Below are 57,671 nucleotides of genomic sequence, written 5' to 3' on the forward strand. Positions count from 1 at the left end.
ATGGTGGAGCCTGGGACGGCCGCTGCGCATCGCCGGCGCCGAGCAGCTGCTGCTGTCGCGCTCGGGCGCGCTGTCGGATTACCTGGCGCCGCAGCTTTTGATGCCGTCGTGGCGCGAGTGCCTGCTCGAGCATGCCGGCCACGCCGCCGTGCGCGCCCAGGTGGAGCACGGGCGCCAGCATGACATGCCCTGGGGTTTTTCGGAGTCGGCCTGTAATGCAGTCGATGCCGCCCTGCGCTTTGAGTTGCACCGTTTCGGGGTGCCGGCGGCGGCCTTGCGGCGCGCCGCGCAAACCGACCTGGTGGCCGCGCCGTATGCGGCCATGCTGGCGCTGCCGCTGGCCCCATCACTGGCCCTGGCCAATCTCGAACGCATGGCGCACCAAGGCCTGGACGGCGCATATGGTTTCGTCGATGCGGTCGACCATACGCCCGGTCGCCTGCCACATGGCGAGCAGCAGCATGTCGTACGCACGGTAGTGGCGCGTCACCAGGGCATGGGACTGCTCGCGCTGCTGCAGTCGCTGCACGACGCGCCGATGCAGCGCCGCTTCGCCGCCGATCCCGAACTGCGCGCGGCGTTGCCGCTGCTGCAGGAGCCGCTGCCTTCGCGCGGGGCCTCGCCGCCTGCCGCCTATGGCGGCGCGGCGCGCCCGGCGGCGCCGAGCGGCGCGCGCGTGATCGACCGCGCCGCCAGCGCCATGCCAGAAGTGCAGCTGCTTTCGAATGGCTGCTATCACGTGATGCTGGCGAGCGACGCGAGCGGCTACAGCCGGTGGGGCGACACCCAGCTCACGCGCTGGCAGCCCGATCCCCTGGGAGGCGGTGGCGGCCTCGGATGCGTGCTGCGCGACAGCGCATCCGGCGACACCTGGTCGGCGGCGCAGGCCCCGGCATCTGGCGAACCGGAACGCTTCCAGGCCGTTTTCGCCGAAGCGCGCGCAGTGTTCGAGCGCGAAGAGCGCGGCTTGGCCATCGTGTGCGACGTGGTGGTGGCCCCGAACGACGATGTCGAGCTGCGGCGACTGCGCATCCGCAACACGCTGGCCCTGCCGCGGACCCTTGAACTCACCAGTCATGTCGTGCTGGCGCCGCCGCACGCGGCGCAGGGCGAACCCGGCCAGCCGGTGCGCATCGACGACGCGGCGCAGGCGATGCTGTGCTCGTTCGGGGCGGGCGCGCCTTCGGTGCTGCACATGATGACGGTGCGCGCACAGGCCAGTGCACCGGTGTTTTGCAGCACCTGCCTGGATCCTGCCGACGCGCTGCCGCCGCTGGATGACGCGCCGCACGCGCCGGCGCTGGCGATCCGGCGCAGCATCACGCTGGCGCCCGGCCAAGAGGTGACCGTTGACCTGGTGCTGGGCGCGGCCGCCACTCCCGCCGCCGCGCGCGCCCTGGCGCTGCGCTATCTCGACGCGCAGGCCGTGGCCGGGGCGATCGACGCCGCATGGATCCACGGCCAGGCCTTCCTGCGCCACGCCGGCCTGGGTGAGGCGCAGGCCCAGCTCTACAACCGGCTGGCCGGCTGCCTGCTCGATCCGGTGCCAGGACTGCGCGCCGACGCCGGCGTCATCGAACGCAACGTACGCGGCCGCGCCGCCTTGCACGCCTATGGCGTGGGCGCCGGCCGCCCGCTGCTGGTGCTGGTGCCGGGCCAGAACAGCGCCCTGGTAAGCGAAACCCTGCTGGCGCATGCCTACTGGAATGCGCGCGGCCTTGGCGCCGACGTGCTGGTGCTGTGCGACAGCCGCACCATGCGCGACGAAGTGGCCGGCCTGGCGCTGGGCGCCCAGGACGGCATTCGTGTGCATCTGCTGGAAGATATCGAGCAAGAAGACCGCATCTTGCTGCGCGCGGCGGCGCATGTGCTGCTGCTGGGCGAGCACGGGTCGCTGGCCGACCAGCTGCGCCGCGCGGCGCCGGCCATGCCGGCCTGGCCCGCGCCCTTCACCGCTCCCTCTACCGCTCCCTCTGCCGCGCGCGCGAACGCCGGCCAATGGAGCGCCGGCACTCCGGCGCCGTTCGACGAGCCGCTTCAGTACGGAGACGGGGTGGGCGCTTATTCGGCGGATGGACGCGAATATCTGATCCAGGGCAGCCAGTCGGTGCCGGCGCCATTGGCGAACCTACTTGCAAACAAGCTGGCAAACGCCGGTTTCGGCGCCACGGCCGCGGCCGACGGCAAGGGCGGCACCTGGTATGGCCGCGACGACCTGCGCCTGACGGCGCACGACGGCGAAGCGTTTTATCTGCGCGACGACGACAGCGGCGCGGCCTGGTCGCCGACGCCGTGGCCGATGCCCTCGGGCCAGCCTTACCTGACGCGCCACGGCTTCGGCTACACGCAGTACGAACACGAGGCGCATGGAATCCGATCGACGCTGCGCTGTTTCGTCGCGCCTGGAGACGCATTGAAATATTCCGTGCTCAGGCTGCGCAACAATTCCAGCACGCCGCGGCGGCTGTCGGTGACCGGGTACGTACAATGGCTGATGGACGATGCCGCCCTGGCCCCCGGCCTGCAGGTGGTCACTAGCATCGACGTCGCCAGCGGCGCCCTGATGGCCCGCAATGCCTTCGGCACTGGGTTCGGCGAACGGGTTGGATTCTTCCATGTCGAGGCAGCACAGGTGGCGTGTACTGCCGACCGGCGCGAATTTGTCGGGCGCCACCGTAGCCTGGCGCGGCCGGCAGCGCTCGAACGCAGCAGCTTGTCGGGGGCGTTCGGCGCCGCGCTCGATCCGTGTGCGGCCCTGCAGGTGGTGGTCGAGCTGCGTCCTGACGCAGAAACCGAACTGGTGTTCCTGCTCGGCGTGGCCGGGCCAGACAGCCTGGCGGCGAGCCGGGTCGTGCAGCAGCACGGCGGCGCCAAGGGCGCGGCGCTGGCGCTGCGCCAGGTGCATGCCTTCTGGGACGACCTGCTCGGCACCGTGCGCGTCGAGACGCCGGATGCGGCCTTCGATCTCTTTGCCAACGGCTGGCTGCCCTACGGCGCGCTGGCCGGCACCATGGGCGCCAGTCCTGCCCGGCAATTACAGGGCGCCATGGCAGCGGTGCACGGTAGCCCGGCCACGCTGCGCGCGGCGCTGTTGCGGGCTGCGCGCGAGGACATCGGCGGCGCGCACTGCCTGGTCGAGGATTTCTTGTGGCTGCCTTTCGCACTGCACCGGTATGCCAGCGTGACCGGCGACTATGGCGTGCTGCGCGAACCGACAGGCGGCGATCCGTCGAGCGGCACGCGCCTGGCGGGCGACGATCTGTACCAGTACTGCGTGCATGGCCTGCGCGGCTGCCTGCGCTTTGGCGCGCGCGGGCTGCCCTTGCAGGGCGCCCGCATGCACGAAGGCGGCCAGCGTTCGGCCAACCAGTCCGAGAGCGTGCGGCTGGCCTTTGTGCTCGCCACCGTGCTGCAGCGCTTCGCCGAGGTAGCGGATCGGCGCGCCGATTTTGGTTTCGCCACTACCTGCCGCGGCGCCGTGCTGGCGCTGAAGGCGCAGGCGGAAGAACATGGCTGGGATGGTGGCGCCTATGGCATTGCTGGCGCCGATGGCGACAGCGCCGTGGCAACGCAGGCCTGGGCCGCGCTGGCCGGCGCCGACCCCGCCCGCGTCCAGCCTGCGCTGGCGGGCAGCGCCACGGCCACGCCGCAGGATGGGCGCAGCGCCGCATGGATGGCGCTGGCCCTGGGCGGCGACGGCGCGGCCACACGTGCCTGGGAGGTGATCCGCGCGTCGAACCCGGTCGCACCGTCGGCTACCGGAGCTGCGTCTTGCTGCTACGCTGGCGCCCCTTGTATCATGATCGACGGCGTGGTCGCCGGCTGGACCCAAATCTTGCTGACCGACGCGCTGCTCGGCCTTGGGCGCACGCTCGACTGCCTGGCGCTGGCGCCGCTGCTGCCGGCAGGCTGGGACAGCTTGCGCATGCGTTACCGCAGCGGCCGCACCGATTATCTGGTCACGGTACGGCGCGCAACGGTAGGCGAGCGGCTCGTTCTCGACGGCCAGCCGCACCAAGGAAATACGATCGACCTCGTCGACGATGGGCGCGAGCACACCATCGACGTGTATGTGGAACGCCAGCCGGCCGAAGCCATGGCCAGCCATCACGACAACCATTCAGGAACCAAGACATGACCAGGAAGTTTTTCACGGCGGCGAGCGCCGCCCTGCTGTGCTGCAGCGCGCCGCTCGCTGCGCAGGACTGGAGCGACAATGCCGTCAGCTACCGCTATGGCACGCGCTTTGCCGAGCCCTTCAATCCAGGGCACATCAAGAAGCATGTACTGGCCTTTACCCACGCCAGCGGTTACAAATATGGCAGCAATTACCTGAACCTCGATCTGCTGAAATCCGACAGTTCCGATCCGCGTTCGCTCGGCAGCAGCAGCGGCGCGCGCGAAGCCTACCTGCTGTATCGCCACACGCTCGACCTCGGCGCCTTGCACGGGACCGAAATCCGCTTCGGCAAGGTCAAGGGCGTGGGCTTGACGCTCGGCTTCGATGTCAACCACAAGACTGACGTCGGCTACAACTCGCGCAAGCGCATGCTGGTTCTGGGGCCGACCCTGACGTGGGATGTACCGGGCTTTCTCAATACCGGCATCCTGTGGCTACGCGAAAGCAATGCGCCGAGCGGCCCGTTCCCGCCAATTGCCAATGTGCGCGGCCGCTACACGTACGACACCCATCCGATGTTCGGCGCCAGTTGGGGCATTCCGGTGGCGCAAGGCTGGTCCTTCGAAGGCTACCTCAACTTCATCGCTGCCAAGGGCCTGGACGAGACCGGGGCCCCGACCAGCGCCGAGACCAATCTCGACATGGCGCTGATGCATGACATCGGGCCGCGCCTGGGCTACCCGAAAAAACGCATCCGGGTCGGCCTCGGCTACCAGTTTTGGAACAACAAGTTCGGCAATGCGCGGTCGACGACCGGTGGGGCAGGGCAGCGCGCCAGTACGCCGATGCTGCGCGCGGACATCCATTTTTAAGGGGCCGCAAGTCCGTTGAAATCGCTCAATAGATGTAGTTAAATAAACAAGCAGCGCGGCGGTGCGGAACAAGGCGGAATTCGGTGCAATTGTAAAAATTGCATTATGAAAACCACAACCCCCACCCCCATCCTTGGCGCGCTGCTGCTGGCCCTGTGCTGCGGCAGCGCTATCGCGGCACCCGCCGAGCACCAGGAACTCGAAGCCACCCTGCACGCGCCGTTCCAGGCCGATACGGGTACGCGCCGGACCTTCCATTTGTCGTTCCACTATCCCGGCCTTGAGCGGCCCGGGACGATCGACTGGTCGCTGGAGCTGGTCAATCCGCAAGGACGTCTCGCCCAGCGCTGGCGCGGCAGCCGTGCGTTTTCGGGTGCACCACTGCCGGCGACAGTGACCTGGAATGGCCGCATAGGCACGGCGCCTGCTCCCGCCGGCCTGTATCGGGTGCGCCTGCGCGCCGGCCTGCGCGGCGACCACGAGCCGCCGGTCGAGCAGGAATGGCAGATCGCCGTCGGCAGCGCGCCTGCGCCGCGGATGCCGGCCTTCGCGCCGCTGCCCGGTGCGCGCGACCTGGAAAACCCCGCAGCCATGGCGCCGGCCACCGGCGCGCTGCCCTACACCGTGTACCTGGCCAACCTGCACAGCCAGAGCAATCACAGCGACGGCGGCGCCGAGCTCACCGAGTGCAAGGGCTCGCAAGACCCGCTCAAGGCGAAATACGGGCCGGAAGCCGCGTTCGCCTACGCGCGCGGACGCGGGCTGGACGTGCTGGCGGTCTCGGAGCATAACCATATGTACGACGGCTCGGACGGCAACGCGCCCAATGCCGATCCCGCCGCCGCCAAGGCGCTGTACCAGGCCGGCCTGGCCAGTGCGGCCGCGTTCAATGCCACCAGGCCCGGCTTCCTTGCGCTTTACGGCCTGGAGTGGGGCGTGATCAACAACGGCGGCCACATCAACATCTTCAACAGCGACGAGCTGCTGGGCTGGGAAAGGAACGCCCGGGGCGAGCTGATGGCCGACACGGCGACCCCGCGCAACGACTACGCGGCGCTGTACACGCTGATGCGCGAACGGGGCCTGGTCGGCCAGTTCAACCACCCGGCGCAGCAGGGGCAGTTCGTCGTGAACGGCGTGCCGCTCGCGTATACGCCGGACGGCGACCAGGCGATGGTCCTGTGCGAGGTGTTGAACAGCAGCGCGTTCTCGACCAACGATCGTGAAACCGAAACCCGGCGCAGCAGTTTCGAGCAGGCCTGCAACCGCCTGCTCGAAGCGGGCTACCACCTGGCCTTCAGCACCAACCAGGACAACCACTGCGCCAATTGGGGCGCGTCGTACACCAACCGCACTGGCGTGCTGCTGCCCACCGGGACCGCCCTGACGCGCGCCAGTTTCATCGAGGCGCTCAAGGCGCGGCGCGTGTTCGCCACCATGGACAAGACCTCGCAGCTGGTCTTTACCGCCAACGGCAGGCTGATGGGCTCGCGCCTGAGCAACCGCGGGCCGCTCACCCTGAAAGCGCAGTTCGCATCGACCTCGGGCAAAAGGGTGGCGGCGGTGGCGATCATGGAGGGCGTGCCGATGCGCGGCGGGACGGTGACGCAGCTTTCATCACTTGCCACGACGACCTTCACCCCGACCCCGGGCCAGCATTTCTATTATGCGAAGATCACGCAGGACGATGGCAACGTATTGTGGTCGGCGCCAGTGTGGGTCACTCAGGAGTAGCCGGGCACCGTACCACCCCGTCAATACCGCGCGAAACGCGTCGTGGCCGACGCTTTCGCCGCTCCAGCGAAAATGCTATCCTGCTCGCGCCCCTCAGCCCTGCCTGGGCTGACCTACCTTCTGCGAGAAACCATGAAGACAAGCACCCTGCTGCGCGCCGCGGCCTGCGCCATCCTCGGCCAGTGGAGCGCCTATGCGTTCGCACTCGATCCACTCAGCTATGCCAAATACGACCAGGTCAAGACCACGGCCCTGCACCTGGACCTGAAAGCCGACTTCGCGCGCAAGACGCTGGCCGGCCATGCCGACCTGACCCTGAACTGGATCGACAAGTCGGCCACCACGCTCGATCTCGACACCCGCGAGCTGGCAATCTCGAAAATCGAGGCGCAGGACGCCAAGGGTGCCTGGAAGCCGGTGACCTACACGCTCGACAAGCTCGACGCCGAGAAGGGCCAGGCACTGCACGTGGCGCTTCCCGGCCAGCCGTCGAAGATCCGCATTCATTACCAGACCGCGCCGAGCGCCGCGGCGCTGCAATGGCTCACGCCCAAGCAGACGATGTCGGGCAAGTACCCGTTCATGTTCAGCCAGTCGCAGCCGATCAATGCGCGCTCGTTCGTGCCGATCCAGGACACGCCGGCGGTGCGCTTCACCTACACCGCCCGCATCGAAGCCCCGCAAGGCATGCGCGTGGTGATGAGCGCCGATAACGACCCCAAGGCAACTGGCAAGGGCGGCTGGAAGTTCACGATGCCGCAGCCAATTCCGGCCTACCTGCTGGCGATCGGCATCGGCGAACTCGAAGCGCGCACGCTGGGCGGGCGCACCGGCGTCTATGCCGAACCGCAGCGCATCAAGGCTGCCGCCTACGAACTGGCCGATACCGAGAAGATGGTGGAAGCGGCCGAATCGCTGTACGGCCCGTATCGCTGGGGGCGCTACGACATGCTGGTGCTGCCGCCGTCGTTCCCGATTGGCGGCATGGAAAATCCGCGCCTGACCTTCCTGACCCCAACCATGATCGCGGGCGACCGCAGCCTGGTCGACCTGATCGCGCACGAACTGGCGCACAGCTGGTCGGGCAACCTGGTGACCAACGCCTCATGGAAGCACTGGTGGCTCAACGAAGGGTTCACCACCTATGTGACCACCCGCATCCTCGAGAAGATGTATGGCGAAGAGGTGGCGACCATGAACCTGCAGCTCGAGCAAGAAGAAGCGATCGAATCGCTCAAGACGATTCCCGCAGCAAAGCAGGCGCTGCTCACGCGCGACCCCGATACATCGAACGAGCATTACACCGACGAAGGCCTGGCCTACCCGAAGGGAGCCTGGTTTTTGCGCACCCTCGAGCAGCGTGCCGGCCGCGCCGCGTTCGACTCTTTCTTGCGCGGCTGGTTCGACCAGCACGCCTTCCAGAGCGTGACCACCGAACAGTTCGTGGACTACCTGCGCACCAAGCTGCTCGCAAAAAACCCGAAGATCATGAGCGACGCCGAACTGGACGAGTGGCTGTACGGCACCGGTATCCCGGCCAGCGCCAGGTATGCCGTGTCCGAGCGTCTGGCCAGGCTGAACGACACCACCGCGCGCTGGCTCAAGGGCGACATCAAGACCGCGCAGCTGCCGACCAAGGACTGGAACGCCACCGAATGGATGAAGTTCCTGAACGATATCGACCACAAGGCGAGCGCCGCGCAATTGCAAGAACTGGACCAGGCCTTCGGCCTGGCCAAGACCGGTAATAACGAAGTGGCCTTCCGCTTCTACCGCGCGTCGGTACACGCCGGCTACCGCGGCGTGCGCCCCCATCTGGAAGCCTTCCTGATGAGCGTGGGCCGGCAGAAGTTCGTGGTGCCGCTGTACGGCGCGCTGCGCGCCAACGCCGATGACCGTGCCTGGGCCGAGCGCATCTACAAGGCCGCGCGCGAGCGCTACCACCCGGAGACGCAGGGCAGCGTCGACAAGCAGATGAACAAGCAATAAGGACCGAACAGCGTGATTTCCATGAACCGCAAGAATGCCATTACGGCTGCGATCCTGATCGCATTTTCCGTTTGCGGCACGGCCCTGGCCCAGACCAGCGCCGCACCGTCAGCCGCAGAACAGGCCATTTCCTATAACCTCGAAGCCGACGTCACCCGCGTGATGAAGACCTTCCAGGTGCCGGGCATCGCGATTGCCGTCGTCAAGGACGGCAAGGTCGTCGTCGCGCAGGGCTTCGGCGTGCGCAAGCTCGGCGAGCCGGCCAGGGTGGATGGCCAGACCATCTTCGAGATCGCCTCGAACTCCAAGGCCTTTACCGCTGCCGCGCTGGGCATGCTGGTCGACCAGGGCAAGCTCGAATGGGACGATCCGGTGATCAAGCACCTGCCGGACTTTCGCATGTACGACGCCTATGTCACCGCCGAGATGACGGTGCGCGACCTGCTCACCCACCGCAGCGGACTTGGCCTCGGTGCCGGTGACCTGATGTGGTGGCCGACCACCACCTTTACTACCGACGAGATCATCCACAATCTCCGCTACATCAAGCCGGCGACGAGCTTTCGCAACAGCTACGCCTACGACAACCTGCTGTATATCGTCGCCGGCAAGATCATCGCCGCCAAGTCGGGCAAGACCTGGGGCGAGACCATGCACGAGTGGATCCTCAAGCCCACCGGCATGGCGACCACCACCACCAGCCTGCTTGAAAACGCGAAGTTCGCCAACGTCTCGGCGCCGCACAGCAGAATCAATGGCAAGATCGCCGTGGTCAAGCCGATGCCGGTCGATAACGCGGTCGGCGCGGTGGGCATCAACACCAGCGCCGAGGACATTGCGCGCTGGATGAACGTGCTGCTCGATAATGGCCGCGTCGCGAAAGGGGCCGACGGCAAGGAGGTGCGCCTGTTTTCCGAGAAGCAGTCGCGCGAGCTGTGGACGCCGCAAACGCCCATGAAGATCAGCCAGCCGCGCCCACCCTTGGCCGCGACCAAGCCAAATTTCTACGCCTACGGCCTGGGCTTCCAGCTGCGCGACTACCAGGGCAAATTGGTGGCAATGCACGGCGGCGCGCTGCAGGGTTTCTATTCGCGTGTGCTCCTGGTGCCGGAAGCGAAGCTGGGCATCGCGATCTTCACCAACGCCGAAAGCGGCCCGTCGCTGTCGGCGCTGCAGTACCGCTTGCTGGACCACTACCTGAACGTGGCCCCCACCGACTGGATCGGCCGTGTGGCCGAGGTCGAGCGCGAGAGCGCCGAGAAGGAAGCGGCGCGCCTGAAAAAAGAAAGCGCCACCCGCGCAGCCAGCTCAAAACCTTCGTTGGCGTTGGCTGCCTACGAAGGCGACTACCAAGACCAGTGGTATGGGCTGGCCACCATCAAGCGCGTGGGAGGCAAGCAGGTGCTGTCGTTTGCCAAGACGCCTGACCTGACGGGAGAGCTGGAGCATTTCCAGCACGACACCTTCATCGTGCGCTGGAAGGAGCGCAACTTCAACGCCGATGCCTACGTGACCTTTTCGCTGGACCACGACGGCAGCATCGAGCGGATGCGCATGAAACCGGTGTCGACCGAGACCGACTTCAGTTATGACTTCCAGGATTTGCTGTTTGTACCGGTGAAGTCGGAGAAGAAGGGCTGATCCGGCTGGCCGAGCGCGTGGGCGGAAAACCGGCCCGCGCACTCGGCGACAGCTGGCATAGGGGCGAACCTTACTTGCCGTTCCACACCTTCATCATATCTTCCGATCCCTGCGTCCGGACCCCGTTATCCGACAGGATCGCGTCGGTCGCGTCGAGCGTGGCCTTGCGCGGCAAAACCATCGTCTCCCCATAGCGCTGTTCGAACCTGAACACGACGTGTTCTTCCTTCAGGTCGCGCAGGGTCGCCACCAGGTGCGCCAGGCTGCGGATCTTGATGCCGTTGACCGAATCGACCACCGAACCAAAACGATTGCTGTAGCCGCTCACCAGCTTGTGCGGGAAGAACGGGCTGCTGATCACCACCAGCTCTTCGCGCGCCGCATTAGGCGAATCGCCGCGCTGGGTCACCAAGGGGCTGTCGTTGAAGCTATAGGCGTTCATCGCCGGCGCACTCGACGCCAGAAAGGACAGGAACTCATTGGTCGCGCGCGTGAACACCACCGGACCGTACGCGAAATACGAGGGATAGCCTCCGTTCAGGTCGGGGATCAGGAGCGGACGCGGGCCGCTGGCCGGCACCTCCACCTGCATCGTTTTGCCGCCGCGCACGATGGTCATCGGCACCTTGCCGTTTTTCGCCACCTGCTGGATGCGGTACTGGAAGCGCACGCGCAGGTTCGAGCCCAGCGTGACCATGCCCTGGTTGTCGATCGGATGCTCGCCGATATGGGTGACAATGTCCCATTCCTTGAGAGGCCATGCGGCATCCGACTTGTACGGACGGTGCACCACGGCGCCAGACACCGATTTATCGAGCTTCAAGAATTGCCGCAGGGCCGGGTTTTCGAGCGTCTGGATGCTGTCGTGCAGCAGCGGCTTGCCGTCGTAGCGGCCGTCGGCCACGTCTTTCAGGAACAGTTCGATTTCCTCGTTCGGGATCACGTAGCCGATATTCTGCGCGCCGGCCGCCATCGAGAAGGCCAGGCCGATCATCTTGTCGCCGGCGATCACCGGGCCACCGCTGTTGCCCGGATTGATCGGGGCATCGATCTGGATGCGCAGGCCCGAGCTGAACGAACCGTAGCCGACGAATTCCACCCGCGAGACGATGCCGCGGGTGGTCGAGAGCGAGTTGCCGCCGACCGGATAGCCATAGGCGAACACCGCTTCGCGCACGTCCGGCAGCATTGCCGCGCGCTGGACCGGCGGGCGCTTGTCGAAGAAGGATGGGTCGTCCAGTTCCAGCACCGCCAGGTCCAGGCCACGTGCCAGGGCGATCACCCTGGCCGATACCTTGTCGCCCGACTGGCTGGCCTGTACCTCGACCTGGCTGGCGTAGCCGACCACATGGGCATTGGTCAGGATGCGCCTGCCCTCGATGACGACGCCCGAACCGGTGACATCGACGGGCGACTGCTTGGCCCACGGCTTGTACGGGTCCGGGCGGCGCACGGTGGCAAAGATCTTGACGACCGAATTCTCGACGGCGGGCAGGGCTGGCGCGGCGGTGGCGGACGGGGTCGCGGTGGCCGGCGACGGTGGGGTCGCGGGCGTCGGCGCAGGCGGCGGGGATGTGTCCTGGGCGTGGACGAAGCCGGTCATGGCGATAGCCACGGCGGCGGCGAGGCGGACGATCTTCATAGATTCCTTCGATGGCTCAATCGGTGCTAACTGATGGGATGAAGCCGCCAGAATATACACGCTCGCCGCCGAAGGAAACACACGAATCGTCAGAGTCGGGGAAGGCGAGCTCCCCGACCGGACTGGTTGCCCTGCTTATTGTTTGACGAACTTGAGCGTCATGCGGTCGCTCTCGCCGATGGCGATGTACTTCTCGCGGTCCTTGTCCTTGTTGGCCAGCACCGGCGGCAGGGTCCAGACCCCTTTTTCATGATTCGCGGTGTCTTTCGGGTTGGCGTTGACTTCGGACTTGCCGGCCAGCTTGAAGCCGGCGCCTTCGGCCAGCTTGATCACCCAGGCTTCGTGCACATAGCCGCTCGATGCCTTGGCATCTTGCGGCATGGCTGCCGGCAGGCGGTGTTCGACGATGCCCAGCACGCCGCCCGGCTTGAGCACCTTGTGGATTTCCTTGAAGGTGGTCTTCAGGCCTTCTTCGCCGTGGCCGACCCAGTTGTGCAGGTTGCGGAAGGTAAGCACCATGTCGACGCTGTTGGGCTCCGCGATCTGGTAGCGGGTCGGCGGCTCGAAGATCGACGGCACCACCTTGCCGTAGACCGCCGGGTTCGAATCGAGCTTTTTCTTGAAAGCCAGGCCGTAGCGCTTCTCCGGTGCGATTTCTTCGCCCGCGCCAATGAGCTTGCCCTTGTCGCGCAGGTAGGGCGCGAGGATGTCGGTGTACCAGCCGCCCGAAGGCGCCAGCTCGACCACCGTCATGGTCGGCTTGATGCCGAAGAAGCTGAGGGTTTCGTAAGGATGGCGGGCGCTGTCGCGCGCCTTGTTGGCAGCGCTGCGGTGTTCGCCCGCGACGGCGGCTTTCAGGGCGTCGTCCGCGTGGGCTGCGCCGGCCAGGCCGGTGGCCAGCATGGCGGCCAGGATCAGTCGTTTCATCGGTGCGAGGTCTCCAGAAGTAAATAAGGGCAGGCGGGCAGAACGCCGCCGCCGCGCTGATGATCCGGCAGCCCGGCCTGGCAGTCAAGCGTCGCGTGCATATGCATTTGTTACCCCCGCACCTGTCCCGGTGTTGTCCGGCGCTGGCAGCTTTGCCAGACCCACCGCGCCACCGGCTAAGGCGCAACAATTGGCTATTCAAATCTTCGTGTTGCTGCTAAGGTTGACAGGTTTGCCGCTGCCATCACCGCGGCGGTAAAGACACTTGCACGCACCGTAAATACAAGAGCGGACCGCACCACCGGCGGGACCGCTGTCCAGAAACTGGTAGATTTCAGGAGACACGATGGAACGCCGTACCTTTCTTAATTTCAGCAGCCTGGCACTGGCCGGCACCATGGTTCCGTTCAGCCGGGCGATTGCCGCTGAAGAGCTAATGAGCAGCATGCCGACCGCTGCCAAGAAGGCGCTCGCCGACGTTGCGCTCAATGCCGCCACCAAGGCCGGCGCCAGTTACGCGGACGTGCGCATCGGTCGCTACCTGAACCAGTTCATCACCACCCGCGACCTGAACGTCGAGAACGTGGCCAATACCGAATCGGCCGGCGTCGGCGTGCGCGTGATCGCGGGCGGCGCCTATGGCTTTGCCGCCACATCCGACATGAGCAGCGACGGCATCGCCAATGCCGCGCGCCAGGCGGTTGCCATCGCCAAGGCCAATGCCAAGCTGCAGCAAGAGCCAGTGCGCCTGGCGCCGGTCAAGGGCGTGGGCGAAGTGTCGTGGGCCACGCCGATCAAGAAAGACTGGCGCACGGTGCCAATCAAGGAAAAGGCCGACCTGCTGATCGCCGCCAACAAGGCCGGCATGGACGGCGGCGCGGCCTTCATGAATGCGATGCTGTTCCAGGTGAACCAGCAAAAATACTTCGCTTCCACCGACGGCTCGTACATCGAGCAGGACGTGCACCGCCTGTGGGCGCCGTTCCAGGCCACCGCAGTGGACAAGGCCACCGGTAAATTCCGCTCGCGTTCGGGCCTGGGCGCGCCGGTCGGCATGGGTTACGAATATCTCGACGCGCGTCCCGAGCACAAGATCAAGGCCGCCGGCGGCGTCGCTACCCTGTACACCGACTCGTATGACCTGATCGAAGACGCCAGGGCCGCCGGCCGCGATGCCAAGATCAAGCTCACCGCGAAATCGGTTGCGCCCGGCAAGTACGACCTGATGCTCTCGCCCGAACACCTGTGGCTGACCATCCACGAAAACGTCGGACACCCGACCGAACTGGATCGCGTGCTCGGCTACGAAGCCAACTACGCCGGCACCAGCTTTGCCACGCTCGATAAGTGGGAATCCAAGAAATTCAAGTACGGTAACCCGATCGTGAACCTGTATGCCGACAAGATCACCCCGGGCTCGCTCGGCGCGGTCGGTTACGACGACGAAGGCGTACGGACCAAGAAGTGGGACATCATCAAGGACGGCATCCTGGTGAACTACCAGGCTACGCGCGACCAGGCCCACATCATCGGCGAGAAGGAATCGCATGGCTGCTCGTATGCCGACAGCTGGGATTCGGTGCAGTTCCAGCGCATGCCGAACGTCTCGCTGGCGCCCGGAAAGAAGAAGCTGACCCCGGACGAGATGGTCAAGGACATCAAGAAGGGCATCTATATCGTCGGTGACGGCTCGTTCTCGATCGACCAGCAACGCTACAATTCCCAGTTCGGCGGCCAGCTGTTCTACGAAATCAAGGACGGCAAGATCGGCCCGATGCTCGAGGACGTCGCCTACCAGGCCAACACCCAGGAATTCTGGAACGCCTGCAGCGCCATCTGCGACGAGCGCGACTGGCGCATGGGCGGCTCCTTCTTCGACGGCAAGGGTCAGCCGCCGCAGATCAGCATCGTCTCGCACGGCTCCTCCACGGCCCGCTTCAACGGGATCAATGTGATCAATACCGCTCGCAAGATCGGTTAAGGGGAGGACATTCATGAGCATCCTGACCCACGAACAAACCAAGCGCATCTCCGAGCGCGTCATCTCGCTCTCGAAGGCGGATGAGTGCATCGTCAGCGTCCAGGGCAGCCGCATCGGCAACATCCGCTTCGCACGCAACGCCGTCTCTACCGCCGGCCTGGCCGACGATACGCAGTTGCAGGTGCAGGTTGCCTTCGGCAAGCGCCAGGGCAGCGCCACCATCAACGAGTTCGACGACAAGTCGCTCGAGCGCGCCGTGCGCCGTGCCGAAGACCTGGCGCGGCTGGCGCCGGAGAACCCCGAATTCATGCCGGCGATCGCCAAGACCGGCTACAAGGCCTCGGATACCTTCGTGCAGCGCACTGCCGATATCGACCCGGAATACCGCGCCCAGGCTGCCGCTTATGCGATGGAGGCCTGCCGCAAGAAGGGCCTGGTCGCAGCCGGTTTCTTCACCGACCGCGCCAGTTTTGAAAGCGTGGCCAATTCCAATGGCGTGTTCGGCCACCAGGGGGCGACCTCGCTCGACTTCACCTGCACCGTGCGCACCGAAGATGGCCGCGGTTCGGGCTGGGTCAAGCGCTCGGCGCGCGACGTCGCCCGTTTCGATCCGCGCGAAGCGGCCGATGTCGCCATCGAAAAGGCCTTGCGTTCGGTCGATGCCAGGGCGCTCGAGCCGGGCCGCTACACGGTGGTGATGGAACCGGCCGCTACCAGTGACCTGATCAGCGCCATGCTGGGCGGCTTCAATGCGCGCCTGGCCGACGAGGGCCGCAGCTTCCTGTCCAAGAAGGGCGGTGCCAACCGGCTGGGCGACAAGCTGTTCGACGGGCAGGTCAATATCTGGACCGACCCCTGGAACGAGGACGTGCCGGTGCTCCCGTGGGACAACGGCATGATGCCGCGCGAACGCGTACAGCTGGTCAAGGATGGCCGCATCAATGCGCTGAACTATTCGCGTTTCTGGGGCAAGCAGAAGGACCAGCGCGCGATCGGCACCGCCGGCAACATCATCATGGCCGGCACCGACAAGTCCACGGCAGAGCTGATCGCCAGCACCAAGAAGGGCGTGCTGGTGACCCGTACCTGGTATATCCGCATGGTCGACCCGCAATCGGTACTGCTGACCGGCCTGACGCGCGATGGCACCTTCTACATCGAGAACGGCAAGATCAAGCACCCGATCAAGAACTTCCGCTTCAACGAGAGTCCGGTGACGATGCTTAACAATATCGAAGAAATCGGCAAGCCGGTCGTGATCGGCGGCGACGAGGCGAATTACTCGATGCTGATCCCGTCGATGAAGATTCGCGATTTCAACTTCACGTCGCTGTCGGACGCGGTGTGAACGCTCACTGAATCATCGCGTGGGCGGCAGCGCCTCCCACGCACCACCGAATCGGAAACCCAAGATGGAACGTCGACAATTTCTCCACATCGGCGCCGGTACTGCCGGCGCCATGCTCATTCCGGTCTTTGGCCACGCCATCGCCGCCGATGAGCTCATGAAGCCGCTGGCCGCCAGCGCCAAGAAGGTGTTGGCCGATACCGCGCTCAACGCCGCCACCCAGGCCGGCGCGTCGTATTGCGACGTACGCATCGGGCGCTATCTGAACCAGTTCATCATCACCCGCGACCTGAACGTCGAGAACATCAGCAACACCGAATCGAGCGGCGTCGGGGTTCGTGTGATCGCCGGCGGCGCCTACGGTTTCGCATCGACCAACGACATGACGCCGGACGGCATCGCCAATGCGGCGCGCCAGGCCGTGGCGATCGCCAAGGCCAATGCCAAGCTGCAGCGTGAGCCGGTACGCCTGGCGCCGCTCAAGGGCGTCGGCGAGGTGGCCTGGGCCACGCCGTTCAAGCAGGACTGGCGCAGCATCCCGGTCAAGCAGAAGGCCGACATGCTGATCGCCGCCAACAAGGCGGGCATGGACGCGGGCGCGAGCTTCATGACCGCCTCGCTGTTCCAGATCAACCAGCAGAAATACTTCGCCTCCACCGACGGCTCCTACATCGACCAGGACATCCACCGCCTGTGGGCGCCGATCAATGCGACGGCGGTCGACAAGGCCAGCGGCAAGTTCCGCTCGCGCGCGGGCCTGAGTTCGCCGGTGTCGATGGGCTACGAGTACTTCGACGCCAAGGCCGGCGACAAGGTGCGGGCCGCGGGCGGCGTGACCACGCTGTATAAAAATTCCTATGACATCGTCGAGGATGCCAGGCTGGCCGGCATGCAGGCACGCCAGAAGCTGTCGGCCAAATCGGTCGAGCCGGGCAAGTACGACCTGGTGCTCAGCCCCGAGCACCTGTTCCTGACCATCCATGAAAACGTCGGCCATCCGACCGAACTGGATCGCGTGCTCGGCTACGAAGCCAATTATGCCGGCACCAGCTTCGTCGGCCTGGACAAATGGGAATCGAAGAAATTCAAGTACGGCTCCGAGCGCGTGAACTTCGTGGCGGACCGCACCACCCCGGGCTCACTGGGCCTGATCGGCTATGACGACGAAGGCGTGCGCGCCAAGAAATGGGACATCATCCGCAATGGCATCCTGGTGAACTACCAGGCCACGCGCGACCAGGCCCACATCATTGGCGAGAACGAATCGCACGGCTGCTCCTACGCCGACAGCTGGAGCACGATCCAGTTCCAGCGCATGCCGAACGTGTCGCTCGAACCGGGCAAGGCCAGGCTCACTCCGGATGAGATGGTCAAGGATGTCAAGAAGGGCATCTATATCCTGGGCCGCGGCTCCTACTCGATCGACCAGCAGCGCTACAATTCCCAGTTCGGCGGCACGCTGTTCTACGAGATCAAGAACGGCAAGATCACTGGTCCGCTGGAAGACGTGGCCTACCAGACCAACACCCAGGAGTTCTGGAACGCCTGCAGCGCCATCTGCGACGAGCGCGATTGGCGCATGGGCGGCTCGTTCTTCGACGGCAAAGGCCAGCCGAGCCAGGTGAGCGCAGTCTCGCACGGCTCAAGCACCACGCGCTTCAATGGCATCAACGTCATCAACACCGCACGCAAGATCGGTTGAAGGGGAGACAACACATGAAACAGCTGAACCAGGAACAAGCAAAACGCATCACCGACCGCGTGATCGCCTTCTCGAAGGCCGACGAGTGCAACGTGTCGATTCAGGGCAACCGCACCGGTAACATCCGCTTCGCGCGCAACGGCGTATCGACCGCTGGCCTGACCGAAGACATGCAGCTGGCCGTGCGCGTTGCCTTTGGCAAGCGCGTGGGCACGGCCGTGGTCAACGAGTTCGACGACAAGTCGCTGGAAAAAGCGGTACGCCGCGCCGAGGAGCTGGCGCGCCTGGCCCCGGAAAATCCAGAATTCGTTCCCAGCGTAAGCAAGCAGGACTACCTCGCCACCCAGACCTTCATGGCGTCGACCGCTGCCATCGATCCGGACTACCGCGCCGAAGTGGCTGCCGCCGCCATTGGCGCTGCGCGCGCCAGGAAGCTGGTCACGGCCGGCTTCTTCACCGACAACAACAGATTTTCCTGCATCGCCAACTCGAAGGGCGTGTTCGGCTTCCAGGAATTCACCGACCTGTCGTTCACCTGTACCGCGCGCACCGAAGACGGCCGCGGATCGGGTTGGGTGACCCGCTCGGCGGTCGATGCGCGCCGCTTCAATGCGCGCGAAGCGGCCGACATCGCGATCGACAAGGCACTGCGCTCGATGGACGCCAAGGCGCTCGAGCCGGGCCGCTACACGGTGATCCTGGAGCCGGCGGCGACCTCGGAAATTTTGGGCAACATGTTCAGCTCTCTTGGTGCACGGGCGGCCGACGAAGGCCGCAGCTTCCTGGCCAAGAAGGGCGGCGGCAACCGCCTGGGCGAGAAACTGTTCGACGAACAGGTCAATATCTGGGCTGACCCGTGGAACCCGGACGTGCCGGTCGCTCCGTGGGATGACGACACCATGCTGGCCCGCAAGCGCACCGACATCGTCAAGAACGGCCGCATCGCCTCGCTCGACTATTCGCCCTACTGGGCGCAAAAGACCGGCAAGCAGGCCACCGCTGGCCATGGCAACATGATCATGGCCGGCGGCAGCAAGTCGCTGGAAGAGCTCATTGCCGGCACCAAGAAGGGCATCGTGGTTACCCGCACCTGGTATATCCGCATGGTCGATCCGCAGTCGCTGCTGATCACGGGCCTGACCCGCGACGGCACCTTCTATGTCGAAAACGGCAAGATCAAGCATCCGGTGAAGAACTTCCGCTTCAACGAGAGCCCGGTCACGATCCTCAACAACATCGACGAACTGGGCAAGCCCGAAGTCATCGGTGGCGACGAGTCGCCGTTCCAGATGGTGCTGCCGCCGATGAAGGTGCGCGACTTTAACTTCACCTCCTTGTCCGACGCGGTGTAAGTCGATGGACCGCGGCTGATGGCGAACTTCGATTTCTACTTCACGCGCCTGATGTACGAGTCGGGCGACTGGGACGTGGATATCCGTATGCCCAGCAACGTGCTGAACTCGCTGGTCGAGTACACCACCTTGCGGGTCGATCCGGTCGAGCGCATGGTCGCGCTGTCGGATCCGGCGATGCTGCAGGCGCCGTTCTGCTATCTGGCGGGGCACAAGCTGGTCCAGTTCACCCCAAGCGAGCGGCGCAACCTCGAGCGCTACGTGCGCGGCGGCGGCTTTGTTTTCGTGGACGACTGCAACCATGACATCGACGGCCTGTTCGCCAAGTCGTTCGAGTCCGAGATGACGAAGATCTTCGGCGCGTCGGCGCTCAAGAAGATCCCGAATACGCATCGGCTGTATTCGAGTTTCTTCAAGTTCGACGGGCCGCCGACCACCGGGGGCGAACTCAATGGCTGGGGCGACGACCTGGTGCACGAATACCTGAAGGCGATCGAATTCGGCGGGCGCGTGCGCCTGCTCTATTCGAACAAGGACTACGGCTGCGAGTGGGACTACGATTTCCGCAACAAGCGGTTCCTCGCGGTCGACAACACCCGCTTCGCGGTCAATATCATTCAATACGCGTTGGGAGCTTGAACAGTGGCGCAGCGACATGCAGAGCAATGGAACGAGGCGGAGATCACCAGCCTGAGCGCGGCGATTGGCGCGCTCAAGGAAAGTATGGCGCGCGTGATCATCGGCCAGGAGAACGTGGTCGACCTGCTGGTCACCTGCCTGCTGGCCGGCGGACACGCGCTGGTCGAAGGCGTGCCGGGGCTGGGCAAGACCCTCTTGGTGAAGTCGCTGGCGCAGGCCACCGACATGCAGTTTCGCCGCGTGCAGTTCACGCCCGACCTGATGCCGTCGGATATCGTCGGCACCGAGATACTGGAAGAAGACAGCACTACGCGCCAGCGCGTGTTCCGCTTCCAGCAGGGTCCGGTATTTACCCAGGTACTGCTGGCGGACGAGATCAACCGCGCGCCGCCCAAGACCCAGTCGGCGCTGCTGGAAGCGATGCAAGAGCGCGCCGTGACGTTTGCGGGCACCACCCACAAGCTGCCGCGCCCGTTCTTCGTGCTGGCCACGCAAAACCCGATCGAACAGGCCGGCACCTACCCGCTGCCGGAAGCGCAGCTCGACCGCTTTTTGCTGCGCATCGACGTGGCCTACCCGACCGAAGAAGAAGAAGTGCTGATGGTCGCGCGCACCACCCAAGCGGGCCTGGATGACGCGCAGCCCGTGATGAGCGTGGAAACCCTGCTGCGCCTGCAGCAGCTGGTGCGCGACATCGAAATCGGCGAACACCTGCTGCGCTATGCGACGCGCCTGGTGCGCGCCACCCGGCCGCACGAAACCACGGTGTCCGCGGTCAAGCAGCACGTCGGCTGGGGCGCCGGTCCGCGCGCCGGCCAGGCGCTGGTGCTGGCCTCGAAAGCGCGCGCCCTGATGCAGGGCCGGCTGGCGGTCACGCGCGAGGATATTCAGGCAATGCTGCTGCCGGTGCTGGCGCACCGCGTGCTGCGCAACTTCGAGGCGGAAGCCGACGGCGTGGCCATTGCCGACATCCTGCACGCGCTGCGCAACGAGATCCGGATCGATTAACCTTGTCGCTGGCGAAGACCGCGCTGATCGCGCACACGCAAAACCTCAATCTCGTGATTCGCCATGTGCTGGCGGGCCTCGGACATGGCGTCCATGCCGGGCGCGAGCGCGGAGCGGGTGTCGAATTCTCGGAATACCGGGCCTATGCCCCCGGCGACGAGTGGCGCCGCGTCGACTGGAAGCTGCTGGCGCGCGCCGACCGCTATTACGTGCGCGAGGCCGAACGCGACAGCCACGTGGCGGTGTGGCTGGTGCTCGACGCCAGCGCCTCGATGCTCGAGCCGAGCCGCCATGTGGATGGCATCGACAAGCTGACCTATGCGCGCATCGTGCTCGGCTGCATAGCGGCCATCGCGCAGCGCCAGGGCGACGCCTTCGGGCTGCTGATCCTGAATAATGGCAAGCCAGAATTCACGCCGGCGCTGCGCGGCCCGCGCCACCTGCAGCGGGTGCTGCTCCAGCTCAGCCGCGTGGAGCCGGCCGGCGCGCTGCCCGATGCCGAGACCCTGCGCGCCAGCTTGCATTTCGCGCAGGCCCCGAGCGTTGTCTACGCCATCAGCGACCTGCTCGACTGGCCGTCGCCGCTGTCGCAAGCCTTGCTGCGCCTGCGCGGCATGCGCCACGACGTGCGCCTGCTCTGCCTGCAGACCCAGGCCGAAGTCGAGGCCAGCTTTTCGTCGACGCCGGCCTACCGCGACCCCGAGCAGGGCAGCGGTGTGTTCCGCTTCGGCGCCGACCTGCAAGACGGCTACCGCCGCAACCGCGAGGCGCACTTCGCGCAGGTCGCGGCGCAATGCCGCAAGAGCGACATCCCGCTGGTCGAGGCGCGCATCGAACAGGCCCCGGGCGAGGTCCTGCGCCGCATGCTGAGTCCATCATCCCTGCGGCGTTCGGGGAGCCGCCGGTGAATGCGCTCTGGTGGTTGGCATTGCCGATCCTGCTGCTGCCGCTCTGGTGGCATCGCCGCAAGCGCGAGCAGCGCCAGACCGAGCTGCTCGCCAGCGCGCGCTTCTTGCCGCGCGCCGAGCCGCGCCAGACCCGCGCTTGGCGCTGGAACGATCCCATTCTCTTGCTGCTGCGCTGCCTGCTGCTGGCCTGTGCGATTGCCTGGCTGGCCGATCCAGTTGTGCCATGGCGCGGCGACACCGTCATCGTTGCCAGCGGCACCGACCCTGGCTGGACCGAGCGCCAGGTGGGGCAGGCCGGTATGGCGCAAGCCGAGCGCGTCATGCTGCCCGGCGCGCAGGCCGTTGCCTGGCTGCGCACGCACGAGCGCGAATGGCGCCCCGAAGCGCGGCTGCTGGTGCTGGGCGATATCCCGATGCCGGCCCTGAGCCCGCAGTTCAGTCGCCAGGTCGAGCTGCGCACGCTGGCGCGGCCGGCGCCCCGGGCCGAGCGCCACGTCTACATTGCCAGCGATCGTCCCGAGCAGTGGCGTCGCGTGTTCGCCGCCGGCGCCGTCATGATCGACGATACGCCCGGCGCCAAGACCGGCTTGATTGTCTGGGACCGCGCCGAGGCGCCGCCGCCGGCGCTGCGCGCGCCCCTGTGGCTGGTCGTCAATCGCGCCGCTTTCCCCGCCCTGCGCACTGCCGCGCGGCTGGGCGAACTGCACTATGCGGACAGTCCACGCGGGCGCCTATGGCATTCGGCAGCCTGGCCGCCAACAAGCCCCGATGCCGCACGCACGCTGCTGGACGACTGGCAGCGCCTGCACGCGGGACCGCCTGCCTATACGATGCCGTCGCGCGTCATCGCGGCTTCGCCCACGGCGCGTGTGCTCGAGGCGAGCGGCGCGCTGCGCGACATCCTGATGGCCGTGCTGGTGGCCCTGTTTGTATTCGAAAGGATGCTCACGCATGCAAGAAAGCGCTGAGATTATCCGGCGCGTCTGGCGCGCCGCCCAGCTGCGCCGGCTGCCGCTGTGGATTGCCGGGGCGCTGCCATGGCTGCTGATCCGGTCGGCCCCGGGCCTGATCGCGTGGATTGCGTGGTGCTCTTGGGATTGGGCCATCCTGCGGCGCCAGGTCGGCTATGCCTGGGTGGGCTGGCTGGACGCGGCCGTGCCCGAAATGGAAGACAGCAGCGCGCTGCTCGAACACGCGGCCACGCCGCTGGCCGAGCTGCAGCGCCGCCGCCTGCTCGAGCGCCTCGATGCCAGCGTCGGCGCGCCGCAACTGCGCCGCATCGTGCGCGCCCGCGTGAAGCTGGGACTGCCATGGCTGCTGGCCAGTGTCGCGCTGGCCGCCGCGGTCTGGTTCGCTAGCGCTGCACCGCAGGCTCCGCAGGCAAGCAGCGCCATGCCGGGCAAGGCGCCGGCGCCGCTTGCCGCCGCTGTCATGCCCGAATTGGTGGTGCGCACCGCGCCGCCTTCGTACACCGGCATCAAACCCATCGAATCGGCCCCGCGCGACCTGGTGGTACCCGAGCAGACCGTCCTGACCTGGTGCCTGAAGAACGCTCCGGGCAATGCAGAGACGATCGAGCTCAGTAACGGCCAGGTGCTCAAGGCCGGTGCCGACTGCGCCCGCTGGAGCGCCCAGGAATCGGTGTTCTGGCGCTGGCGCGGCAAGCGCTATACGATCAAGGTCACGCTTGACGCGCCGCCGGAGATCACGATCACGGCGCCGGGCCAGATGGTGCAGGAATTATCCGATACCGCCACCAGCGCCGCGATGGGTGTGAAGGTGCGCGACGATTACGCGATCCGGCGCGCTACCTTGCACATGACGCTGGCGCGCGGCAGCGGCGAGAACGTCCGCTTCACCGACCGCGAAATGCCCATCCCGAGCTCGTCCGATCCGAGGCAGCGCAGCTGGTCAAAGGCCTGGTCGCTTGCAGAGCTGGGCATGGAGCCGGGCGACGAGCTGTATTTCTTCGTACGCGCCACCGACAATGCCGTGCGTGCGCATACCGTGCAATCGCCGACCTATACGCTACGCCTGCCCGCGCCCCTGGCTGCACAAGAAGAAGAAAGCGCCGCCATGCCGATGCTGGTCAAGCCGCAGAGCCTGCGCAGCCAGCGCCAGATCATCATCGACACCGAGCAGCTCATTGCCGACATGCGCGGATTGAAAATGCGTAAAGAGGCGGTACTCGAGCGCAGCCAGGCGATCGCCGCCGACCAGGGCGCGCTACGGCGCCGCTACGGCCAGTTCCTGGGCGAGGAATCCTCGCTGTTCACCGATGGCGAGGACGATCATGACGACCACGGCGACGACGCTGGCAGCCAGGGCGCAGCAGCAGGCAATCAGGACATCCTGCACCGGTATGGCCATGCCCATGACGAAGCCGAGAACGCTACGCTGTACGACGAGGACACCAAGAAAGTGCTGCGCCGCGCCCTGATGGCGATGTGGGACGCCGAAAAGGCATTGCGCGCGATCACGCCCAAGGCGGCGCTGGCACCGGAGCACCGGGCCCTGTTGGCGATCAAGCAGTTGCAGCAGGCCGAACGCGTCTACCTGCACAAGACGGCCTTCGCGCCGCCGCCGATCAAGGAAGAAAAGCGCATGACCGGCGAGATGGATGGCACCGCGAGCTACCGCCGCGAGCAGGGCAGCGCGGACCGGCGCGTGCCGCAAGACCTGCAATTGCTGGTGCAGGCCTTGTCCGGCAGCGGTGCGCTGCCGGCGCTGTGGACCCGCGCCGCTCACGACTGGGTGGGGCCGCGCCTGACCGATGACGGCCAGCGCCTGGCGGCCCAGACCGCGATCCAGGACGTGCTCGATGGCTGCCTGGCCTGCCGCCCGGTGCTGCGCGCCTGGCTGCGCACGGCAGCCGGCCAGGGGCAGGTTTTGCTGCAGGCCCGCCCGGCAGTGGAAACGCCATTCGTGCGCGCATGGCGCGAAGGGGCCAAGCCATGAGCTTCTTGATGGGCACTACTACCATGCTGGTGCTGATCGGCGCCGCCGGCCTTGCCAGCGCCGGGCTGTATGCCTGGCGCCGCCAGTGGCTGGACATGCTCCTGGTGCTGGTCGCCGCAGCTGCTCTCGCATCGTTCGCGGCCGGTATCGACTTGCCCGGCGCCGCCGGTCGCACGCTCACGCTCGACCCGGAGGCACCCCTGCCTTCGCTCGACGGGGTAGGCGAACTAGCGATCAAGGGCGACGGCCTGCGCGCGGCGCAGTGGGACGATTTGCCCGCACTGCCGCTGCAGTGGCAGCGTCCGGAAGCGGGCGCGATGCGCGTGCACCATCCGCGCCAGCTGGCCCTTGGCCGCAGCTTCACGCTAAGGGTGCAGCGCGACGACAACACCGAGGCGCGCCTGCAACTGCTGGCCGAAAACGGCCAGGTCATCGGCGCGGCGCGCGGCAAGGGCGAACTGGCGGTGACCTGGCTGCCGCCGCTGGCCGAGCGCGCCGTGCTCAAGGCGCGCCTGCTCGATGCTGCCGGCAAGACGATCGCCGAAGGCCCGGTGCCGCTGACGGTGCACGCGCCCAGTATCCTGCAGGTACAGGGCCGGTTCGGCGCGCCGTCGTTTGACCTGCGCACGCTCAACGAACTGCTGGCTGGCAGCGGGGCGCTGCTCGACTGGCAGGTGGTGCTGGGACGCGCCATCACCCGAACCGAACTGCCAAATGCTGATATAACAGCGCCCAACCTGCTGGTGATCGATGCCGCCTGGTTCGAGCGCCTTGGCGCAGGCGAGCGTTCGGCGCTGCTGGCGCGCGTGGCTGGCGGCCTGCCGCTGCTGGTGCTGGGGGCGAACGCCAGCAATCCGGGCCTCTGGTCGCGCACGCTGGGTTTGCAACTACAGGCGCAGCCTGCAGGGAAAAAGAGCGACACGTCGTTGGCGCTATCCGTGGCGCCGTTCAATCCCGCAGCACCCGTTGCGGGGCAATGGCGCGAGACTGACAAGCTGGTCTGGACCCGCAGCTGGCAGCAGGGCCGCATCGCCTGGCTCGGGGCCAGCGACTGGCACCGCCACGCGATCGCCGAGCCGCAGGCGCTGGCGCTGTGGTGGCAGGGGGTGCTCGACCGGGTCGGCGTGGACCACCCGCGCAATGTCGAATGGCTGGAGCCGGAAGAACTGCCGCTGCCCGGCCAGCGCATGGCGCTGTGCGCACGCGGAGTCAGCGGCGACGTGACGTTCCCCGACCTGGCATTGACCAGGACCTGGTCGGCGCGCACGGACGCGGCCTGCGTGGCGCTCTGGCCGGAGCAATCGGGATGGCTGGAAGTGAACGATGCGAAGGCAGGCGCGCACGCGGTGTACGTGTACGCGCCGGGCGACTGGCCGCAATGGCAGGCTAGCCAGCGCCGCGCTGCCACCGCACGCTATGCCGCCCGTACGCCGGACCAGGCCCAGGCGGGCGCGGCGCGCGCCGTTCCGGCCTGGCCGTTGGCGCTGGTGTTTGCGCTGGCGATGCTGCTGCTGTGGTGGCGCGAACGGCGCTAAGTAGCGGCCAGCAGTCAGCGCCTCCCCACGCATCGCCCGCGTGGGGATTTTTTTCGTCCATCCGCAGTCTCTTCCTATGCAGCACGCGCTGTCGCCGTTGGTTCAGTCCGGCGGCTGTTACCGGCAACTGCACGGAGCGACGACAATGGAAAAGCACACCAAGTTCAATCTCTGGTACGTCAGTTTTGCGCTGCTCGGCGTCTTGCTGCTACGCGATGCCTGGGTACTCATGCGCGAAGTCGAGCCTCTGCCATATAGTCAGTTCATGGCGGAACTGAAGGCGAATAATGTAGAAGAAATTTCTATCGACGCCAGCACGATTCGCGGCAAGCTGCGCAAACCTTTGCAGGATGGCAGCACGCGCTTTGTCACCACCAGGGTCGAGGCCGATCTGGCGCGCGACCTGGCCCAGTACGACGTACGCTTTACCGGTGTCGTGCAGAGCAGCTTCTTGCGCAATCTGCTCGGCTGGGTTCTTCCTGCGATTATTTTTTTCGGCATCTGGATGCTCCTGATGGGGCGCCTGGCCGACAAGGGCGGCCTGGGAGGCAGCTTCATGTCGATCGGTAAAAGCAAAGCCAGGATCTATGTCGAGACCGGCGTGAAAGTCAGCTTCGACGACGTCGCCGGTGTCGACGAGTCGAAAGAGGAGCTCAAGGAAGTCGTCAATTTCCTCAAGGATCCCAAGGTATATGGGCGCCTGGGCGCACGCACACCCAAGGGCATCTTGCTGGTGGGGCCGCCCGGCACCGGCAAGACCCTGCTGGCACGCGCCGTTGCCGGCGAGTCGGGCGTGCCGTTCTTCTCGATCAGCGGCTCGGAGTTTGTCGAGATGTTCGTCGGCGTCGGCGCTGCCCGCGTGCGCGACCTGTTCGAACAGGCAAGGCAGAAGGCGCCTGCGATCATTTTCATCGACGAGCTCGATGCGCTCGGCCGCGCACGCGGCGCCTATGTCGGCGGGCACGACGAGAAAGAGCAAACGCTCAATCAGTTGCTGGTGGAGATGGACGGTTTCGATCCTGCCTCCGGCCTGGTGTTGCTAGCCGCCACCAACCGCCCAGAAATCCTCGACCCGGCCTTGCTGCGCGCTGGGCGCTTCGACCGCCAGATTCTGGTCGACCGGCCCGACAAGACCGGGCGGATGCAGATCCTGGACGTACACATGCGCGGCATCAAGACCGCGCCCGACGTCGAACGCGAGAAGATCGCCGCGCTCACGCCGGGCTTTTCCGGCGCCGATATCGCCAACCTGGTCAACGAGGCGGCGCTGCTGGCAACGCGCAACAAGCACGATGCCGTCGGCATGGATGACTTTACCGGCGCCATCGAACGCATCGTGGCCGGTCTCGAGAAAAAGAACCGCCTGCTCAATGCGCAGGAGCGCAAGATCGTTGCCTACCACGAGATGGGGCATGCGCTGGTCGCCATGTCGCTGCCTGGCAGCGATGCGGTGCACAAGGTGTCGATCATTCCCCGCGGTGTCGGTGCACTTGGCTACACCCTGCAACGACCCACGGAAGACCGCTTCCTCATGACGCGCGAGGAACTCGAGAACAAGATGGCGGTGCTGCTCGGCGGCCGCGCCGCCGAGCATGTCGTGTTCGGCCATCTCTCCACCGGTGCGGCGGACGACCTGGCAAAGGTGACCGATATCGCCCGCAGCATGGTCACCCGCTATGGCATGGACAAGCGCCTGGGCCATCTCGCCTACGAGCAAGAGCGACCGTCCATGCTCGGCTTGCCGCAGGCCGACATCCGGCCGCGCGGCTATTCGGAGATGACGGCGCGCGAGATCGACTGCGCGGTGCGCGAGATTGTCGATGCTGCCTTTGCCCGCGCGGTGGAATTGCTCACCACGCGGCGCCAGTTACTGGAGACGGCAGCCAGGCGGCTGATGGAAAAAGAAACCTTGGGCGAAGAAGAACTGGCGGGCCTGCGCGAGGCCATGCCGGCGGCCGCGTGAGAGTCGGGCTGTGCGCAGCCCACGCCGACGCCGCCGCGGCCAGCCGCTCAGCTGGCCTGTCCGTGCGTTGCCCGGTTGATGGCAACCAGGCGCAGCCTGATCTGCTTTTCTGCTTCGATAATGGCAAACAGTGCAACGCCAATGCCAACCACCAGCAGGCCGTCCGAAACGGCGATCGAGGCAGTCCCGAAAATGCCTTGCAGTGGCGGGTAATAGGTCACCCCGAACTGCGCCAGCGTGACCACCACCACCACGGCCCATACGACCCTGGTGCCGCGCACGGCTTGCCAGGTCAGCGAGGTTCCGTAGATGTTGCGGATGAAAAACAGGTGGAATATTTCCATGACCACCAAGGTGTTGAGGGCGAGCGTGCGCGCCAGCTCCGTCGAATAACCGCGCCCGATGGCATAGGTAAAAATGCCATAGACGCCGGCCAGGAACAGCACCGACACCAACACGATATGCCAGACCAGTGTTCCGCTTAACAGCGGCTCGTCGCGGGCCCGTGGCGGACGGCGCATGGTGCCTTCTTCGGTCGGCTCGAACGCCAGCGCGATCCCCAGCGTAACGGTCGTGATCAGGTTGACCCACAGAACCTGCACCGCCGTGACGGGCAGCGTCATGCCAAACAGAAGGGCGACGACGATCGTCAGGGCTTCGCCGGCATTCGTGGGCAGGGTCCAGCTGATCACCTTCTTGATGTTGTCGTACACCGTCCGTCCTTCGCGAATGGCGGCGGCAATGGTGGCGAAGTTATCGTCCGTCAAGACGATCTCGGCAGCTTCCTTGGCCGCTTCGCTGCCTTTCCTGCCCATCGCAATGCCCGCGTCGGCGCGCTTGAGTGCAGGCGCGTCGTTGACGCCGTCGCCGGTCATCGCGACCGTCATGCCATGCGCCTGCAGGGCCGTTACCAGGCGCAGCTTGTGTTCGGGACTGGTGCGCGCGAAGATGTCGCAGTCCATCGCCGCCTGGCCGAGGTTATGGTCGTGTATGCCATCGAGGTCGGCGCCCGTCAGTACCCGCCCGGCGTTGCGCAGCCCGATCTGTCGGGCGATCGCCGCCGCAGTTTGCGCATGGTCGCCGGTGATCATCTTGACGCGAATACCGGCGCGATGGCAATCGGCCACCGCCGCGATGGCTTCCGCGCGGGGCGGGTCGATCATGCCCACCATGCCGAGCAGAGTCAGCGCGCCTTCGAGCCCGGCCAGTTCGAGCACGTTGGCGTCGACTTGAGCCGCCTTCTGCGCCAGGGCCAGCACCCGCTGCCCTTGCCCGGCGACCAGGTCGGCCTGCCCGGTCCAGTAGGCGGTATCGAGCGGCTCGGCCGCGCCATCTGCGCCATGCTGGAACCGGCACATCGACAAGATCTGCTCGGGCGCGCCTTTCACGAACACGCACGCATGGTGTTCGCGATCATGGTTCAAGGTTGCCATGAAACGGTGCCTGGCATCGAACGGGATGGCGTCGGTGCGCGGCCACGCGGCGTGCGTGCTGCTCGCTTGCATGCCGAGTTTTCCTGCAAAAGCCAGGAGCGCCGCTTCCATCGGGTCGCCTTCGGCCTGCCAGACGCCTTCTGTCTCATGCAGCGCCGCATCGTTGCACAGCACCGCGGCGCGGGCCAGCTCTTCCAGCACGGCATGGTCGGCTGGCGCCACGGTTGCATCGTCGAGCAAGAGCCTGCCTTTCGGCGCGTACCCGCTGCCTTCCACGACGAACCGGTGCCGGTGCGTGATCACCGATGCCACCATCATCTCGTTGCGGGTCAGCGTGCCGGTCTTGTCGGTGCAGATGACCGAGACCGAGCCGAGCGTTTCGATTGCAGGCAAGCGCCGCACGATGGCATGGTGCCTGGCCATCGCTTGCACGCCCAGGGCCAGCGTGATGGTCAGCACGGCCGGCAAGCCTTCCGGAATGGCGGCGACGGACAGCCCGACCACCGCCATGAACATTTCGTCGAAATCATGGTGGCCAACGAAATAGCCATAGACGAGTAATAGCGCAGCGAGCAACAGGATCAAGACGGTTAGCCACCTGGCAAACACGCCCATTTGCGCGACCAGGGGAGTCGTCAAGGTTTCCACCTGCGCCAGCAAACCGCTGATGCGCCCGATCTCGGTTGCGCTGCCAGTCGCCACCACGACGCCCTTGCCTTGCCCGTGGGCCACCAGGGTCCCGGAAAATGCCATGCAGGCGCGGTCTCCCAGCGCCGCGCCGGCCGCCACCGGCTTGAGCTGTTTTTCGGACGGAACCGATTCGCCAGTCAGGATGGCTTCTTGGAGGGATAAGCCGTGGGCACTGACCAGGCGCAGGTCGGCAGGCACCTTGTCGCCCGCCTCGAGCAGTACGATGTCGCCTGGCACCAGTTTGTCCGCCTCTATGCCCACGCGGGTGTTGCCACGGATCACATTGGCATGGGGTGCCAGCATATCGCGCACGGCGCTCATTGCCTGTTCGGCCTTGCCTTCCTGAACGAAGCCGATGGCGGCGTTGGCGAAAACGACTGCCAGGATCACACCGGTATCGATCCAGTGCCCGAGCATCGCGGTAAGCACTGCGCAGCCCAGCAGCACGTAGATCAGGATGTGATGGAACTGCCGCAGGAAGCGAAGCAAGGCATTGCTGCGGGCCGCTTCCGGGAGCCGGTTTGCGCCGTAGCGGGCAAGGCGTGCGTCGGCCTCGCTCTGGCTCAGCCCGGAATGCGAGGTCTTGAGCTGCTGGAAAATTTCTTCTGGCGGCATGCAGTGCCATGCGGCCTGCATGCCAGTTCGGGTGTCATCGTTCACGATGCGGCTCCATGGAGACGTCCCATGTATGACCGTGCAGATGACCTACAGTGCCGTGCGCCGGCAAATATCCCGCTACTGCGCGATGCCAGGTGGCATCGCGGAGCTTACGGCGGCAGGATCAGAACGCGTAATCCACCTTCGCGTACATCGACCGCCCATTGATGCCGAACGGGCAGGTCTCCCAGCAGTGGGTGAAGCCCAGCTGCGGGAACGGCGCTGCCTTGACCGGATCCCACTTGGTCGGGTAGGTGTCGAACAGATTGTTGATACCCGCGGACAGGCTCAGCTTCTTGTTGACGTTGTAGCGGCCGGTCAGGTCGACGATCCACTTGGCTTCCCAGGTCTGGATGAAGCCGGGGGTGAAGCCCTGGCCTTCGACTTCGCCGAAGTAGTTGGCGCGCACGGTGGCGTTCCATGGGCCGGTCGTGTAGTCGGCTGCGACCACGTGGTGCTGGCGCGGCTGGCCTTTCTCGATCAGGGTCACTTGCGTGTCGTCGAACAGCTGGGTGCCGGTCAGCACCGCCGACTGCGATTTGCGGTCTTTTACTTCGGTGCGGTTGAAGCCGAGCTGGCCGGACAGCACCAGGGTCGAGCCGGTACCGCGCGTGGTGTGCTGCGCCACCAGGTCAAAGCCCGTGGTCGAGGTATCGATCGCATTGGTGAAGAACTGCGCCTGGCCCACGCGCAGCGGATCGAGGATCGCCTTGATCGGGCAGGCCGCGGCCGTCGGGCAGGCGCCCGACTCCGGTGCGATATTGCTCGAGAAGACGATGCGGTCGTCGATGTTGGTGCGGTATACGTCGGCCGTCACCGAGAAGTTCGAGGTCGGGCGCAGGATCATGCCGACACTGGCGCTTTTCGAGGTCTCTTCTTGCAGCGGTGCGATGCCGAAGGCGCGGGTCACGGCGCTGTTCTCGCGCGCGGTCAGCGTCTCGGTCAGCACGCCAGCCGAATTCAGGTTGGTCGACACCGAGCTGTAGAAGCGCTGCTGCACGCCTGGTGCGCGAAAGCCGGTCGAGGCGGAGCCGCGCAGGCCGATGGTGCGCGACGGATCGTAGCGCAGGCTCAGCTTGCCGATGGTGGTGTTGCCAAAGTCCGAGAAGCGCTCGTGGCGAAGCGCCGCGCCGGCCGACAGGGTGTCGCCGAACTTGCGCTCGAGGTCGAGGTAGTAGGCGGTGCTGTGGCGGCCGTCGTCGACTTCGGTGCCCGGCGTGTAGCCTGGGAAGCCCTGGATGCCCGAGGCAGCGATGCCGCCATTCTGGTTGCGGATGACGAGGGCCGGGTTGTTGGTGCGGCCGTACTGGTAAGAGACCGGCTCGCCGGCGACGATCTGGTAGTTGTCCTGGCGCCATTCAAAACCGGTGCCGATGTACAGCGGGCCGCCGGCGAAGTCCAGCGAACCCTTGAAGTCGAGGTTCAGCGTGGTCTGGTCGAACTTCAGCTTGCCGGTGTCGGCGGCCAGGGGCGAACTGCCGTTCTCGTAGAAATAGCTGACGTTGATCGAATTGCGCTCGTGGAAACCGAGTTCGCTGCGGCCATGGTTCACGCTCAGGTCCACGCTCCAGTCGGTCGACAGGTCGCGCTTGAAGCCGATCGCGAGCGAGGCATCCTTGACGGTGGTGATGATGTTCGGCAGGAAGCCGTTCGGGTAGACCGACGGCACATTGCGCGAGTCGCCCGCCGAGCGGTAAAAGCCCGACGAGTCGCCGGTGCGCTTGGAAGCGCCGCCGAAGGCATACAGTTCGCCGCCGCCGACCGGCAGCGCAGCGTTCATCCACAGGTAGCCATCCTTGGCCAGCGAGTCGCCAATGCGCTGTGTTACGCGCGGTGGACTCACGCGCAGCGAATCGACGCCGGCGCGATTGGTTTCGTTGCGGCGACGGCCTTCGAGCGACAGATTCAGGTAGCCACCGTCGGTACCCAAGGCCATGCCCTTGTGCGCACTGGCGGTATAGGTGTCGCCGTCGCCTTCGCTGGTGGTGCCGGCGCTGGCGCTGACCAGGGTGTCGGTGGCGCCCTTCTTGAGCACGATGTTGATCACGCCGGCAATGGCGTCCGAGCCGTACTGGGCGGCGGCGCCGTCGCGCAGCACCTCGATCGAAGCGATGGCGGACAGGGGAATGGCGTTGATGTCGGTGCCGGCGGAGCCGCGGCCAATGGTCTGCTGCACATTGACCAGCGCCTGCTGGTGGCGGCGCTTGCCGTTGACTAGCACCAGCAGCTGGTCGGGGCCGAGGCCGCGCAGGGTCGCCGGGCGGATGATGTCGGTGCCGTCGCTGATGAAGGTCGTCGTGAAGTTGAACGATGGGTCGAGATCCTGCAGCACCTTGCCAAGTTCGAGCGAGCCGGCCGACTGCAAGTCTTTCGCGCTGATCAGGCCAACCGGCACCGCGGTGTCCAGCGCGGTCTTGGCCTGCGTCCTGGACCCCAGTACCACGACCTTCGACATTTCAGTGGTGTCGGTCGCCGCTTCCTGTGCAAACGCCGAGGCCATCGCCGAGACCAGTGCAGTTGCCAGCAATACCCGTTTCTTCGGTTGATTCACCATCATGTTCCCTTTGTAGTGTTAAATCGCCATCAAAAAATCGTGTCCCCTATAACTACAGCTTCTTGATTCTGTACAAATATTTCTGTAAGTACAATAGTCAGCTGTGAAATACGCAACACTTTTGGTGATTTAGCTGATTTATCTGGTGATCGAGGGTCAGCAGTTAGCATGTTTCTGAAACTTTTCCGAACCAGGGATGAGCGGTCGGCACGCTGTCGCCGGCGGCGGCCGGGCAGCGTTAGAGTAGCCCGAGCAGCGCGGCCTTGACGACGCAGGCGGTCTTGTTGGCCGCGCCCAGCTTGGTCATTGCATTGGCGACGTGGAAGTTGACAGTGCGCTCGGACAGGCCGAGGATATCGGCGGCCTCGCTGGAGGTCTTGCCGTCGGCCATCCAGCGCAGCACTTCGGCTTCGCGCGCGGTCAAGGCTACCGCCGCCTCCAGTCGGTGCAGGCGCGCCATCGATTCGTGCGTGGCGTGGGCCAGCCAGGACATGCTGCCTTCTCGATGGCGCAGTTCGGGTTCCAGGATGGGGTCGTGCGAGCGGGCCAGGGTCAGCATGCCGGTGCCGCCATCGGCGGTGCGCGAGGCCTGGGCCCAACCTACCCGCAGGTGGTGGCCGCGCGCGTCTTCCCACAGTGGACGGGCAGCCGCGAACAGCGCTTCGCTCCACATGATCGGCAGCAGCGAGCTGGCGCCATGGGCCACGGTCGGGTCGACCGCCAGGTAGGCCTGGCTGGCATAGCGCGCCTGCCAGGCAGCCGAATAATTGTTGAACATGACGGTGCGCGTACTCGATAGCGGCATGCGCAGTCCGTAGGCGCAATAGTCGAAGCCGAGATCGCGCGCGGCGCCGACAACGATGGCATGCAGGCTCGCCGCGTCCGGCGCCTGCGCCATGTTCGCAAGGCAGTCTTCGCGCCAGCCGAGCGCTTGCCCGCTTATCCGTTCGTCTTTCATCGCCCCTCCATCTGCCTGCTGTCAGTTCTTACAGTTCCGATGCCGCCGTGCGCTCAGTAGAATGATCGCCACCAGCCATTCTCTCTTTATGTGACTGGAATAACAACTACTTCCAGGAGACGCTCGTGCACCCTTTACTTTCCTACCGGGGCCGCATCGCGGCCGCCATGCTGGCGCTGGCGCTGTCCGGCACGCTCGAAGCAGCGTCGCCCGCACCAGAGATGCTCAAGGTCGGCGACTACCAGGTACAGGTGGCCACGCTCGGCGCGGGCAGCTATACCGTCATCCTGGAAGCCGGCTTCGGGCGTGACCTGGGCGTGTGGCGCAACGTGGCGCCGGCCCTGGCAGCTTCGGCGAAAGCGATGGCCAAGGTGGTGGCCTATTCGCGCGCCGGCCATGGCAAATCGGACCCGCGCCCCGGGGCGCCGACCATAGCCGCGCGCACCAACGAACTCGAACAGCTGATCGCCACCGCCGGCTTGACTCCCCCCTTCGTGCTGGTCGGGCATTCCTACGGCGGCTTCCTGATCCGTAGCTTTGCCGCCCGCCATCCGGAGCAGGTGGCCGGCATGGTGTTCGTCGACCCGAGCGATGAGAGCTTCAACCTCGAACTGCGCAAGCTCGATGCGGCCGCCGTCGACCAGGACAGCAAATTGACCGAGCAATTCATGCCGCCCAAACTCCATGCCGAGCTGCGCAGCGTGCAGGCGGTGCTCGATAGCGGCAAGCTGCCCTTCGCCGGCGCGCTTCCAGATGTGCCGGTGGCGGTACTGACCTCGGTCCAGAAGCGCGCGCAGCCGCAGCTCTTTCTCGAGACCCCGGCCGCAGTGCAGGTCTGGCGCGGCCTGCATGAGCGCTTCTTCCGCAATTTCAGTAACGGCAGCCATATCGTGACGGCCGAGAGCGGGCATAACATCCATCAGGAGCAGCCCCAGCTCGTGGTCAGCGCCGTCGAAGGCGTGATCGCAGCAGCCGAAGCTGCCCGCGTCAAGCGGGTACGCGAGGCGGCCAGGGCGGAACTGCTGCGCCGCCTGGAGCAGGGCGCATCCGACGCCGAGTTGGCAAAGGCACTCGAGATGAGCAGTTTGGGCGAAGCCGAGGTCAACCGCCTCGGCCACGAGCTGCTCGGGCCGCGCCAGCTGCCGCTGCTCGCGGAGCGCCTGATGAAGGCAAACGCCGGCAAATACAGCTTGTCCGACAACGTGCAGGATAGTTATGGCGTAGTGTTGCTGGCAACCGGGCATCCGGCCAAAGCCAAGTCCCAGTTCATGAAGGCGATTGCGCTGGCCCAGGCGCAGGGCAAGGCAGACAAGGCGGTGGCAGGCTACCGCGCCAACCTGGTCAAGGCCGATCAGGCGCTGGGATTACTGTAATTTTGCTAGGCATGGTCTTGCATCCAGTCCTTCAGGCCGTCGACCCAGCGGTTGGCCGGCAGGTTCAGGCGCCGCTTGAGCTGGGCGGCGCGCTCGTACAGCAGCGAAAAATCGAGCTGGGGCGCATCCTTGAAGGCGAGAACCACGATATTGGCGTCATGCACCTCGGGTAGCCAGACCACCGCGTCAAACACCTCTTGCATGGTGGCCAGGTTGGTGTCGTAGCGGTTGACGTCCCCAAACACATTGGCGGTCATGATGCCGTCCGGCGCCAGGCAGTCGTGGCAGCCCTGGTAGAACTCGCGCGAATCGAGCACCGGGCCGCGCGCCTCCTGGTCGTACAAATCCACCTGCAGCACATCGGCCTGGCCGTGATTGCGCGAATCGAGCACGAAGTCGAGCGCGTTGGTCTCGCGCACGTCCAGGCGCGCGTCGTTCCCGGGCAGGCCGAACAGCGCGCGGCAGATCGCGATCACGTTGGGATTGAGTTCGGCCGCCGTCACGCGCGCGTCGGGAAAGCGCGTGCGACAGAACTTGGTCAGCGCCGCGCTGCCCAGGCCCAGCTGCACGATATGCCGCGGCGCGTCCTTGAACAGCGTCCACATCATCATCAGTTGCACGTATTCGAGCTCGATCGCATCCGGCTTGGCCAGGCGCATGGCGCCCTGCACCCACGAGGTGCCCAGATGCAGAAAGCGCACGCCATCGAATTCGTCGATGGTGGCGGGCGGGTGGCCCGGCTGGGCGAAGCGGGGATCGATGCGGGCGTACGAGGGTGGCATGGCGGCGAACGGGAAGTGAACGTCGATGTTACCAGAGCCGCCGGGTATTCTTCGGGCAATCTAGGGCAGCGCCGGCAGGATCAGGCTCACGGCCAGGGCGCCGCCAGCCGGCCCTGGCCTAGGCCGTGTTGGGGGCTTCCCATTTAGCCGCGTGGACGCGATTGCGGCCACTACGTTTGGCAGCGTACATCAGCTCATCGGCGAAGGCGATCAAGGCCTGGCTGGCAATTTCTGGCAGGGAGGAAGACAGCTGCGCGCCAACCACGCCGAAGCTTGCCGTGGTAGTGAGCTTGACCTCGCCGTGCAGGCTGGTGGTTGTGGCAAGGCATGCGCGCATGCGCTCGGCAAGGGCCTGGCCATCGGCCAAATGGGTGTCGGGCAGGATCAGCAGGAATTCCTCGCCGCCGTAGCGCACCACCGTATCGTTGCCATGGCGGGTCATCGACAGCAGCAAGTGCGCGAAGTCCCGTAGCAGCGTATCGCCGGCCTGGTGGCCATGGGTGTCGTTGATGGCTTTGAAACCATCCAGGTCGCACATGATGATCGTCAGCGGGGCCTCGCGGCGGCGGGCGCGGTCGATTTCACGTTGGAGCAGGCCGGCATCGAGATGGCGCCGGTTGAAGGCACCCGTCAGGGGATCGCGCAAGGACTGGTTGATCAGGATTTTCTGGGTCCAGTACTGGCGGCGCGTCGAACGTGCGTCGCGGCGCGCGGCAATGGCGCCGAACAGGTTCGCGAGCAGCAGGAGCATTGCCATGGTCGACAGGTGGCGCGGGCTGAGCGTGCCAGAGGCGTGCATGAGAGCCAGAAATCCGACGCTCGCGCTGACTGCGACGATGCTAGCGTTGACCAGGCGGTTCGGAATGAACAGGTACACGATGATCAGCATGATGGCCATCGACATGCCGTGCAGAAGCGGCTCGCCCCGCAAATATGCGACCAATAGGAACGAAAGCATCGCAAGACTGGCAAATACCGTGGCTGCGCGATACGCGATGGGGCCTGGATTGGCGCTGCGGCGGGTCAACACGATGCCGGCCAGGGCCACCACGGCAATGGTGAGACGCAGTACGAACAATGCCAGTGTCTGGGTGCTGTGGCCCAAGTGGGCCATATCGGCAAACGCGAATGCCAAGTAGAAGATCCCGCAAAACGACAGCGAACGTGTCAATTCTTTCCGGATGGCGCCGCCCTGGTCGTGCAGGAACGCCGACTCGAGTGTGGGCGATGTGAATTCGCCGCGCCAGAGGGCGAGTGCACCGGGAGACTGCAGCTTGGACATGAAATACGGCGCACATTGGGTGGGAGCCCGACTGTAAGCGACATACTTATTGCTGTAAAGAATTTCGTTGACGACCTATGCGACAGGTGTATCAATACTGCATCAACTCATTGGTCAGCCGAAAAATTCCGTTGCACGGGAAGGCATCCCGAGTGCGGCGAAGCGCCCATTGACCCTGGCGTAGGTGCACAATCCGTGCCCTCAACTTGAGCGTTGTTAAGTCTTTGATCGGCGACGAAACGGGCCGTTTAAGAAGGCTGTCCGAAGTGTCCACGACAGGTGTCCGTACGTACGCGGGCACGGCGCTAGGCACCGCCGTGCACCGTAGGGGCCGTCATTCAATTCACTTCTGCCGCTCGTGCTTCTGCCTGGTCACCTCAGTTGATTCCGGCTGTGTGACAAAGCTTGAATATTCGGTGTTGACGCGCTGTTAAGATGCCGCGTCGATGCCGTTTTTCCTGCCCATGCCTTTCAAGTTCGCTTCCATCTTTCGCTCGCTGATGAGAATGCTGCCAGACGCACTTGAGCCCGCCGCTCGCCGCGAACCGCCGTCGTATTTCTTCACGCCGGAAGAAATCGGGCGCCTGCACCGTGCCGGGCTGGACGAGCGCAGCGCGCTCGACGACCAGACCTGGGAGGACCTGCTGCTCGAAGCCTACCAGGAGAAGCTGGCCCAAGGCAGCAGCATTTTCGGGCGTCAGATGCTGCACCGTCGCCTGCGCGCCGGCCTGGACGACGCCGAATGCGTGGCCCTGGGCGAGCGTCTGCGCGGCTTGCTGGCCGACCCTGCGCGGGTGGATGCGCTGGAGGCGGCCTTGCTGCCGCTACGCCATGCCGAGACCGAGATCACCGGACTACTGTACGGCGGTGAGCCGCCACCGGCGCCATTCTGGACGCCGTATGTATTGATGTTGCCGCTGCTGCTGCTGATGTCCCTGGCCCTGCTGGCAACGCAGCCGCTCGGCTGGATGGCGACGATCGCCGCCCTGGTCCCCCTGATGGCGCTGCAGATCAGCTATCACCACCGCATCGAGCTATGGACGACCACCCTGAACAGCCTGGGCGCGCTGTTGGCAAGCAACCGCAAGCTGGCGGAACTCGGCGGCCCGCTGCTGGAGCCCTTCGTCGACGCGCGGGACCCTGCCGCGCGCCTGCACAAGCGCGTGGGGCGCTCGGTGCTGATGCGCATGACCCCTGGCGCTGCCTACGCCAATTGGTTCGGCGCATGGAACGTGCGCCACTACTGGAAGACCATGGGTGTTGTCCATGCATCGCGCGCGTTCCTGCGCGATGTCTACCTGCGCTGCGCTGCGCTGGAGGCCGATGTGGCGTTGGTGCGTCACCTAGGTGGATGGGAGCACTGGTGCTGGGCCGAGCGCACGCCGGCGCGTACGCTCCACATCAAGGGCGGCGTGCATCCGCTGATGGAACTGCCTTTCCCGTTGTCGGTGCAGCTGGATGGACGGGGCGCCTTCGTCTCGGGCCAGAATGCCTCGGGCAAGAGCACGTTACTGCGCATGGTGGGCTTGAACCTGGTAACGGCGCGTGCCTTCGGCTTTTGCTACGCGACGGCAGCGCGCCTGCCGGCGGTGCCGGTGCGGGCCAGCATGCAGAACGAGGATTCGCTGCTCGGCGGCGAAAGTCTGTATATGTCGGAACTGCGGCGCGCGCACGAACTGCTGGCAGCCAGCGGCGCGCCGGCCGGTATCTGCCTGGTGGACGAGGTCTTCCGCGGCACCAATCACCTCGAGTCGGTATCGGCCGCTTGCGCGGTGCTGGAAGCCTTGTGCGCGCGCGACTTGGTACTTGTCTCGTCGCACAACCTGGTGCTGGCGCGCCTGCTGCACGGCCAGTTCGACCCCTTCGTCATCGATACGTCAAGCGGCTGCCCGGTGTTGACGCCTGGCGTGCTGCTCAACCCGAACGGCATCGCGCTGCTGGCCACCCAGGGCTTCGGCGCCGGGATCGAGGGGCGGGCGGCCGAGGTGGCGCGCTGGCTGACGGCGCACCTGGTGGAACCGGAAGCGGCAATTGCCGAAAGTCTCAATACCGCTTGAGCGGCTTGCCGCGCGCAATCACCTCGCGGCAGTCGCCGCGCATGGTGGCGTCGTCGTAATCGGTCCAGCCATAGCTGTCGACGTAGCGCTTGTGGCGCGTGAGTGCCGGGCTCACGAAGCTCCATGCCAGGCGTTCTCCCGGGTAGCGGATGTCGGCCATGTCGAGCGCGGTATGAAACATGTTCTCGGTCGAGAGCCTGGCCTTGCGGTGGCGCTGCAGCTGCGCCACCTTGGCCGGGAAGCGGTCGGCATAGGCATCCGAATACCAGACAAAGGCCGGGATGTGGAATTCGTACTGCGTGTTATGCCCGTGGAAAGCGATCCTGCACGACTTGTCGTACAGCGTCTGGCCATGGTCGGCCACGTACATCAGCGACGACGGCACGCTCGACTCCTTGAGCATTCCAATCACGCTCGACAGGAACCAGTCGGTGTACAGGATCGCACTGTCATAGCTGTTGTTGATCTGCGGCTCGAGGCGGTCGTCGGTATAGTCGGGTTTGGCGATCGCGGAGAGCGAAGGCTGCCAGCGGTCGAATTGCTTCGGATAGCGGTGCGCATAGTTCCAGTGGCTGCCCAGCGTGTGCAGCACCACCAGCACTTTTTGCGACGGATCGGCGATCGCGCGCTGTAGCGGGGCCAGCAGCACCTCGTCGTGGTTCGAGGCGCCAGAAAAACTGCCCAGGTTCAGGAACTGGACATCGTCGGCTTCCTTGGCGAACACCGACACCGGCGTGTCGAACTTGCCGAACGAGACCTGGTTCGAGATCCAGAAGGTCTTGAAGCCGGCTTCGCGAAAGGCCGAGAGCATCGATTTTTCCGAGAAGCCGTCTTTCAGGCTCTGCATCGCGGGTTTGCGCGAAATGATCACCGGGACCGACAGGCGGGTCGCCGACACCGGCGTGATCACGTCTTCCAGCATGACGAGATTGGTCTCCTTGGCCAGCAGCGGATTGGTCTGGCGCCCGTAGCCGTTCAGGCTCCAGCGGTCGAAGCGCGAGGATTCGCCCAGCACCAGCACCACCACCTGCGGACCGTCCGCCCCAGGCTGCTGGTGGGCGCCAAAGCGAAAGGCGGCGCTGCGCCGGTTCAGCTGCGCCAGGTAGATGCGTTCTTTATAGAAGTCGACGCCGCGCGCACTCATGCCAAAGGGCCAGGAGCGCGAGAAGATGTCCAGGTCGAAGGGCAGCCGGGCCCAGTGCGGCAGCGCCGGTGGCTGGTCCGCCGATGTCGCGGCCACGCTGGCAGACGCAGACGCAGACGCAGCCGGCGCCTGCGCCACGCCATATTTGCCGCCATAGGCCAGCACCGCCGCGCAGGCGCCCAGCGCCGCCAGCACCACCCAGCGCGAGCGGTCGTTCCAGTCGAAGTCGCGGCTGCGCCAGGCCACCACCCAGGTCGAGCCAAACCACAGCAGCACTGCCATGATGGCCGCGCCGAGCAGCCAGGCTTTCCCGCCCAGGAATTCGAGCGCCTCGCTGGGGCTGGTCTCGGCGATGACGCCAAGGTGGTGGGTCGAGATGCCCTGGCCGTAATAGGTAATAAGATAGAGCTCGGTCGGCAGCGCCAAAAAAGCCGGCAGCAGCGCCCAGTGAAACCAGGCCGGCCGCTTGCACAGCGCCCAGGCGGCGATCCAGGCGAACAGTCCGGCGCCGAACAGATGCCAGGGAGAATCCGGCGCGTCTACCGGCGTGCCCAGCACGCGGCCGGCGAACGGCATGGCCGACAGCACCGCATAGCTCAGCAGCAGATAAAGGTTGGCAGGGCGCAGCAGCGCAGCGGGCAGCAGTTGCAGGCGGGACATTGAATTTGCGGCTAGAAAAGCGACTATTATGCGCACTTTAGCGGCAACCGTCTTTATCGGCAGAAATGTAAGCCGCTGCCAGCCCGGCCCGGGCAGCGCCAGCCGAAATTTGTAGCAGGCTGGCCACATTCGACCCGGCAAACCGGCGTGCGCCGGCCCGCATCGGCCCGCCAAGCCAGCAAAGCGGTTGACCGCTTGCCCTATCCGGCCTATACTCGTGAGTTCTCGAATTTATTCTGCACATCGTATACGCATTCGCAGCCGCTCCTTCGGTGAGTGGCTTTCGTCGCCTGCGCTGTAAAAGGACTCGGGACTAGGTTTCAGTCCCCGGACACATGGTCCGGGTCATCAACTGTAGTACTTTGTTGGATTAGGAACGATGCCAACCATCAATCAACTGATTCGCAAGCCGCGCGTTGCCGCGGTTGTGAAGAGCAAGTCGCCGGCACTGGAAAACTGCCCGCAAAAGCGCGGTGTCTGCACCCGTGTGTACACCACGACTCCAAAGAAGCCGAACTCGGCTCTGCGTAAAGTCGCCAAAGTTCGCCTGACCAACGGTTTCGAAGTCATTTCGTACATCGGCGGTGAAGGCCACAACCTGCAAGAGCACAGTGTTGTCCTGCTGCGCGGCGGTCGTGTCAAGGATTTGCCGGGTGTGCGTTACCACATGGTTCGCGGTGCACTGGATACCCAGGGCGTCAAAGACCGTAAGCAGGCTCGCTCGAAGTACGGCGCCAAGCGTGCCAAGGCTACGAAGAAGTAATAGCGGAGCTGCAATACGCGGTCTCGTTACATCGAGGTCATCTATAAAAGTTAAGTTGAGCCGGCCGTCAGGCCGAGTAAGTGAGTGGTCATGATGGCCCTCGCGAGTGCTCTCAAGGCACTCAACTGAAGATAAAGGAATTGAAATGCCACGTCGTCGTGAAGTACCCAAGCGCGAGATCCTGCCAGATCCAAAATTCGGCAACACCGATGTCGCCAAGTTCGTCAACGTTCTGATGCTGTCCGGCAAGAAGTCGGTCGCTGAAAACATCATCTACGGTGCGTTTGAATACATCCAGACCAAATCGGGCAAGGACCCGCTGGAAGTGTTCATGGCCGCGATCACGAACGCCAAGCCGATGGTCGAAGTCAAGTCGCGCCGTGTCGGCGGTGCCAACTACCAGGTGCCAGTGGAAGTTCGTCCGGTTCGTCGTATGGCGCTGTCCATGCGTTGGTTGCGCGAAGCCGCAAACAAGCGCAGCGAAAAATCCATGCCACAACGTCTCGGCGGTGAGCTGATGGAAGCGGCTGAAATGCGCGGCGGCGCCATGAAGCGTCGCGATGAAGTTCACCGTATGGCTGAAGCGAACAAGGCGTTCTCGCACTTCCGCTTCTAAGCAATTGGCCAGACCCTTTCTGGGGCGCGGCCGTGCAGTATCTGTTGTTCAGGCCGGGCACATTTTGACTCCAAGATGCCGCCCGGTTTTGTCCATTCAAAGATTTAGGAAAAATTATGGCACGCAAGACCCCCATTGAGCGCTACCGCAACATCGGTATTTCCGCTCACATCGATGCTGGTAAAACCACCACCACCGAACGCGTCCTGTTCTACACCGGCGTGAACCACAAGATCGGCGAAGTGCACGACGGCGCCGCGACCATGGACTGGATGGAGCAGGAGCAGGAACGCGGCATTACCATTACCTCGGCAGCGACGACCTGCTTCTGGAAGGGTATGGCCAACAATTTCGAGCCGCACCACATCAACATCATCGACACCCCGGGCCACGTCGACTTCACCATTGAAGTCGAACGCTCGATGCGCGTGCTCGACGGCGCCTGCATGGTTTACTGCGCAGTCGGCGGCGTGCAGCCACAGTCGGAAACCGTGTGGCGCCAGGCTAACAAGTACAAAGTGCCACGTCTGGCCTTCGTCAACAAGATGGACCGTACCGGTGCCAACTTCTTCAAGGTCTACGATCAGATGCGCGCTCGCCTGAAGGCGAACCCGATTCCGCTGCAGATCCCGATCGGCGCTGAAGAGAACTTCCTGGGCGTGGTCGACCTCGTCAAGATGAAGGCTATCTTCTGGGACGACGCGTCGCAGGGCATGAAGTTCGACTACCGCGACATCCCGGCAGAACTGGTTGATCAAGCCAACGAATGGCGCGAGAAGCTGGTCGAAACCGCCGCTGAAGCGTCGGAAGAGCTGATGAACAAGTACCTGGACGAAGGCGACCTGACCGAAGCAGAGATCAAGGCCGCCCTGCGCCAGCGCACCATTGCGTCGGAAATCGTCCCGATGATGTGCGGTACCGCGTTCAAGAACAAGGGCGTGCAAGCCATGCTCGACGGCGTGATCGAATACCTGCCATCGCCGATCGACATTCCACCAGTCGGTGGTACGGACGAAGACGACCAGCCTGTCACCCGCCGCGCAGCCGACGACGAGAAATTCTCGGCGCTGGCATTCAAGATCATGACCGACCCGTTCGTCGGCCAGCTGATCTTCTTCCGCGTCTATTCGGGCATGATCAAGTCGGGCGACACCGTCTACAACCCGATCAAGAACAAGAAAGAGCGTCTCGGCCGTATTCTGCAGATGCACGCCAACCAGCGCGAAGAAATCAAGGAAGTCCACGCCGGCGACATCGCCGCTGCGGTCGGCCTGAAAGAAGCGACCACAGGCGAAACCCTGTGCGATCCTTCGTCGATCATCACCCTGGAAAAGATGGTCTTCCCTGAGCCGGTCATTCAGCAGGCCGTCGAGCCGAAGACCAAGGCTGACCAGGAAAAAATGGGCCTGGCGCTGAACCGCCTGGCACAAGAAGATCCGTCGTTCCGCGTGCGTACCGATGAAGAATCGGGCCAGACCATCATCGGTGGTATGGGCGAGCTGCACCTGGAAATTATCGTCGACCGCATGAAGCGCGAATTCAGCGTTGAAGCTACCGTCGGCAAGCCACAGGTTGCCTACCGCGAAACCATCCGCAAGACGGTCACCGATGTCGAAGGCAAGTTCGTCAAGCAGTCGGGCGGCCGCGGCCAGTACGGTCACGCAGTCCTGACCATCGAGCCGCAAGAGCCAGGCAAGGGCTTCGAGTTCGTCGACGCGATCAAGGGCGGTGTGGTTCCACGCGAATACATCCCTGCAGTCGAAAAAGGTGTGCGCGAAACCCTGACCACCGGCGTGCTGGCTGGTTACCCGGTCGTTGACGTCAAAGTCACCCTGACCTTCGGTTCGTACCACGACGTCGACTCGAACGAGAACGCGTTCCGCATGGCCGGTTCGATGGCATTCAAGGAAGGCTGCCGCAAAGCATCGCCAGTCATCCTCGAGCCAATGATGTCGGTTGAAGTGGAAACGCCGGAAGACTACGCCGGTAACGTGATGGGCGACTTGTCGTCGCGTCGCGGCATGGTGCAGGGCATGGACGAAATCCCAGGCGGCGGCGGCAAGATCATCAAGGCCGAAGTCCCACTGTCGGAAATGTTCGGTTACTCGACCTCGCTGCGTTCGGCGACCCAGGGCCGTGCAACCTACACGATGGAATTCAAGCACTATTCGGAAGCTCCGAAGCACGTGATTGACGCCATCGTCACCGCAAAATCCAAGTAATGCCTCAGGGGGCAGGGCGCACAGGCCTGCCCCTTCAAAAATAAAGTAAAACAGTTCATTTAAAGGAAGATCGAAAAATGGCAAAAGGTAAATTCGAACGGACCAAGCCGCACGTCAACGTCGGCACCATCGGTCACGTTGACCACGGCAAGACCACCCTGACCGCAGCAATCGCTACCGTCCTGTCGAAGAAATTCGGCGGCGAAGCAAAAGCCTACGACCAGATCGATGCAGCGCCGGAAGAAAAAGCACGCGGCATCACCATCAACACCGCACACGTCGAGTACGAGACCGAGAACCGTCACTACGCACACGTTGACTGCCCAGGCCACGCCGACTACATCAAGAACATGATTACCGGTGCCGCGCAGATGGACGGCGCGATCCTGGTGTGCTCGGCCGCTGACGGCCCAATGCCACAGACCCGCGAGCACATCCTGCTGGCGCGTCAGGTTGGTGTTCCATACATCATCGTGTTCCTGAACAAGTGCGACCTGGTCGACGACGCAGAACTGCTGGAACTGGTCGAAATGGAAGTGCGTGAGCTTCTGTCGAAGTACGAGTTCCCAGGCGACGACCTGCCAATCATCAAGGGTTCGGCACGTATGGCCCTCGAAGGCAAGCCGGGCGAAATGGGCGAAGACTGCATCATCGCTCTGGCCCATGCACTCGACACCTACATCCCAACGCCAGAGCGCGCTGTTGACGGCGCCTTCCTGATGCCAGTCGAAGACGTGTTCTCGATCTCGGGTCGCGGTACCGTTGTTACCGGTCGCGTCGAGCGCGGTATCATCAAGGTCGGCGAAGAAATCGAAATCGTCGGTATCGTCGACACCGTCAAGACCATCTGCACCGGCGTGGAAATGTTCCGCAAGCTGCTGGACCAGGGTCAAGCTGGCGACAACGTCGGCCTGCTGCTGCGCGGCACCAAGCGTGAAGATGTCCAGCGTGGTCAGGTCCTGGCCAAGCCAGGTTCGATCAAGCCGCACAACCACTTCACCGGCGAGATCTACGTTCTGTCGAAAGATGAAGGCGGCCGTCACACCCCGTTCTTCAACAACTACCGTCCGCAGTTCTATTTCCGTACCACCGACGTGACCGGCTCGATCGAGCTGCCAGCGGACAAGGAAATGGTCATGCCAGGCGATAACGTGTCGATCACCGTCAAGCTGATCAACCCGATCGCGATGGAAGAAGGTCTGCGCTTCGCTATCCGCGAAGGCGGCCGTACCGTCGGCGCCGGCGTGGTTGCCAAGATCCTGGCCTAAGTTCGCTTAGCCGGATCGCCCGGGTGGCTCTGTCACCCGGGCACCACAGATGGGGACAGACTTTTGGTCTTGTCCCCATCTTCATGAGGGGGAAGAGTGATACAATCCCGCCTCTTGTGCAGCACAGAAGCACCTTACACACATTGCCGGCTTCGAGCCGGAACGTTCTTTAAAAGGAAACAGCATGTCCGCTAACCAGAAAATCCGTATCCGCCTGAAGGCTTTCGACTACAAGCTGATCGACCAGTCCGCACTGGAAATCGTCGAAACCGCCAAGCGCACCGGCGCCGTGGTCAAGGGCCCAGTCCCACTGCCAACCCGTATCCAGCGTTTCGACATCCTGCGTTCGCCGCACGTCAACAAGACCTCGCGCGACCAGTTCGAAATCCGTACGCACCAGCGCCTGATGGACATCGTTGATCCTACCGACAAGACTGTCGACGCACTGATGAAGCTCGACCTGCCAGCTGGCGTCGACGTCGAAATCAAGCTGCAATAATTGGATGTTCGCCGGCGCAGCAATGCGCCGCGAAGCAGGGGCCGGGAAGTTCGCGAGAACTCCCGGCCTTTGTCGTTTACCGCGCACCTTTGCGCGATCGACCGGCGACAGGCTGGAGTCGGACTGCCATTTTTTTGCCAACTGTAAAAATTTTTCGATTTACCGCTGGCGCATTGCCACGCACCCTTCCCAGCTTTAGCATGTCTTCATTGAACATTGCAGCGTAGCGAGGAAGGATGCTCCCGACCGAAGGCATGGGCACACTAGCGACTCATCTGCGCCCGATCGGCCTGGCGCCGCCAAACGGGGGGGGACTGCGCAGCCGGATCGGACCGGGTGCGCTGATTGTCCTGGTCCATATCGCCGTGACCATCGCGCTGATCCGCTATGCCGGCACGCCGTCGGTGCGGGACAATCCGGCGAGCACGGTCGAGATCGTGTCGACCATCATCCCCATCATGGCCACGCCCCTGGCGCAGGCGGTGGTCGCACATGCGCCCGCATCCTCGCTGCGCCCTCGGCGCGCGGCAGCGCACCGGGTCAGGCCTGCACCGCCCGCGCCCGTGCCCATCCCTGCCAGCCGCGCACCCGAGGCGCCCTCGCCAGTATCCGAGGGCCAGCCGGCGCCACCACAAAACTTTGACATGGAAGGCTGGCGCAACGCGGCGCGCCAGCTCGAGAGCGAGCGGGTACCGACGGCCCGGCAGCACCTGCGCGAAGCTGACGACAGCACACTGGCGCGCGACATCAAGAAGGCGAATCGTCCAAACTGCCAGAGCGCCTACGCGGGCGGCAAGAAGGCCAATTTGCTGGTACTGATTCCACTTGCCATCGATACCGTCACCGGCAAGGGTTGCAAGTGGTAGGGTGCGACCGGGGCGCCCTGCGGCGCTCACGGATTGACCGGCAACGCAGGCTGCTTAGCCTTTCGAGCCGGTCTTCCAGCGCAAGCCGAAGCCGAAATGGCGGTCCATCAGTTCGTGCGCGCTGGTGCCGCCCGACTGCTGGAAGTATTCGGCCAGCTTGGTCACCTGCAGGCTGCCGCCGCGGTTCTCGATCAGGGCGATCGCGCACATCATCTGGTTGCCGCCGCCGTCGAGCCGCACTTCGATGGGGGCCTGGTCGGCCGCGGCAATCGTGACCAGGGCATCGGTTGCGGCCCAATTCGGCACGCCTTCGTAGATGAACGAGAAGATCAGCGCGCGCCGGATCTGGTCGAAACGCTCGCCGTTGATGTACAGGTTTTCGCCGCCGCTGACCGCGCCGGTGCGGTCATCTGCATCGAGCTTGATGAAGGGCTCGCGCTCGAGCTCACCCCAGGAATTACCGAGCGCCTGCACCAGCCCGCGCCGGCCGTCGGCCAGTTCGTACATGCAGCCGAGGTCCAGGTCGATGCCGCCGCGACCCTTGCGGCCGGCGGTGGCGGTGGCGATCAGCTTGTCGAAGAAGCCGGTCTTGGCCGGCGCCGGCGGGGGCGGGGTGGTGGCCGACTGGTTCCAGTTCAGGTTGACGTGAATGCGGCCGAAACCCTTGCCCGCACGCTTGTCGAGCGAGACCTTGTCGCCGCGCTTTTCCAGCGTGACCTTCGACAGCGAGACCCTCGGCGCCGCCGGTGCCGGTGCCGGTGCTGGTGCCGGCGCCGGTGTAGGCGCCGATGCTGGTGCCGCCTTTGGCGCGGCTTCGCTGCCGCCGAAATGCGCCAGCAGCGCCGACAGGCCGCCACTGAAGCCCTGGCCGACCGCGCCAAAGCGCCAGCTGCCGTCGCGGCGGTACAGCTCGGCCACGATGACAGCCTTTTCGTCGCCAAAGTCCTGGCCCGACCACGGGAAGCGCACCGCGCTGCCCAGGCTCAGCGAGCAGGCGCCGAGTGCGCGCATGCTCTGGGCGCCGTCGATGGCGGCCACGAACACCAGCTTGGCGATCGACGCCGGCAGTTTGTCGAGGTCGATCGCGAAGCGGGCCGGCCCGGCCGCCTGCTCCAGCCGTACCGCGCCCTCGGGGCTGGCCAGCTGGTTGTAGAACACCATGTAACGGTCGTCCGAGAGCTTGTCGGAGGCGTCCAGCCCGAAGCAGGACACGTCGACCGACATGCCCGGCGACTGGAGGTCGACGTCGACCTTGAATGCGCTGCCGCAGCCGAGATCGGCCAACTTGCCTTTTTGCCCGCGTGCGAACTGGTTCATGATGGTTCTCCTTCCATGGATGGGGTACGCCCCGGCGGCCGGCGGGCTGCATCGAGGGCATGGGCGCCGAAGCGGTGTGATTGTTCGACCAGGCTCTCGGCCCAGGCGCGATGGGTGGCGACTTCGCACATGGCGTCGTCCATGCGGAACACGGCCGGACTGGCGTCGTCCAGGATGGCGCGCGCCACCGCCAGGTCTTGCGGGCGCACCTTGTAGTGCTGCTCGATCGGCCCGATCTGGGTCGGATGGATCGCTGTCTTGCCGACCATGCCATAGGCGAGATCTTCGAGTACCTCCTGGTCGAGCAACTCGGCCAGGTCAAGGTATTCGAATACCGGCGCGGTGAGTGCAAAGCCGTATGGGCGGAAGGTGGTCACCAGGCGCGCGATGACCGGGCCCAGTGGGGTGCGGTAGATCGTCATGCCGCGCGGGCGACGCAGCCCGAGCAGGGCGAGCAGGTCGTTGCCGCCGATGCGCAGGCACAGGATGCGCTGGCGCACGCCGGGCGCATCGAACACGCTGCGCAACTGCTGCATTTCGCTATCGCAGAACACCTCGGCCGTCTCCAGCGTCGGCATCAGCATGTGGCCAGTGTCGCGCACCAGGCGGAAATAGACCTCGAAATTGTGCCGCGTGACCTTTGGCAGCACGAAGCCGGTCAGCTTCTCGCTGCCGGCCATGGCCAGCACGCGCGCCATGACGTCCGGGTTGCGCACCCGCACAAAACGATCGGCCGGGATCTCGTCGCGCATGTTCTCCAGCACCACCGACAGGTTGAACAGTGACCAGCTCAGCTCTCCCTCGGCGATGGCATCTTCGAGGCAGAAGATGAGCGAACGTGCCTGCGGCAGCTTCTCGCCGTTGGCGATACCAGCCAGGTCCTTGTGATTGGCGGGCACGTACAAGGACGCGCCCATCGACTTAACCATCCAGTGCACTCCTGATGAGGGATACTGCGTGATAGGGCAGTGCCGGATCGATTTCGACCGGCACCTGTTTTTCTTCGGCCAGCACCTGCAGGTGCGCCACATCGTCGGCGCCCGCCTGGCGCAGCACCAGCAGGCGCGGCACGCGCCGTAGCAGCACGCGGGTGGCCTCGCCGATGCCCGGCTTGACCAGGTTGACGTCGGCGATGTCGTAGCGTGCCATTGCCCGCGCCAGGTAGGCGCGCGACTGCGCGCCGGCCAGCGCGGCGTCGAGGCTGGCGGCGACGGGCAAGCCCTTGGCCGCCTGGGCGGTGGCAAGCCCCACCAGTGTATCGGCGAAGTGCTGCGACTGGTCGTGCTGCGCATACTGGCCGTAGTACACGCAGCCATGGAAGTCGTGCGGACCGATGCGCTCGTCCAGCACGGTACGGCTGACCAGGCCCGACACGGTCGCATTGAGGATGCTCGACGGGATCAGGTAATCGTCGCCGGAAGCCGCGCAGGCGGCCGCGCCGGCCAGGTCGGACAGCACATGCAGGCCGCTGTCGATGCTGGTTCCGTGCGCTGCGTTGAAGGCGTGGACCGACCGCGCCAGCTCGCGCGCGATCACGCCCTTGCCGGTCCAGCCGTCCACGAACACGATCGATTCGGGGCGGTGGCCGCTAGCCAGAATGTGCCGTAGCGCGACGCAGTCCAGGCCGCGGTCGCGCACGATCGACACCGAATAGTGGGCCGCCTGGCGCCCATATACCTCGCGCAGCAGGCGCGCCACCACCACGCCCACCGGGGTGCCGGCGCGCGCCAGCGAGACCAGCGTGATCTCGTCGCCCCCCGTGCCGCCGCCGCGTTCTGCGATCAATGCGGCCAGGCGCAGGCAGTCTTGCGCCATGCGCCCATTGTTGGCGCGGCAGGCTGCCTCGAACAGCGCCATGTAGCGCGCCGAGGGCACCGCTTCGGGCGACAGCATCTGGCTGTAATGGCGCTGGCCCGACTGGATCAGGCGCTCTTTTTCAAGCACGCCGGTGAATTGCTGCGCCGCCAAGCGGGTGAGCAGGAAATCGACTTCGCCGCTGCGGTAGCTGCCCGAAAAGCTCATAGCGCCGCCACGGTAATGCCTGCCAGCTGGGTCGCGCGCGGCACGATTGCATAATCGCAGGCTGCCATGAAGGGGGCGTCCGAGCGGCTGTCGCCCATGCCGAAGGTGATGATGTCGCCATGTTCGGCGCGCAGCAGTTCGGTAACACAGGCCACGGCATGCGCCTTGTCGAGCGCCTTCGGCAGGATCGCCAGGTTGTTGCCGTTGCGGTGGACGACGTAAGGCCTGTTTCCGTCGGCGATCCAGGGGCGCACAACGTCTGTCTCGACCGGCGCCAGGCGCTCGTGCCGCTTGTCCGGGTCTTTTACCACCAAGAAGAAGGGCGTGGCGAAGTCCTCGATCATGCGGGCCCGCCCGCCGAAGCCGGTGCGCTGCGCGTAGTGGTCGATATGCGCGGCCAGCTCCAGCAGGCCCGGCAGGGCGGTGTGCATCGCGGCGCGCATGCCTTCGAGCCAGGGCGCATGGCTGGCGCCGCCGGGTAGCAGTACCACGCCGCCATAGTTGATGATGGCGTAGCTGTCGAACGGCAGGTCTACGCGGCGCAGGCCGTCGTGGTCGCGCGCGGTGGTCGGAATCAGCGTCATCCCGTCCTGCGCAAAGGCCAGGAAGGCGCGTTGCACGCCGGTGGTGTACGAACAGATGCTGCCGTCCTTGTAGTAGGCGGCCGGCTCCAGCACATCCGGGCCACTTCGGTGGCTGCCAAGCGCCGTGGCCTTGTCGAAGGTCTGGAACAGCGTATCGTCCAGGTCAGCGAACAGGAACTTCTTCAACATGGTCTTCTCGCAGGAAGTGGAACAGGCGCGCATCGAGCAGGCCGGCAAGCTCGCGCAAGGCCGGACCCACGACGCTCTCGTGGCACACCAGTACGTGGTCGTACTGGCCGGGCGCGACGTTGTAGATGAAATTGGCGACGCCTTCGCCGTAATTGTCTGGAAAACGCAAGGCGTGGCTCACCGCGCCCCAGACCAGGATCGGCGAGCGCGTGGTCGACTGCACTTTCACGTCGACGCCGCGCCGCTCCAGCGCCGCAGCCAGCAGCAGGCTGGCGTGCATGAATTCGCCGGTGCCGAGCACCAGCACCGTGGCGCCGGGGGCGAACTCTCCCGCCAGGCGCGCGGCAAGTGTCTCGGCGGCGGGCAGGGCGCCGGCCAAGCCAAGGCGTCCGAAGCGCGGGCTCGCGCCGCGGTCCGCATCCGGGTCGAAGCGCTGTGCCTGGCCCGCGGGCGCGCTATAGTCACCCGGCGTGAATCGGTATTCGCCGCTGACCAGCGCGCCCATGCTCACCGGCAGGCCAAAGCGTGCGCCCAGTGCGGCGGTCGCCGCCGCGCCCATGAAGTTGGTGATGGTCGCCAGGTGGACGCGTTCGATGCCCGGGTTCAGGCGCTGGCACGCCTGGCTGAGGTTAAGAAAGGTGTTGCCGGTACTGGCCTCGTCGTCGACCAGCACCAGCGTGCGCGCTTGGAGCAGCAGCGCGTGCAGCAACGGGTCGGTTGGCAGGTGCAGGAACTGGCGCGGCGCGTGGCTGTGGGCTTCCTCGAATTCGATCAGCGGTCCGTTGCCGACGCGGTAGCGCGTGGTGTGGATGAACAGCGCCGGCTGGCCCGGATGGGCGCGCAGCCAGGCCTCGAACACGCCCTGGCCCAGGCCAATCGCGGTTTCGGCCATTGCGATGAACACCACCGCGCCCGGTACCGGCGGCACGGTCGCAGCCAGGCGCTCGTGGATGGCAAGCATGCTCGCGGGCGTTACCGGCCAGTGCTTGCCCAGCACTTTGCTCAGGAACAGAAAGCCGCGCTTGGCGTTGGCGCGTGCGGCAAAGCCCAGTAGCGCATCGGCTTCTCCGGCGCCGTCGTCGAGCGTGAGCTCGAGCAGGCCGGTGGGCAGGGCCACGCGATGGTGCGCCAGCGCTTGCCGGTCGTGCAATGCATTCATGCCAGCTCCATCGCCTGCTGCACTTCGACCACGCGCATGCCGTTGCGTACTTCGGGCACCTCGACCGTGTCGAACCCGTTGGCAAAGCCGCTCAGGGCGATCCAGGGCAGGTTGGGGCCGGCCATGCAGGCCATGCCGATACCGCCCGACATGCGTGGATTGATCTCGAGCAGGCGCGCACGTTTTTCCTGTCCCTTGCCGGATTCGCGGAACTGCACGTTGAAGATGCCGTTCAGGCCATAGTCGCGGGCCAGCTGCGTGGTGGCCTCGACGATGTCGGGGCGCATGTCGATCCGCTGGCCGCTGCCCGATGCGAGCTTGCGGCGCGCCACCGCCGCTACCAGGCGGCCGTTGTCGCCGACGCAGTCGACGCTGTATTCGTGGCCATCGAGGAATTCCATCAGCAGCATGCTACGGAACTGCCCCAGCTCGGCCAGGCCGCGGCGCAGGTCGGCGTAGCCGATATGGTATTCGACGCCCGCGAGCAGCAAGGCTGCGCTGCTGCGCTCTTCGTCGATGACGGCGAAGCCCAGGCCATAGATCGAATGCGAGGGCTTCAGGCAAAGCCTGGCGTGGCGCGGGCGCAGCTCGGCCCAGGCGGCGTCGAAGCCCTGCACCGACTCGAAGTGGCGAAACTCGGCCACCGGTGCTTGCTCCAGGCGGGTCTCGGCATAGAAGGCGGCCTTGTCGTGGATCAGCTGCAGCTTCGATGGCGTGGCCGCACTCATGACCCGCGTGCCGATCGCTTCGAAACGCGCGTGGTGGGCCGACAGCGTGGTTGCCTCGCGCCCGGGTACGAAAATGGCGATGCCCTGCTTACGGCAGAACTGCAGGCACCAGTCGACATAGGCATCCGGCTCCAGCCCGGTCGGCTCGCTATAGAACTCGTGCGCCACGCGCGCGGCCGGAGTATGGCGATTGGCGTTGCTGTGGATGATGGTGAACCGGCCAGCCGTATCGGCCTGGCGAATCAGCTTGAAGGCGGCGTAGACGGACGAGAACGTCCTGTTGTACCAGACGCGCATGGAGTCCTCTGTGCAGGGTAGGGGCGGCGCCCGTCCTGGATGCCGGACGGGCGCGCTGTGGCGGTGGGTAAGGCTTGCGCTTACGCGTTGACGCCGAACGAACGGGCGAGCGGGCCGAGGCCGCCCTTGAAGCCCTGGCCGACGGCCCGGAACTTCCATTCGCCGCCATGGCGATACAGCTCGCCGAAGATCATGGCCGTTTCGGTGGAACTGTCTTCGGACAGGTCGTAGCGTGCGATCTCGGCTTCGCCGGCCGCGTTCAGGCAACGGATATACGCTTTGCCGATCATGCCGAAGTTCTGGTTGCGGGCGTCGGCATCGTGGATGGTGACGCAGAACGAGACCTTCTCGATCTCGCTGGGCACCGCGGACAGGTCGACCGTGATCTTCTCGTCGTCGCCGTCGCCCTGGCCGGTGGTGTTGTCGCCCGCGTGCACGACCGAGCCATCGGTCGACTTGAGGTTGTTATAGAAGATGAAATCGGCATCGCCGCGAACCTTGGCATCGGTCTTGAGCATGAAGGCACTGCCGTCGAGGTCGAATGCGGCGCCGTCGGTCGAGCGTGGATCCCAGCCCAGGCCGATGATGACCTTGGTCAGCCCGGGGGCTTCCTTGCTGAGGTTGACGTTGCCGCCTTTTTGCAGACTGATTGCCATGCGAACTCCTTGTTGATTAGAGGGGGGAATCATCGATGCCGTGCGCACTGCCGCCGTTGACGGCAGCTGGGCGATCGCTGTGTGCCGATATAGTAGGGCGTAATTGTTCGATTGTACACGTGCAGCATTTCATCTTGCCAGGCGTGCGCGCTCGGGGCGAACAGGCTTATTTTCACATTCGTACAACACAGCTATTGCAAAACCTGAACGGCCGCACGTATAATTCGGCTCCCCGGGCGGTTAGTTCAGTTGGTTAGAATACTTGGTCGACATCCAAGGGGTCGCAGGTTCGAATCCTGCACCGCCCACCAAAGTTTCCAGATCGCAGGCCCCGAGCCTGCAGAGAAAAGATGGATGACACGTCTTTTCTGTGCTGACCAGCTAGGTCAGATTCCTCTCCTTCTCCAAGCACTGCGGAAAACGCAACAGGGTCGACATACCCCCGATTCTCTTGTTGCGTCAAGCCCTTTTGCGCGCTATACTAGCCGGCTTCGGTATGGGTTTATCTTTTTTGCCCACACCTTTTCCTGGTAGTTAAATTAGCCCCGCCCAATCGTAGGTGGGAATGGAGAAAAAATGAGCCTGGGCCTTCTCGGTCGCAAGGTTGGCATGATGCGCATCTTCACGGATGACGGGGATTCGATCCCAGTTACCGTGCTCGACGTGTCGAACAACCGTGTTGCGCAAGTCAAAACTCCTGAAACTGACGGTTATACCGCTGTTCAGGTCGTATTCGGTCAACGTCGCGCTTCCCGCGTGATCAAAGCCGCTGCTGGTCACTTCGCCAAAGCTGGCGTCGAAGCTGGCACGATGCTGAAGGAATTCCGCATCGATTCCGCACAAGCCGCTGAACTCAAAGCCGGCGACACCATTGATACTTCGATGTTCGAAGTGGGCCAGAAAATCGACGTGCAAGGCACCTCGATCGGTAAGGGCTACGCCGGTACCATCAAGCGTCACAACTTCGCCTCGGGTCGCGCTACCCACGGTAACTCGCGTTCGCACAACGTTCCTGGCTCGATCGGTATGGCCCAGGATCCAGGTCGCGTGTTCCCAGGCAAGCGCATGACCGGTCACATGGGCGACGTCACCGTCACCACCCAGAACCTGGAAGTCGCCCGCATCGACGCTGAGCGTCAACTGCTGCTGGTCAAAGGTGCCGTTCCTGGCGCCAAGAACGGCCAAGTGGTTGTCAAGCCGGCTGTCAAAACCAAAGCCAAGAAAGGAGCTTAATTATGGAACTTCAGCTCCTGAATGAGCAAGGTCAAGCTGGCACCGCTGTCGCTGCTGCCGATACCGTGTTCGGTCGCGAATACAACGAAGCCCTGATTCACCAGGTCGTGGTCGCCTACGCTGCTAACGCACGTAGCGGTAACCGCAAGCAAAAAGACCGTGAAGAAGTGCACCACACCACGAAGAAGCCATGGCGCCAAAAAGGTACCGGCCGCGCTCGTGCTGGTATGTCGTCGTCGCCACTGTGGCGCGGCGGTGGTCGTATCTTCCCGAACTCGCCTGACGAGAACTTCACCCACAAAGTCAACAAGAAGATGTTCCGCGCAGGTATCTGCTCGATCTTCTCGCAGCTGGCGCGTGAAGGCCGTCTGGTCGTTATCGAAAACCTGTCGATCGACGCGCCAAAGACCAAGCTGCTGCAGCAAAAGCTGGTGGGAATGGGCCTCGAATCGGTCCTGGTGATCACCGACACCATCGACGAAAACCTGCTGCTCGCCTCGCGCAACCTGCCACACGTGCTGGTCGTGGAGCCGAAGGCAGCCGATCCGATGTCGCTGGTGTTCTACAAAAAAGTCCTGGTCACCAAAGCTGCACTGGCCAAGATCGAGGAGATGTACGCATGAGCGCCGCAATCAAATTCAGCGAAGAGCGCCTGATGAAGGTGCTGCTGGCTCCGGTCATTTCCGAAAAGGCGACGTTTGTCGCTGAAAAGAACGAACAGATCGTGTTCAAGGTTCTGCCGGATGCGACCAAGCCAGAAATCAAGGCTGCCGTCGAGCTGCTGTTCAAGGTCGAAGTGGAATCGGTGCAAACCGCAAACCGCGAAGGCAAGCAGAAGCGTTCGGGCCGTTTCACCGGTCGCCGCAACCACACCAAGCGCGCTTTCGTGGCCCTCAAGCCGGGTCAGGAAATCAATTTTGTCGAGGAGGCTAAATAATGGCACTCGTTAAGATGAAGCCAACCTCCCCAGGCCGTCGCGGCATGGTGAAAGTTGTGTCGGAAGGCCTGTACAAAGGTCGCCCGTTCGCAGCCCTGGTTGAAAAGAAATCGAAAACTGCCGGCCGTAACAACAACGGCCACATCACTACCCGTCACATGGGTGGTGGTCACAAGCAACACTACCGTATGGTGGACTTCAAGCGCAACGACAAGGACGGTATTCCGGCCAAGGTCGAGCGTATTGAATACGACCCGAACCGTACCGCGCACATTGCTCTGCTGTGCTACGCGGATGGTCATCGTGCGTACATCATCGCCACCAAAGGCATGGCTGTGGGCGATGCCGTCATGAACGGCTCGGAAGCGCCGATCAAGTCGGGCAACTGCCTGCCGATCCGCAACAT

Annotated in this window: 43 protein-coding genes and 1 tRNA gene (2 of these 44 cut by a window edge); 29 read left to right on the top strand and 15 right to left on the bottom strand. The window is 64.7% G+C overall.

Annotated elements, in window-relative coordinates; translation table 11 throughout:
• From NRS07_RS02535 to NRS07_RS02555, 5 genes are all read left to right on the top strand, one after another.
• Nucleotides 1–4,138 carry the end of a GH36-type glycosyl hydrolase domain-containing protein gene (locus NRS07_RS02535; protein WP_259210868.1) on the top strand. 4,139 nt of this gene lie to the left of the window's left edge, so the window shows 4,138 of its 8,277 coding nt (coding positions 4,140–8,277); its start codon lies off the left edge, out of view; it ends in the stop codon at nucleotides 4,136–4,138.
• Nucleotides 4,135–4,992 carry an outer envelope protein gene (locus NRS07_RS02540; RefSeq protein ID WP_259210869.1) on the top strand — a complete coding sequence of 286 codons (858 nt, stop codon included), beginning with the start codon at nucleotides 4,135–4,137 and terminating at the stop codon, nucleotides 4,990–4,992. The genes NRS07_RS02535 and NRS07_RS02540 overlap by 4 nt, the downstream gene beginning before the upstream one ends.
• 105 nt (nucleotides 4,993–5,097) lie before the next feature.
• Nucleotides 5,098–6,726 carry a CehA/McbA family metallohydrolase gene (locus tag NRS07_RS02545; protein ID WP_259210870.1) on the top strand — a complete coding sequence of 543 codons (1,629 nt, stop codon included), beginning with the start codon at nucleotides 5,098–5,100 and terminating at the stop codon, nucleotides 6,724–6,726.
• Between the two features lie 132 nt (nucleotides 6,727–6,858).
• Nucleotides 6,859–8,715, top strand: coding sequence for a M1 family metallopeptidase (locus tag NRS07_RS02550; RefSeq protein WP_259210871.1), 1,857 nt, complete (start codon nucleotides 6,859–6,861; stop codon nucleotides 8,713–8,715).
• A gap of 21 nt (nucleotides 8,716–8,736) precedes the next feature.
• Nucleotides 8,737–10,356: a serine hydrolase gene (locus NRS07_RS02555; protein WP_259210872.1), complete on the top strand. Its 1,620-nt coding sequence runs from the start codon at nucleotides 8,737–8,739 to the stop codon at nucleotides 10,354–10,356.
• A 70-nt stretch (nucleotides 10,357–10,426) separates the two neighbouring features.
• On the opposite strand, the gene NRS07_RS02560 is transcribed toward NRS07_RS02555, so the two are convergent.
• Entirely contained in the window at nucleotides 10,427–11,998 is a 1,572-nt protein-coding gene (locus tag NRS07_RS02560) for a S1C family serine protease (RefSeq protein WP_259210873.1), read from the bottom strand.
• A 135-nt stretch (nucleotides 11,999–12,133) separates the two neighbouring features.
• Nucleotides 12,134–12,925, bottom strand: a complete 792-nt coding sequence (locus NRS07_RS02565; protein WP_259210874.1) for a class I SAM-dependent methyltransferase — start codon at nucleotides 12,923–12,925, stop codon at nucleotides 12,134–12,136.
• A 346-nt stretch (nucleotides 12,926–13,271) separates the two neighbouring features.
• On the opposite strand from NRS07_RS02565, the gene NRS07_RS02570 reads away from it, so the two are divergent.
• From NRS07_RS02570 to ftsH, 11 genes are all read left to right on the top strand, one after another.
• Nucleotides 13,272–14,906 (top strand): TldD/PmbA family protein, encoded by a 1,635-nt coding sequence (locus NRS07_RS02570; protein ID WP_259210875.1) that lies wholly within the window; start codon nucleotides 13,272–13,274, stop codon nucleotides 14,904–14,906.
• 13 nt (nucleotides 14,907–14,919) lie between these two features.
• Nucleotides 14,920–16,254 (top strand): TldD/PmbA family protein, encoded by a 1,335-nt coding sequence (locus NRS07_RS02575; protein ID WP_259210876.1) that lies wholly within the window; start codon nucleotides 14,920–14,922, stop codon nucleotides 16,252–16,254.
• 64 nt (nucleotides 16,255–16,318) lie between these two features.
• Nucleotides 16,319–17,956, top strand: coding sequence for a TldD/PmbA family protein (locus tag NRS07_RS02580; protein WP_259210877.1), 1,638 nt, complete (start codon nucleotides 16,319–16,321; stop codon nucleotides 17,954–17,956).
• Nucleotides 17,957–17,970: 14 nt separating this feature from the next.
• Nucleotides 17,971–19,308 (top strand): TldD/PmbA family protein, encoded by a 1,338-nt coding sequence (locus NRS07_RS02585; protein WP_259210878.1) that lies wholly within the window; start codon nucleotides 17,971–17,973, stop codon nucleotides 19,306–19,308.
• 18 nt (nucleotides 19,309–19,326) lie between these two features.
• Complete coding sequence (locus NRS07_RS02590) at nucleotides 19,327–19,947, top strand: DUF4159 domain-containing protein (protein ID WP_259210879.1); 621 nt, start codon at nucleotides 19,327–19,329, stop codon at nucleotides 19,945–19,947.
• Between the two features lie 3 nt (nucleotides 19,948–19,950).
• On the top strand, nucleotides 19,951–20,955 hold the full coding sequence (locus NRS07_RS02595) for a MoxR family ATPase (RefSeq protein ID WP_259210880.1): 1,005 nt from the start codon (nucleotides 19,951–19,953) through the stop codon (nucleotides 20,953–20,955).
• Between the two features lie 2 nt (nucleotides 20,956–20,957).
• Complete coding sequence (locus tag NRS07_RS02600; RefSeq protein ID WP_259210881.1) at nucleotides 20,958–21,863, top strand: DUF58 domain-containing protein; 906 nt, start codon at nucleotides 20,958–20,960, stop codon at nucleotides 21,861–21,863.
• Nucleotides 21,860–22,831: a BatA domain-containing protein gene (locus NRS07_RS02605; RefSeq protein ID WP_259210883.1), complete on the top strand. Its 972-nt coding sequence runs from the start codon at nucleotides 21,860–21,862 to the stop codon at nucleotides 22,829–22,831. Before NRS07_RS02600 ends, NRS07_RS02605 begins: the two co-directional genes overlap by 4 nt.
• Nucleotides 22,815–24,821: a DUF4175 domain-containing protein gene (locus tag NRS07_RS02610; protein ID WP_259210884.1), complete on the top strand. Its 2,007-nt coding sequence runs from the start codon at nucleotides 22,815–22,817 to the stop codon at nucleotides 24,819–24,821. Before NRS07_RS02605 ends, NRS07_RS02610 begins: the two co-directional genes overlap by 17 nt.
• The gene (locus NRS07_RS02615) at nucleotides 24,818–26,356 is read left to right on the top strand and encodes a hypothetical protein (RefSeq protein ID WP_259210886.1); all 1,539 of its coding nucleotides are present in this window, start codon (nucleotides 24,818–24,820) and stop codon (nucleotides 26,354–26,356) included. Before NRS07_RS02610 ends, NRS07_RS02615 begins: the two co-directional genes overlap by 4 nt.
• Before the next feature lie 145 nt (nucleotides 26,357–26,501).
• Nucleotides 26,502–28,319 carry an ATP-dependent zinc metalloprotease FtsH gene (gene ftsH / locus NRS07_RS02620; RefSeq protein ID WP_259210887.1) on the top strand — a complete coding sequence of 606 codons (1,818 nt, stop codon included), beginning with the start codon at nucleotides 26,502–26,504 and terminating at the stop codon, nucleotides 28,317–28,319.
• 47 nt (nucleotides 28,320–28,366) lie between these two features.
• Here the strand turns inward: ftsH and NRS07_RS02625 are convergent, their stop codons facing one another.
• The 3 genes from NRS07_RS02625 to NRS07_RS02635 form a co-directional block, all read right to left on the bottom strand.
• On the bottom strand, nucleotides 28,367–31,078 hold the full coding sequence (locus NRS07_RS02625) for a cation-transporting P-type ATPase (RefSeq protein WP_373889881.1): 2,712 nt from the start codon (nucleotides 31,076–31,078) through the stop codon (nucleotides 28,367–28,369).
• Nucleotides 31,079–31,223: 145 nt separating this feature from the next.
• Nucleotides 31,224–33,656, bottom strand: a complete 2,433-nt coding sequence (locus tag NRS07_RS02630; RefSeq protein ID WP_259210889.1) for a TonB-dependent siderophore receptor — start codon at nucleotides 33,654–33,656, stop codon at nucleotides 31,224–31,226.
• 235 nt (nucleotides 33,657–33,891) lie between these two features.
• Nucleotides 33,892–34,611: an autoinducer binding domain-containing protein gene (locus NRS07_RS02635; protein ID WP_259210890.1), complete on the bottom strand. Its 720-nt coding sequence runs from the start codon at nucleotides 34,609–34,611 to the stop codon at nucleotides 33,892–33,894.
• Between the two features lie 125 nt (nucleotides 34,612–34,736).
• Here NRS07_RS02635 and NRS07_RS02640 point away from each other — a divergent pair, with 125 nt between their 5' ends.
• Complete coding sequence (locus tag NRS07_RS02640; RefSeq protein WP_259210891.1) at nucleotides 34,737–35,984, top strand: alpha/beta fold hydrolase; 1,248 nt, start codon at nucleotides 34,737–34,739, stop codon at nucleotides 35,982–35,984.
• Between the two features lie 5 nt (nucleotides 35,985–35,989).
• Here NRS07_RS02640 and NRS07_RS02645 read toward each other — a convergent pair whose 3' ends face one another.
• Nucleotides 35,990–36,766, bottom strand: coding sequence for a spermidine synthase (locus NRS07_RS02645; protein WP_259210893.1), 777 nt, complete (start codon nucleotides 36,764–36,766; stop codon nucleotides 35,990–35,992).
• 118 nt (nucleotides 36,767–36,884) lie between these two features.
• Nucleotides 36,885–38,048, bottom strand: a complete 1,164-nt coding sequence (locus tag NRS07_RS02650; protein ID WP_259210895.1) for a GGDEF domain-containing protein — start codon at nucleotides 38,046–38,048, stop codon at nucleotides 36,885–36,887.
• A gap of 506 nt (nucleotides 38,049–38,554) precedes the next feature.
• On the opposite strand from NRS07_RS02650, the gene NRS07_RS02655 reads away from it, so the two are divergent.
• A complete protein-coding gene (locus NRS07_RS02655; protein WP_259210897.1) occupies nucleotides 38,555–40,105 on the top strand; it encodes a hypothetical protein in 1,551 nt (516 codons plus the stop codon).
• Here the strand turns inward: NRS07_RS02655 and NRS07_RS02660 are convergent.
• The gene (locus NRS07_RS02660) at nucleotides 40,092–41,909 is read right to left on the bottom strand and encodes a phosphoethanolamine transferase (protein ID WP_259210899.1); all 1,818 of its coding nucleotides are present in this window, start codon (nucleotides 41,907–41,909) and stop codon (nucleotides 40,092–40,094) included. The two genes, NRS07_RS02655 and NRS07_RS02660, sit on opposite strands and share 14 nt — an antisense overlap.
• Before the next feature lie 379 nt (nucleotides 41,910–42,288).
• On the opposite strand from NRS07_RS02660, the gene rpsL reads away from it, so the two are divergent.
• From rpsL to NRS07_RS02690, 6 genes are all read left to right on the top strand, one after another.
• Complete coding sequence (rpsL, locus tag NRS07_RS02665) at nucleotides 42,289–42,672, top strand: 30S ribosomal protein S12 (RefSeq protein WP_259210901.1); 384 nt, start codon at nucleotides 42,289–42,291, stop codon at nucleotides 42,670–42,672.
• Between the two features lie 145 nt (nucleotides 42,673–42,817).
• On the top strand, nucleotides 42,818–43,288 hold the full coding sequence (rpsG, locus tag NRS07_RS02670; RefSeq protein WP_259210903.1) for a 30S ribosomal protein S7: 471 nt from the start codon (nucleotides 42,818–42,820) through the stop codon (nucleotides 43,286–43,288).
• Nucleotides 43,289–43,404: 116 nt separating this feature from the next.
• The gene (fusA, locus tag NRS07_RS02675) at nucleotides 43,405–45,510 is read left to right on the top strand and encodes an elongation factor G (RefSeq protein WP_259210906.1); all 2,106 of its coding nucleotides are present in this window, start codon (nucleotides 43,405–43,407) and stop codon (nucleotides 45,508–45,510) included.
• A 77-nt stretch (nucleotides 45,511–45,587) separates the two neighbouring features.
• Nucleotides 45,588–46,778 (top strand): elongation factor Tu, encoded by a 1,191-nt coding sequence (gene tuf, locus NRS07_RS02680; protein WP_171085305.1) that lies wholly within the window; start codon nucleotides 45,588–45,590, stop codon nucleotides 46,776–46,778.
• A 184-nt stretch (nucleotides 46,779–46,962) separates the two neighbouring features.
• Nucleotides 46,963–47,277, top strand: a complete 315-nt coding sequence (rpsJ, locus tag NRS07_RS02685) for a 30S ribosomal protein S10 (protein WP_259210908.1) — start codon at nucleotides 46,963–46,965, stop codon at nucleotides 47,275–47,277.
• 236 nt (nucleotides 47,278–47,513) lie between these two features.
• Complete coding sequence (locus NRS07_RS02690; protein WP_259210910.1) at nucleotides 47,514–48,143, top strand: hypothetical protein; 630 nt, start codon at nucleotides 47,514–47,516, stop codon at nucleotides 48,141–48,143.
• Nucleotides 48,144–48,197: 54 nt separating this feature from the next.
• Here the strand turns inward: NRS07_RS02690 and NRS07_RS02695 are convergent, their stop codons facing one another.
• The 7 genes from NRS07_RS02695 to NRS07_RS02725 all read right to left on the bottom strand — a co-directional run bounded on the left by NRS07_RS02695 (nucleotide 48,198) and on the right by NRS07_RS02725 (nucleotide 55,095).
• Entirely contained in the window at nucleotides 48,198–49,460 is a 1,263-nt protein-coding gene (locus NRS07_RS02695) for a TerD family protein (protein ID WP_259210912.1), read from the bottom strand.
• Nucleotides 49,457–50,389: an HpcH/HpaI aldolase/citrate lyase family protein gene (locus tag NRS07_RS02700; RefSeq protein ID WP_259210914.1), complete on the bottom strand. Its 933-nt coding sequence runs from the start codon at nucleotides 50,387–50,389 to the stop codon at nucleotides 49,457–49,459. Before NRS07_RS02700 ends, NRS07_RS02695 begins: the two co-directional genes overlap by 4 nt.
• The gene (locus NRS07_RS02705) at nucleotides 50,382–51,482 is read right to left on the bottom strand and encodes a cysteine protease StiP family protein (RefSeq protein WP_259210915.1); all 1,101 of its coding nucleotides are present in this window, start codon (nucleotides 51,480–51,482) and stop codon (nucleotides 50,382–50,384) included. The genes NRS07_RS02700 and NRS07_RS02705 overlap by 8 nt, the downstream gene beginning before the upstream one ends.
• Entirely contained in the window at nucleotides 51,479–52,255 is a 777-nt protein-coding gene (locus NRS07_RS02710) for a hypothetical protein (protein ID WP_307729912.1), read from the bottom strand. Before NRS07_RS02710 ends, NRS07_RS02705 begins: the two co-directional genes overlap by 4 nt.
• Nucleotides 52,230–53,414, bottom strand: coding sequence for a phosphoribosyltransferase domain-containing protein (locus tag NRS07_RS02715; RefSeq protein ID WP_259210918.1), 1,185 nt, complete (start codon nucleotides 53,412–53,414; stop codon nucleotides 52,230–52,232). Before NRS07_RS02715 ends, NRS07_RS02710 begins: the two co-directional genes overlap by 26 nt.
• Nucleotides 53,411–54,439 (bottom strand): ATP-grasp domain-containing protein, encoded by a 1,029-nt coding sequence (locus NRS07_RS02720; protein WP_259210921.1) that lies wholly within the window; start codon nucleotides 54,437–54,439, stop codon nucleotides 53,411–53,413. The genes NRS07_RS02715 and NRS07_RS02720 overlap by 4 nt, the downstream gene beginning before the upstream one ends.
• Nucleotides 54,440–54,519: 80 nt before the next feature.
• Nucleotides 54,520–55,095: a TerD family protein gene (locus NRS07_RS02725; protein ID WP_259210922.1), complete on the bottom strand. Its 576-nt coding sequence runs from the start codon at nucleotides 55,093–55,095 to the stop codon at nucleotides 54,520–54,522.
• 234 nt (nucleotides 55,096–55,329) lie between these two features.
• Between NRS07_RS02725 and NRS07_RS02730 the strand changes: the two genes are divergently transcribed.
• The 5 genes from NRS07_RS02730 to rplB all read left to right on the top strand — a co-directional run.
• Nucleotides 55,330–55,406 (top strand) — tRNA-Val (locus NRS07_RS02730).
• 265 nt (nucleotides 55,407–55,671) lie between these two features.
• Complete coding sequence (gene rplC / locus NRS07_RS02735) at nucleotides 55,672–56,328, top strand: 50S ribosomal protein L3 (protein WP_259210924.1); 657 nt, start codon at nucleotides 55,672–55,674, stop codon at nucleotides 56,326–56,328.
• A 2-nt stretch (nucleotides 56,329–56,330) separates the two neighbouring features.
• A complete protein-coding gene (gene rplD / locus NRS07_RS02740) occupies nucleotides 56,331–56,951 on the top strand; it encodes a 50S ribosomal protein L4 (protein ID WP_259210925.1) in 621 nt (206 codons plus the stop codon).
• Nucleotides 56,948–57,265 carry a 50S ribosomal protein L23 gene (gene rplW / locus NRS07_RS02745; RefSeq protein ID WP_171085187.1) on the top strand — a complete coding sequence of 106 codons (318 nt, stop codon included), beginning with the start codon at nucleotides 56,948–56,950 and terminating at the stop codon, nucleotides 57,263–57,265. Before rplD ends, rplW begins: the two co-directional genes overlap by 4 nt.
• A protein-coding gene (gene rplB / locus NRS07_RS02750) for a 50S ribosomal protein L2 (RefSeq protein ID WP_259210929.1) crosses the window boundary here: on the top strand, nucleotides 57,265–57,671 show its 5' portion. It continues 424 nt past the right edge of the window; 407 of the gene's 831 nt are visible here — the first part of the coding sequence; it begins with the start codon at nucleotides 57,265–57,267; its stop codon lies off the right edge, out of view. The genes rplW and rplB overlap by 1 nt, the downstream gene beginning before the upstream one ends.

Source organism: Massilia sp. H6, assembly GCF_024802625.1.
GTDB lineage: Bacteria > Pseudomonadota > Gammaproteobacteria > Burkholderiales > Burkholderiaceae_D > Telluria.

Coding starts and splice junctions, on each gene's coding strand:
- NRS07_RS02540 (WP_259210869.1), top strand. CDS start 4,135: ATGACCAGGAAGTTTTTCACGGCGGCGAGCGCCGCCCTGCTGTGCTGC.
- NRS07_RS02545 (WP_259210870.1), top strand. CDS start 5,098: ATGAAAACCACAACCCCCACCCCCATCCTTGGCGCGCTGCTGCTGGCC.
- NRS07_RS02550 (WP_259210871.1), top strand. CDS start 6,859: ATGAAGACAAGCACCCTGCTGCGCGCCGCGGCCTGCGCCATCCTCGGC.
- NRS07_RS02555 (WP_259210872.1), top strand. CDS start 8,737: ATGAACCGCAAGAATGCCATTACGGCTGCGATCCTGATCGCATTTTCC.
- NRS07_RS02560 (WP_259210873.1), bottom strand. CDS start 11,998: ATGAAGATCGTCCGCCTCGCCGCCGCCGTGGCTATCGCCATGACCGGC.
- NRS07_RS02565 (WP_259210874.1), bottom strand. CDS start 12,925: ATGAAACGACTGATCCTGGCCGCCATGCTGGCCACCGGCCTGGCCGGC.
- NRS07_RS02570 (WP_259210875.1), top strand. CDS start 13,272: ATGGAACGCCGTACCTTTCTTAATTTCAGCAGCCTGGCACTGGCCGGC.
- NRS07_RS02575 (WP_259210876.1), top strand. CDS start 14,920: ATGAGCATCCTGACCCACGAACAAACCAAGCGCATCTCCGAGCGCGTC.
- NRS07_RS02580 (WP_259210877.1), top strand. CDS start 16,319: ATGGAACGTCGACAATTTCTCCACATCGGCGCCGGTACTGCCGGCGCC.
- NRS07_RS02585 (WP_259210878.1), top strand. CDS start 17,971: ATGAAACAGCTGAACCAGGAACAAGCAAAACGCATCACCGACCGCGTG.
- NRS07_RS02590 (WP_259210879.1), top strand. CDS start 19,327: ATGGCGAACTTCGATTTCTACTTCACGCGCCTGATGTACGAGTCGGGC.
- NRS07_RS02610 (WP_259210884.1), top strand. CDS start 22,815: ATGCAAGAAAGCGCTGAGATTATCCGGCGCGTCTGGCGCGCCGCCCAG.
- NRS07_RS02615 (WP_259210886.1), top strand. CDS start 24,818: ATGAGCTTCTTGATGGGCACTACTACCATGCTGGTGCTGATCGGCGCC.
- ftsH (WP_259210887.1), top strand. CDS start 26,502: ATGGAAAAGCACACCAAGTTCAATCTCTGGTACGTCAGTTTTGCGCTG.
- NRS07_RS02625 (WP_373889881.1), bottom strand. CDS start 31,078: ATGCAGGCCGCATGGCACTGCATGCCGCCAGAAGAAATTTTCCAGCAG.
- NRS07_RS02630 (WP_259210889.1), bottom strand. CDS start 33,656: ATGATGGTGAATCAACCGAAGAAACGGGTATTGCTGGCAACTGCACTG.
- NRS07_RS02635 (WP_259210890.1), bottom strand. CDS start 34,611: ATGAAAGACGAACGGATAAGCGGGCAAGCGCTCGGCTGGCGCGAAGAC.
- NRS07_RS02645 (WP_259210893.1), bottom strand. CDS start 36,766: ATGCCACCCTCGTACGCCCGCATCGATCCCCGCTTCGCCCAGCCGGGC.
- NRS07_RS02650 (WP_259210895.1), bottom strand. CDS start 38,048: ATGTCCAAGCTGCAGTCTCCCGGTGCACTCGCCCTCTGGCGCGGCGAA.
- NRS07_RS02655 (WP_259210897.1), top strand. CDS start 38,555: ATGCTGCCAGACGCACTTGAGCCCGCCGCTCGCCGCGAACCGCCGTCG.
- NRS07_RS02660 (WP_259210899.1), bottom strand. CDS start 41,909: ATGTCCCGCCTGCAACTGCTGCCCGCTGCGCTGCTGCGCCCTGCCAAC.
- rpsL (WP_259210901.1), top strand. CDS start 42,289: ATGCCAACCATCAATCAACTGATTCGCAAGCCGCGCGTTGCCGCGGTT.
- rpsG (WP_259210903.1), top strand. CDS start 42,818: ATGCCACGTCGTCGTGAAGTACCCAAGCGCGAGATCCTGCCAGATCCA.
- fusA (WP_259210906.1), top strand. CDS start 43,405: ATGGCACGCAAGACCCCCATTGAGCGCTACCGCAACATCGGTATTTCC.
- tuf (WP_171085305.1), top strand. CDS start 45,588: ATGGCAAAAGGTAAATTCGAACGGACCAAGCCGCACGTCAACGTCGGC.
- rpsJ (WP_259210908.1), top strand. CDS start 46,963: ATGTCCGCTAACCAGAAAATCCGTATCCGCCTGAAGGCTTTCGACTAC.
- NRS07_RS02690 (WP_259210910.1), top strand. CDS start 47,514: ATGCTCCCGACCGAAGGCATGGGCACACTAGCGACTCATCTGCGCCCG.
- NRS07_RS02695 (WP_259210912.1), bottom strand. CDS start 49,460: ATGAACCAGTTCGCACGCGGGCAAAAAGGCAAGTTGGCCGATCTCGGC.
- NRS07_RS02700 (WP_259210914.1), bottom strand. CDS start 50,389: ATGGTTAAGTCGATGGGCGCGTCCTTGTACGTGCCCGCCAATCACAAG.
- NRS07_RS02705 (WP_259210915.1), bottom strand. CDS start 51,482: ATGAGCTTTTCGGGCAGCTACCGCAGCGGCGAAGTCGATTTCCTGCTC.
- NRS07_RS02710 (WP_307729912.1), bottom strand. CDS start 52,255: ATGTTGAAGAAGTTCCTGTTCGCTGACCTGGACGATACGCTGTTCCAG.
- NRS07_RS02715 (WP_259210918.1), bottom strand. CDS start 53,414: ATGAATGCATTGCACGACCGGCAAGCGCTGGCGCACCATCGCGTGGCC.
- NRS07_RS02720 (WP_259210921.1), bottom strand. CDS start 54,439: ATGCGCGTCTGGTACAACAGGACGTTCTCGTCCGTCTACGCCGCCTTC.
- NRS07_RS02725 (WP_259210922.1), bottom strand. CDS start 55,095: ATGGCAATCAGTCTGCAAAAAGGCGGCAACGTCAACCTCAGCAAGGAA.
- rplC (WP_259210924.1), top strand. CDS start 55,672: ATGAGCCTGGGCCTTCTCGGTCGCAAGGTTGGCATGATGCGCATCTTC.
- rplD (WP_259210925.1), top strand. CDS start 56,331: ATGGAACTTCAGCTCCTGAATGAGCAAGGTCAAGCTGGCACCGCTGTC.
- rplW (WP_171085187.1), top strand. CDS start 56,948: ATGAGCGCCGCAATCAAATTCAGCGAAGAGCGCCTGATGAAGGTGCTG.